The sequence below is a fragment of the Rhodococcoides corynebacterioides genome (genome assembly GCF_019834675.1).
GTDB lineage: Bacteria > Actinomycetota > Actinomycetes > Mycobacteriales > Mycobacteriaceae > Rhodococcoides > Rhodococcoides corynebacterioides_A.
On the sequence record NZ_JABUBU010000001.1, the window covers coordinates 1 to 57,671 of the forward strand.

Below are 57,671 nucleotides of genomic sequence, written 5' to 3' on the forward strand. Positions count from 1 at the left end.
AGTCGGGGGTACGGGGGGCCGTCACGCTCGGAACCACCGCGGCGACGTCCTCGGCCGTGACCGTCGGGAACGGTCCCGTCGAGCGCGACGTGGTGGGCGCAGCGGTGGCGCTCGTCCCGGTGGCCGGGACCGCGTCGGCAATGGCCGGGACCTCGGGGGCGACGGTCCGATCGGCCGTCACGACGATCGCGCCGGTCACCGCGGCCGCGAGGGCCACGGCCGCCGCAGCGGCGGCGAGGACGACCGGGAGGCGCCGACGGCCGACGCCGGCAGGGACGACCACCGTCGGGGCGGCGGCGGGAGGCGGCGCCAGTCCGCCGGCGTGGCGCGCGGCGGCGAGGGCGACGTCGAGTGGTTCGTCGGGGGCGCCGGACAGCACGGTGTCCGGAAGCAGTTCCACCCCGGTGAGCGAGAGGAACTCCAGCGAATCACGCAGCGCGGCAACCTGGTCGGCGGTCCAGGTGCCCGGGTGCGCGACGGCGACCACGTCGGCGTCGGGCCGGGTGCGGTCGATCAGGTGCAGCAGCACCGTGGCCAGCAGGTCCTCCGCGCGCAGGACCGCGCCGTGGGCGGACACCACCCCGGCCGGGTCGCCGACGTGCTCGACGAAGCGATCGACGACATCGACCCCGTCGGGCGCGGTGTCGGGGTCCGGACGCGTCAGGGAGGACGACCCGTCGGGCAGCAGGTGGAGGACGGTGTCGGTCACGACGGGCACGCGCACCATCTCGCCGGTCTCGGCGGACAGCACCACGGCGGCCGCGGCACGGTCGGTGACGTGCAGGCCCAGGATGCGGTGCGGCACAGGCGTGGTCATGGGCGGTCGCGCTCCTCCTGCTGTCCGTAGCCCGCGGCACGCAACATCGACAGCAGTTGTGAGCGGGAGCCGGCGCCCAGGCGTCGCCGGATGCGGGCGACGTGGTGTTCGACGGTCTTCGCCGAAATGTACATGCGGGCGCCGATCTCCCGGTACGTCAGACCCAGCACCAGATGTTGCGCGACCTCCGCCTCCCGCCCGGTGAGTTCACCGGTCGACGACGCGGTGTCGGGGACGGCCGCGGCCGAGGTGATCTCCCGCGCGGTCTGCAGCAGTGCGGTGGCGGTGCGGGTGTCGTCGACGCGCAGGGCCGCGTCGCTGGCCAATCGCGCTGCTTCCCAGGCGTGGCCGAACCGTTCGAGGGAGCGGGTGCAGGCACGGACCTCGTCGGCGTCGGGCTCGCCCTGCAGGACGCGCAGCCAGCACCGACCGGCGGCGGCCACCGCGGCGGCATGGGGACTGTGGGCGGCCAGGGCGCCGAGGACGCGGGCGTGCGGCACCAGGTCGGCCGGGGCGCTCGCGAGGATGGCGGCCTGCACGCCGTACCAGTGCCACGCCGTCGCCCACAGCGGCGGCTCGCCGAGGGACGCGAGGAGCGACGACGTCGTCTCGACGGCATGACGGATACGGCCGGCATCACCCAGACGTGTTGCCGCGAGCCACAGTTCACCGATCGGCAGCACGGTGTAGAGATCGGGCTCGACCTCCACGAGCAGTCGGTGCGCGTCGGCGATCGTCGCGGCGAGCGCACCGGCGTCGCCGCGACGACGCGCGACCGCGGCGCGAAGTCCGCTCCACCACAGGCTGTCCCGTCGATCGAGGCCGTCGGGATCCGTCTCGCGGACGCGAGCCTCGGCGGCGTCCGTGTCGCCCAGCAGCATCGCCGCCCAGGCGCCGAGCAACCGGGCGCGGGGCGTGGCCGCCTCGCTCAGAACCTCGCGAGTCGTGCGGGGATCACCGAGATGCACGGCGAGCAGACCGGCCACCGACGCGGGGTGGTCCTCCGTCGACGGGCCGGTGAGCGCGCAGGCGCGCAGCACGGAACTCAGAGCGGCAGTGGGGGTCTCGGACACCGACACGAGCATCCCCTCGGCCACCAGTGTGTCCCGCGCCGTCGCGCTGGTGGGTAGTCCCGTCCCGGCCGCGGCGACGAAGGACGCCGCCGTGTCACGGTCCCCGACCGCGAGCAGGGAGACCACCGCATGGGCGACGTCGGAACCGACTCGGGCAGCGCCGAGCCAGCGATACACCGCGGCCGCGTGCGACGGTGCGCCGCGGTGCAGCGCCACCGTCGCGGCCACCCGTGCGGCCGAGCGGAGGTCGTCGTCACTGCTCGACGGGTCCGTGAGCACGACGTCGGCGTGCTGGGTCGCGGTGTCCAGGTCTCCGGCCGTCAGTGCGGCGCGGGCCCGCGGTACGGCGGCCCGCCGCGGGTCGGCGCCCGCGGCGACGGCGGCGTCCCACAGGGCGGCTGCTTCGTCCGTCGGTGCCGATGCTGCTGCGCGCGTAAGGAACTCGACGAGGGTGGGGAGTCGGACGCCGGCGTCGGCCAATGCGGCCGCGGTGTCCGGGGCGAGTACCCCCGCGTCGAGCAGGGAGGCGGTGACGCGGCGCAGCAGAAGGGTGCTGCCGTGCGGGCCGACCGTGTGGCGCAGGACCGACGGCGGGTCCGGCGGCGCGCCCACCCGCTCGATCGCGCGGACGGCGTCGGGAATCGGCAGCGCGGCGAGCTCCGCGACCAGATAGGGATCGGGGGTGACCCCCACCGACCGCAGCGCGAGCACGGTCAGCGCGGGGTGGTCCTGGACGTCGACGGTCGAGGTGCCGGCCGGGGCGTCGTCGAGGGTCACCGTCCGGTGAGTCCGCCGAGGAGTCCGCCCACGCCCTGCCCGACCCCGCCGACCACCGATCCGGCCGTGTCGCCCACGCCGCCCACCACGCCGCCGACACCCTCGGCGACGCCGCCGACACCGTTGGCGACGCCACCCACCACGTTCGGGGGTGTGAACTGGGGGAGCGACGGCGACTGGAACGTCGGCGCCGGGGGCGGGGTGTAGGCGGGCACGGTCGGCGCATTCACCGACGGCACCTGCAGGTTCGGAGCCGGTACACCCGGAATCTCGGCGGCGCCGGTCGGCGCGGTACCCGTCGTCCCCGGCGCGGTGCCGGTGGTGGGTGCCCCGGCCGCGGTGCTGCCGGGGATGCGAGCGCCCGTCGAGGGATCGATCGCCCCGGCGGTGGACCCGGTGGTGGCCGAGCCGCCCCCGGACGTCGTGCCGGCGCCGGCGGGGTCGGTCGCGGACGCCGGTTCGACGACGGCGCTGGTGGTGGGGGAGTCGGAGATCGGGTTGTCGACGACGCCGGTCGCCACCCCCACGGACAGCCCGCCCGCGGCCAGCACGGCGACGGCCGCGGCGACACCGACGACGACGCCCGCGCGTCGTCGTCCGGTGGCGGGCTTGGCGTGCGAGTGCGGGGTGACGGGCACCGGCGGGAGGGCGCGCTCGGGACGTCGCTCGACGGGGGCGATGAGGTCGGTCTCGGCGTCGTCGGTGGCCGCACCTGCGGTCGCGGCCGGGACCGCCGCCGCGAGCCGGGTCGCGGTGAGCGCGGCGCCCCACGCGGACGTCGCCGCGGGGTCCGAGCTCAGGGTCAGCGGCACGCGCAGCCGCGCGGACAGGGTCTCGGTCAGCAGCGGAATCGCACCGCCGCCGCCGGCGAGCACCACCCGCGCGACGGCGGCGGGTTCGACGCCGGCCGACCGCAGGGCGTCGTCGACGACGCGGACCACGTCGTCGACGCTCTCCCGCAGCAGTTCCTCGAGTTCGGAGCGCACCACCCGCACGTCGGCGGACACCCCGGGCAGCCGCACGGGCACCACGGTGTCGGTGTCGGCGGACAGGGCCTCCTTGGCGGCGGCGCAGTGATCGCGCAGCTCGGCCAGGGCGGTGACGGTGGCCGGGTCGGCGGGATCGAGGCCGTCGGTGTCGACCTGCGCGAGGACGTGGCCGAGCAGCGCGCCGTCGATCCAGGCGCCGCCGGTCTCGTCGGACCGGACGCTCCGGCCGATCAGGGCGGGCTCGTCCCCGGTGCGCACGACCGAGGCGGTGGTGCCGGTCTGTCCCTGATCGACGACGGCGACGACGCCGTCGGACACGGCGTCGGGGGTCTGCTGCAGCCAGGCGACGGTGCACAGGGCCTCGGGGGCGAACTCGGCGTCGATGCCGCGCTCGGCCGCGGCCGCGCGCAGCCGCTCGACGGTGTACGACGACCATTCGGTGGGATGCGCGACGACGACGTGTGCGTGCGTGCCGGCCTCCTCGACCAGGCACGCGAGGGTGCGGGCGACCAGCTCGTCGCCGGAGAAGGTGCGTCCGTCGTCGGTCACGAGGTCGACGGGGTCACCGACGCGTCCGGCGAAGCCGCGCACGACGGAGCCGGACCGGGCCGCGGCGTCGGCGAATCGGGTGTCGCCGGACGGGGCGATCTCGAGGGCGGTGGGACGCGCGACGACCCGCGCGTCGTGCAGATCGGCCGATGTCGCCGAGACGGCGATCGCCGTGGCCGTACCGACCTTCGTGCCCAACCCTGACGCCATGTCGCCGACTCCCGTTCGCAGTGTCACCCGTCCGCCCGGGACGTCGTCCGCCTGCGGTGGTTCGTTACACATCACAGCACGTACCGCGCGGTAACGGGGACCGATCCCCTATACCCCCTAATGCCCCCGATCAGAACCCCGATCGGCCCCGGGATGACAGAAGGGGGCTCGGCCCCGTTGGGACGGATCACGAAACTTCCTAACGTCGACGACAACGCGCCGAGACCCTCGGCCGGCACGAGCCCCTCGACGATCGGACACCCACGATGGCCACCAATGCCGTTCTCGACTTCATCCTCAACCTGCTTCGCGACGACAAGGCCGCCGCCGCCTACTGCGCCGATCCGCAGCGCGCGCTGAACGCCGCCGGTCTGCCCGAGGTGTGCCCCGCCGACATCGTGGCCGTGGCGCCGATGGTGTCCGAGTCGGGCCTGTTCGACGGCGGCTCGCGGCTGGCGTCGATCGTGAACGCCGGCAACGTGACCAACACGATCACGAACACGAACACGGGCGGCGACATCACCAACACCTTCGCCCCCACGCTCGTCGGCGGCTCGCTGGCCGCAGGGACGATCGGCGCCATCAGCAACGTCGGCAACAACAACACCTTCGGGAACTTCGACCTCGGTGGGCTGAACTTCGGGAACGTCGACTTCGGCAACGCCGACTTCGGATTCCTCGATTTCGGCGGGCTCGACTTCGGGGCGATCGACCTCGGTGGGCTCAACATCTTCGACAGCGCGTTCGACTTCGGCAACCTCGATTTCGGTGCCATCGATTTCGGCGCCCTCGACCTCGGTGCCATCGACTTCGGCGCATTCGACCTCGGGTCGCTGAGCCTGGGTGACCTGACCCTGGGCGATCTGGACCTCGCCGGCCAGTTCACCACCATCCTCGCCCTTGTCATCGGCAACGGACTGTCCCTCGGCGGCGAGCTCGCCGCCCAGTTCGGCGCTGCACTCGGTGCGGCCCTCGACGGACTGCTCGCCCTGGGCGGACTGCTCGACCTCGACGTCCTCGCCGAACTCGGCGCCACGCTGGCCGGTGCGCTCACCGCCGCACTGGGCCTCGGCGCCGGAGCCGGCGCGCAGCTCACCGCCGCACTGGACGCCGTGCTCGGCACGATCACCGACCTCGACCTCGGCGGCGCCCTCGATCTGTCCGGCGCGCTCGGCGGTGCCCTCGAGCTGGGCGGCGCCCTGAGCGCCAACCTCGGCGCTGCCCTCGGCGGCGTCCTCGGTACCGCCGTCACCGCGGGTGGAGCGCTCGGCGCCGAACTCGCTGCCGCCCTCACCGGTGGACTCGGCCTGGCCGGCGGCCTCGGCGTGATCCTCGGCGGTGCCCTCGGTGCCGGCGCCGACCTGACCGGGTCGCTGACCGCCGGACTCGGTGCGGCCGTCGACGCCGCCGGTGATCTCGGCGCCACCCTGACCGGCATGCTCGACGCCGACGTCATCGCGGCGCTCGCCGGCTCGCTCACCACCGCACTCTCCGGCGCGCTGGAGACCGCCCTCACCCTCGGCGGCGACATCGCCGGCGAGTTCGGTGCCGGCCTCGGCCTGCTACTCGGCGGCGTCGTCGACGCGGCCGGCGGACTCGATCTCGACGCTCTCCTCGGTGTCGGCGGCAGCCTCGGCGCCGCGCTCACCGGTGCCCTCGGCCTCGGCGGCGGCCTCGCCGCGCAGCTCGGCGCGGCCCTCGACGGTGCGCTGGGACTGGCCGGCGGTCTGGACCTCGCGGGCGACCTCGGTGCCGGCCTCAGCGCTGCCCTCGCCGGCGCGCTGACCGCCGGCGGCGCCGTCGTTGGCGACCTGGGTGCAGCCTTCGGCGCCGTGCTCGGCGGTGTGCTCGGCGGCGACCTGACCGGTGACCTCGGTGCGCAGCTCGCCGGCCTCCTCGGCGGCGGCCTCGACCTCGACGCCGCTCTCGCCGCGGTGCTGGGCCTCGGCGGCGGGCTGGGCGGTGTGCTCGACCTCGGCGGTGCCCTCGACCTCGGCGGTGCCCTGGACCTGGACGGCGCCCTGGCCGCCGCGCTCGGCGCGGGCGGACTGCTCACCGGTGACCTTCAGGCGCTGCTCGGCGGCGACCTCGCGGCCCAGCTGGCGGCGGGCCTGGCCACCGGCCTGGCGCTCGGCGGCGAGGCCGCCGGTCAGCTCGGACTGGCACTCGGCGGCGTGCTCAGCGGGGTCACCGACCTGGCGGCCGGTGCCGACCTCGGTGCGGCCCTCGCCGCGGCGCTCGGTCTGACGGGCGCGGGCGCGGCCACGCTGGCCGGTGCGCTCGACGCCGCGCTGGGCCTGGGCGGCGGACTGGACCTGACCGGTGACCTCGGCGCCACCGTCGGCGGGGCCCTGAGCGGTGTGCTGGCGGCGGGTGGCGACATCGCCGCCACCATCGGCGGCACCCTGGGCGGCGCGCTCGGCGGCGCCCTCGCGGCCGACCTGCAGGCACAGCTGGTGGGCCTGCTGGCCGGTGGCCTGGACCTGGAGGGTGCCCTGGGCGCGGTGCTCGGCGCCGCCGCTGGCCTCGACCTCGGTGCGGATCTGACCGGCGCTCTCGCCGGAGTCATCGGCACCGGACTGGACCTGGACGGGCTGCTCGCCGGCGATCTCGCGGCCCAGCTCTCCGCCGGTCTGGCCGCAGCGCTCGGCGTCGGCGGCGAACTGGCCGGCACCGTCGGTGCCGCGCTCGGCGGCTCGCTGGCCGGCGTGACGGACCTGGCCGCGGGTGCGGATCTGGGTGCGGCTCTGGCCGCGGCACTGGGTCTGACCGGTGCGGGCGCGGCCACGCTGGCCGGTGCGCTCGACGCCGCACTCGGCCTGGGCGGCGGACTGGACCTGACGGGTGACCTGGCCGCCACCCTGAGCGGCGTGCTGGCAGCGGGTGGCGACGTCGCCGCCACCATCGGCGGCACCCTGGGCGGCGCGCTCGGCGGCGCCCTGACCGCCGACCTGCAGGCCCAGCTCTCGGCGCTGCTGGCCGGCGGACTGGACCTCGACGCCGCCCTGGGCACGGTGCTCGGTGCGGCCCCCGAGCTCGACCTCGGTGCGGACCTGACCGGCGCGCTGACCGGCGCCATCGGCACCGGCCTCGGACTGATCGGCGGCGTCGCCCTCCCCGACACCGGCCTCGACATCACCGGCGGACTCGCCGGTGCCCTCGGCGCCGGCGGTGCCGCGGCAGCCGGACTGGGCGGCACCCTGGGCGCCGTCCTCGGCGGCACGGTCCTCGGCGACCTGGACACCGACGCCCTGCTCGCCGGTGACCTGAGCGGTGCCGTGGCCGGTGCCCTCGGCGGCGCGCTGGACGCCGACGCCGCCTTGGTGGGCGACCTCACCACGGCCCTCACCGGGGCACTCGACGTCGCGGGCGTCGTCGACGCCGCCGGCGGTGTGACCGGCGACCTGTCCGCAGCACTCGGCGCGGCCTTCGGCGTCGGCGGGTCCGTCGGCACCGAACTGGGCGGCGCGCTCGGCGCGGTCCTCGGCGCGTCGGGCGCCGTCGACGTGGCCGGCACGCTCGGTGCCGCGCTGGGCGCCGGCGGTGAGCTCACCGGTGCTCTCGACGCGGCCCTGAACGGCGCGCTCGCCGCCGGTGGCGCGATCGACACCGACGGTCTGCTCGACGTCACCGCCACCATCGACAGCAACCTCGGCACGGTCCTCGGCGGCGGCATCGTCGCCGGTGGCGAGATCGCCGGCGGACTCGGTGCGGGCGTCGTCGACGCCGCCGACACCCTGGCCGGAGCCGGACTGGACGCGGCCACCGGTGCCACGGCCGGCATCGGTGGAGCCCTCGCCTCCGACGGCGCCCTCGGCGCCGGCCTGGGTCTGGGGACGGGCCTCGGTCTGGACACCGGCCTCGTCGGCGACCTCGCCGGCACGGTCGACACGACGGGCGCCCTGGGCGGCGTCGTCGACACCGCCGGTGACCTCGGTGGGGCGGCGGATGTCGCCGGCACCGTCGGTGGCGCGGTCGGCGGTGTGCTCGGCGGCGGCGCCGCGGTCGGCGGTGCACTCGGCGGCGCGGTGGACGCCGGCGGTGCGCTCGGTGGCGCGGTGGACGCGGGTGGCGCCGTCGGCACCACCGCCGACACCACCGGCGATCTCACCGGCGGGGTGGCGGACACCTGGCAGGACGTGAACGCGGACGACGCCTTCGGCGGCGTCGGTGCGGTCGCCGACACGGCCGGTGACGTCACCGGCGGCCTGACCGGTGGTCTCACCGGTGCGCTGGGCGGCGGACTGGGCGGTGCTCTCGGCGGTGGCGTCGACGCCGGCCAGGAGGCCGTGATCGACACCGCGGCCGATCAGGCCGACGACACCCAGTAGGACCGGCCCCATCCCGGTACGGCCCGGAACACGACGACCCCGCACGCGCTCCCCGCGTGCGGGGTCGTCGCTTACGGTAGGAACAGTGGTGAGACCTCACAGTCTCGTCGCGTCCGCAGCCCACTCACGCTCGAACGGAACGGTGTCCTCGATGCACGATGCGCGCGACCGCGCGGCGCACACTGCGCCCGACCGGGCGGTGCAGAAAGCGCCCGCCGCAGCCCCGGCCCGCGCCGACGCCCCGACGACGCTCGCTGACCTGCTCACCCGCACCGGCGACGTCGCGGCGAAGGCCGGACGACGCGACCTGGTCGACCGGGTGGCGGCCGCGCGGGAACGGGTGCTCGACCCGCGCCTGCGCATCGTGGTGGTCGGACCGCTCAAGCAGGGCAAGAGCCAGTTCGTCAATTCGCTTCTCGGCCTCGACGTCTGCTCGGTGGGTGACGACGAGACGACGGCCGTTCCCACGATGGTCGCCCACGGCGACGAGCAGCGTGCCGAGCTGGTGGTCTCCCAGCCGGGGGGAGATCCGGCGCGTATCGCCATCCCGTTCGAGGACATCCACGCGGTCACCCCGGCCGACCCGCGGGCGGACGGACGCGACGTCCTGCGCCTCGAGATCACCGTGTCCTCGCCTCTCCTGGCCGACGGGTTGGTCGTCGTGGACACGCCCGGCGTCGGTGGGCACGGCAACCCGCACGCGAGCGCCACGCTCGGCCTGGTGTCGTCCGCGGATGCCGTTCTGGTGCTGTCGGATTCGTCGCAGGAGTTCACCGAGCCCGAGGTGGCGTTCCTCCGCCGCGCGGTGGACCTGTGCCCGGCCGTGGCCTGCCTGATCACCAAGACGGATCTGTACCCGCACTGGCGGCGCATCGTCGACGTCGACCGCGAGCACCTGGTGCGCGAGGGCGTGGACGTTCCCCTGCTGCCGATCTCGTCGTTGCTGCGGTCCCACGCGCTGCGGCTGCAGGACCGGTCACTGGACGAGGAGTCGGGCTTTCCCGCGCTGTACGAGTTCCTGCGGGGCGTCGTCCGCCGGGCGTCCGTCACCACCCGCAAGGCGGTGGCGCAGGACGTCGGCTCCGTCGCCGAGCACGTCGCCCTCGCGCTGGGCAGCGAACTGGCGGCCCTGAAGGATCCGGAGTCGGCCGCCGCGGCCGTCGGTGGGTTGCAGCGCGCCCGGGAGTCCGCCGACGAGATGCGACGCCGCAGCAGCCGGTGGCAGCAGACGCTGGCCGACGGCATCGCCGACCTCGCCTCCGACATCGACCACGATTTGCGAGACCGACTGCGCCACATCACCCGCGAGGCGGAGAGCGCCGTCGACGAGGGGGACCCCGGCAAGGACTGGACCCGCATCGGCGAGTGGCTCGAGGAGCAGATCGCCGACGCCGTCGGCGACAACTTCGTGTGGGCGCACGAGCGCTCGATCTTCCTCGCCGAGACCGTCGCCCGGCACTTCGCCGAGTCCGGCGAGGGGCGTCTGCCGTCCGGCGACATCGCCGCGCTCGCCGAACTCGACGGCATCATGGATCCGGTGACGTCGCTGTCGGACCTCGAATCCGGCCGCATGGGCATCACGTCCAAGGTGCTGGTCGGCATGCGCGGGTCCTACGGCGGCGTCCTCATGTTCGGCCTGGTGTCGACCATGATGGGCTTCGCGCTGCTCAACCCGGTGTCGCTCGGGGCGGGAGTCCTGTTGGGCAGCAAGGCCTACAAGGACGACAAGGAACAGCGCGTGCTCAAGCGCCGCGCCGACGCGAAGCAGGCCATCCGCAAGTTCACCGACGACGTCGCCTTCCAGGTGGGCAAGGAATCCCGCGACCGGCTCCGGGCCGTCCAGCGCGTGCTGCGCGACCACTTCACCGAGGTCGCCGAGCAGACGCTGCGGTCCGTCGACGACTCGCTGAAGGCGGCGCAGGAGGCCGCGACCCTGCAGAGCGGCCAACGGGCCTCGCGCACAGCCGAACTCGAACGGGCGCTGGCGGACGTCGCCGCGCTGCGCCGGATCGCCCGCTCCCTCGACCCCGAGACCGCGGCCGTCGAGGCAGCGGACGGCACCCGGGGGTTGCCCGCGTGAGTACGACGATCGATCGGGCTCGCTCCCTCGTCGCGGCGGCCCGCGCGGAGTACGCCGGGGTGCCCGCGGCGCGAGCGCTGGTGCAGGAGTGCGGCGAACGGCTCGACGAGCCGCTGCGCATCGCCCTCGCCGGTTCCCTCAAGGCCGGCAAGTCGACCCTCCTCAACGCCCTCGTCGGCCAGGACATCGCGCCGACCGACGCGACCGAGTGCACTCGCGTCGTCACCTGGTACCGCCGCGGACTCGCACCGTCGGTCACCGCGCGGTACGACGGGGACAAGGCCGTCGACATCCCCGTGGTCCGCCGACACGGCCGGCTCAGCTTCGACTTCGGCGAACTCACCGCCGACCGCGTCGACCGGTTGGACGTCGAATGGCCCGCACGGGCGTTGGCGCGCAACACGATCGTGGACACGCCCGGTACGTCGTCGCTCTCCCGCGACGTCTCCGAGCGCACGCTCGCGATGCTCACGCCGGACGACGGCGGATCCGGCGCCGACGCCGTCGTCTACCTGCTGCGCACCCTCAGCGCCGCCGACACGTCGTTCCTCACCCGCATCGGCGACGCCGTGGGCGGTGACTCGGGTCCGCTCGGCGTGATCGGCGTCGTGTCCCGCGCCGACGAGATCGGCGCGGGCCGCATGGACGCGCTGCTGTCGGCCAAGGAGGTCGCGTCGCGCTTCGCCGGCGAACTGGAGAAGACGGGGCTGTGCCAGGCCGTCGTCCCGGTGGCCGGGCTGCTCGCCCTGGGCGCACGGACGTTGCGCCAGAGCGAGTTCGCCGCCCTGGTCGCACTCGCCGACGCGCCGCCCGCGGATCTGTCCCTCGCCATGCTCTCCGCCGATCGATTCGTCCGACCGGACATGCCGCTGCCCGTCGACGCCGAGACCCGCGCGGGTCTGGCGGATCGGTTCGGCCTCTTCGGCATTCGGTTGGCCGTCACGTTGATTCGTCTGGGCACGCGCGACTCACCCGCGCTGGCGCGCGAGCTCGTCGAACGCAGCGGGCTCGACGAGCTGCGGCAGGTGCTCGACGCGCAGTTCGGCGACCGCGCCGATCAGCTCAAGGCGCACTCCGCCCTCGTCGCCCTCGACCGTGTCCTCCAGGACCACCCCGGACCCGGCGCGGGACAGATCGCCGACGAGGTCCGCCGGACCCTCGCCGACGCGCACGGGTTCCGCGAACTGCGCCTCATCGGGCGGATGCGGGCGCGGAACGTCGCTCTGCCCGACGAGCAACGCGACGAGCTCTCGCGCATCGTCGGCGTCCACGGCATGGACCGGGCCACCCGTCTGGGCTGCGATCCGGACACCGCCGACGCTTACCTGCGCGAGCAGGCGTTGGCCGCGGTGCGGACCTGGCGCGCCCGCGCCGGTCACCCGTTGATGGACCGCTTCACCGCGTCGGCGTGCGAGGTCGCCGCGCGCAGTGCCGAGGGGATCCTGGCGGACCTGTCGCGCTGATCGGCTGCCGCGCGCACGCCGCATCACCGGTGCGCTGCGCGCAGCCCGCATCACCGGTGCGCTGCGCGCAGCCACCGCCCGACGGCGGGCACGCACGCGCACACCGTGCCGACCACGAGCAAGCCCGCCCCGATCACCGGCGCGTACACCCACGGCCCGGCCACCGCGTCGTCCGTCGCGATCAGGAACGCCGCGCTGCCGGCGACGGCGAGGACGGACGTCGTCACCAGGATGCCGCGGGAGGAGGGTCGCCGGCCGCGCAATTGCAGCGCGCCGAGCAGACCCAGCAGCACCACCACGGCGGCCACCGCGCCGGCGACGGCGAGCGTGACGGTCACGGTGTCCGCGGCGTCGGCGGCGCTGGTCTCGGGGGCGTCGGTGAGGACGACGGCGGTGAGGCGCTCGCGGACGCCCGACAGATCCGCCGCGACGGCGACCGCGCCGACGATCACGGCGAGCACCCCGGCCACCGCGGCGACGACGGCCGGGACGACGGCGCGCGGCGGGGTGTCGGGCACGGGCTCACGCAGCGGGTCGACGCGCACGCGCGGACGCGGCGGAGGGCGACGGTCGGGATCGACACCGTCGGGGGACATGGGAACGAGACTATCGGGTCCGTCCGTTGCTGGATGCACCCCAACCGAGCCCGGGCGCGCGCCGTGACTCCACACCGAAATCGGCGACTGCCGCGGTCGGACGCGCGGGATGTGCGCTCGGTCACGTAGTTTCCTGACTGCAACAGGAATCGGGGCGCACCGTCGCCCCCGGGGTCGATGGGAAGTGAACACGTGCGCGTGTCGAGAATTGCTGGGGTGGGACTGGCCCTGTGCCTTGCCATCGTCGGATTGGGGGTGCCGACGGCCGTCGCGGAGCCGCCTGGGCCCGCCGCGGGGTTCTACACCCCGCCGAATCCGCTGCCCGCGGGCAGCGACGGTGATCTGATCCGTACGGGGCAGTCGAACCTCGCCCTCTCCCTCCCGCTGCCCAACGGGCCGATTCCGGGCACGGCCACCCGCGTCATGTACCGCAGCCAGGACGCCAACGATCAGCCCAACGCGGTCACCGGCACCTACATCGACCCGTCGGCACCGTGGACCGGACCGGGCCCACGGCCGCTGGTGGTCATCGCCCCCGGTACACACGGCCAGGGCGACCAGTGCGCGCCGTCGCACCAGCTCAACAACGTCCTGACCTACCAGCCCATCCTGGGCTTGATGGTCGAGTACGAGTTGGTCTCCACCTACGCCCTGCTCTCCAAGGGCTACGGCGTCATGATCACCGACTACGACGGTCTGGGCACGCCCGGCGCGCACACCTACGTCAACCGTGCCGCCGAGGCGCACGCGGTGCTCGATGCGGCCCGCGCGGCGCTGAAGCTGCCGGGTGTGAAGGTGAACCAGGATTCGCCCGTCGGGCTTTGGGGCTACTCGCAGGGCGGCGGCGCCGTCGCGGCGGCCACCGAACTGGCACCGGAGTACGCACCGGACCTGAACCTGGCCGGCACCTACGCCGGTGCGCCGGTGGCCGATCTGGCCGCCACGCTGTCGCAGGTCGACGGCACGTTCCTCACCGGTGTCATCGCGTACACGGTCAACGGACTGCGCCGCACCAATCCGGAGCTCATCCCGATCATCGACGCCTCCACCAACGCCAACGGCAAGGCCGTGCTGGCGGCGGCGGAGAACCAGTGCATCGTCGAGTCGGCGCTGACCATCGGCTTCCACCGCACCAACGAGTGGATCGCCAACGGCCAGTCCCTCTCGGACTACCTGAAGAACATCCCCGAGGCGCAGACGGTGTTGGCGGAGAACCGCGTCGGCAACCGCACGCCGAACTCGCCGGTGTACGTCGACACCAGCACCGGCGACGACATCGTGCCCTACGGCCAGGCCGAGCAGCTCGCCCGTGAGTGGTGCGGCCGCGGCGCGAACGTCACGCTGAACACCCAGCGTCTGCCGTTCATCCTGCCGGGCCTCGCCCTGAGCCACGTGCTGCCGGACTTCATCGGCCTCACCGGCGGACTGAACTGGATCGACGCCCGGTTCCGCGGCGTGCCCACGGGGGGCACCTGCGCCTGACGTCACCCGCTCCGACGACGCGCCTCGATCACAGCCGATCGAGGCGCGTCGTCGCGTTGCGGACGCGGGCGTCGGCAGCGTCCCGCGCCGCGGTCGCCTCGTCGACGTCGTGGTCCCGCGCGGCAGCGTCGTCCTCGGCCTGCGCGAGAGCGGCGCGGAGCCGCTCGACCTCCGCCCGGGCGTCGTCGCGTCGGCCGGTGGCGTCGGCCAGCGTGGACTCGGCGTCGTTCAACGCGGCGCGGGCGTCGTTCAGCTCCGCCTCCGCGTGACGACGGGACTCCTTCCGTTCCTTCTCGGCGGCCTCGTCCCGGGCTGCTTTGTCCCCGGCGGCGTCTTCCCGGGCGCCCTTCTCCTCGTCCGCCGCGTCGTCGTCGGGGACGTCCGGTGCGTCGGGAACGGCGACCAAACCCAGCGGACCGAATCCGCTGTACTCCACCGCGCCGAGCAGGCGACCGGCGCGCACGTCGTCGGCCACGGCCGGGTCCGCGAGCGCCGCGCCGAGCGACGACGCCACCTCGCGTGTGACGTCGTCACCCACCTCGTGGCCACGGTCGGCGGCGATCTCGCCGGCCCGGGCGGCCAGGGCGCGAACGGCGCGCTGGCGTTGCTTGGTGAGGGTGCGCAAGGTCGCGCCCGACAGGTGTTGTTGCGCTTCTCGAAGCGCCTCGCCGAGGTCGAACAGATCGCCGACCTCGTCCTCCGCGTCGCGCACCAGGACGTTGAGCACCCAGCCGACCGTCGTCGGCTTGCGCAGCGCGCCGATCTCCTTGGCCAGGGCCTTGTCCCCGTCGGCCCTGGCCTGCTTCTGCCGTTCGGTGCGGACCCGGACGAAGTCCGCGGGGTCCAGCCCGTAGAGCTCGTCGGCGACGTCGTCGAGGGTCATGGGTTCAGTGTCGCGCGGATTCGCCGCCGCGCGGAACGGACTCGGAATCGTGAAGTCCCGGCCCCGGAATGCGGGGCCGGAAGTACACGATTCACGACAGCGAGTGGCGCACCAGCGCGGCGGCCAGGACCGCGCGCTCGCCGCCTCGCGCCCGGTCGCCGAGTTCCGCCGGGTCCGTGGGCAGTCCCAGGTCCGTCGCCGCGGCCAATGCCTTGTCGTCGAAGTACGGGCCGACCCACGGCCAGACGTCCTGCACCTCGCGCAGGAAGATGGTCGCGCCCGTCGGTCCGATGCCGTCGAACTCCTGCAGCAGCCGGGACGCCGCCTCGACGTCCCCGTCCGCGCGCTCCGCCAACCGGCGCAGGTCGCCGTGGTAGTCGCTGCGCACCTTCTCGGCGGTCTCGCCGAGGCGGGTGGCCGTCGACTCGTCGTACCGCGTGTAGCGGCCGCGGCCGAGCGCGTCGACCCGGTCCTGCCACGACGACGCGGCCATCTTCTCCGGCGTGCGGTACCCGGCGGAGAACAGCTCCCGGGCCGCGGCGACGGCGATGTCCGCGGAGATGCGCGCGCTGAGCAGCTGGGTCAGCACCAGGAGCTCGAACAGCGGCGAGGGTGTGTCCTTCAGCGAGATGCCGGCCTCGTCGGCGTAGGTGCGGCCGTGCTCGTCCAGGAGGGTGTCCAGGGTGGTCATGTACTTCGGCTACCCGGTTCAGGCGATGCGAACGCCCCGCGGGAGCCGGCCGGCGGGAACCCGGAGCCGACGCGCGGCGGCCGCGAGCCCCAGTGCCCCGAAGACGGCGTTCATGGCGAGCCCGATGTACCAGCTGTCGCCGACCGAGGCGGTCTCGTGGGCGCGCTGCTCGGCGTACGGGGAGGCGAGGCGGCTCGGGTCGGTGGAGTACCGCGCGCCAGTGGACTCGTCCGCGCACGTGGAATCGGTGATCCACGGGCCGGTCCGCGCGTCCGACAGCGCGTCGGCTGCCGAGGACGCGAGGGTGGGCGGGCGCGTGTCGCGGTACGACCAGGCGTTCGGATTGTCGTGCGCGGCCACCACGTCGGGGATCAGGAGGAACGGGTGGGGTGCGAGCAGCCACCAGATGCGTTCGGTGTGGGCGAAGGACTGGGTGACCTCGACGTCTCGGCACGTCGGGAGCGCGTCGGCCGGCGCGGCGGGGTCGTAGACGTACTCCGCGCGGACGACGCGGTGGTCCTGCGAGACGGGCTGCAGCAGCAGGCCGAAGACGGCGGGCAGGCCCAGCAGGACCGTGAACACCGCGGCCTGCGTCAGGACTGCCGAGCCCGCGGGACGCGCGGTCAGCGCCGAGAAGCCCAGCCCCACACCGCACCAGCACAGGAACACCAGACACAGCACCACGACACCGAGCAGTCCGGGGCCGACGCCGTAGGGGGCGGACACGATGCCCCACACCAGATACGGTGACGCCACCGCGACGAGGGCCAGGCAGGACGCCCAGCCACCGAGCAGCTTGCCGACGGCGATCTGCCACGCGCTCACCGGCGTTGCCTGGACGACCGCGAGGACCGCGTCCTTGCGGTCCCCGTTGATCGACGTGGCCGTCAGGGTCGGGGCGAGCACCAGTCCGACGAACACCACGATCGCCCCGACGATGACGTAGAGGTTCTGAGCCCAGTCGGCGTAGGCGAGCGACCCGGCGCCCACCATCACGTACAGCGAGCCGAGGACCACCAGCGACACGACGGCGAAAGCCGCTGCAGCACTGACCTTCCACCGCGTGGTGCGCAATCGCTGCCGCAGATCGAGCTGCACCAGCACGAGGACGCCGGACCACCACCGCGCAGCCCGCTCCCGTCGCGCGCTCACGTACGGTCCGCCTCGAGGGCGAGGTACTCGTCTTCCAGTTCCGTGTCCACCCTGGTGAATTCGGCGATGCGGCGCCCGGCGCTCACCTGCTCGGCGAGGTGAGCGGCGGCGGATTCCTCGTCGGGGAAGTCGCGCACGTCGGCGCCCGACTCGGGACTCCCTACCTCGCGAATCCGCCACCGATGCCCGGCGCGCTGATCCCGCTCGTGGGTGCGCCCGGCGGTCACGAACACCACGTCGTCGACGGAGGCGGACAGCTCGGACAGCACGTGCGAGGAGACCAGCACCGCGCAGCCGTCGTCGGCGAGGGAGCGGAGGGTGTCCCGCAGGTCGACCCGTGAGCGGGGATCCATGCCGGAGGCGGGCTCGTCGAGCAGGAGTACCCGCGGCCGGTGGACGAGTGCGCGCGCGAAACCGAGGCGCTGTTTCTGCCCGCGCGAGAGTTCGTGGGCGGAGCGGAAGGCGAAGTCCTCGAGGTGGACGGTGCGCAGCAGGTCGGCGGCGCGGTCCCGGGCGGCCGACCGCGACAGGCCGTGCAGTCGGCCGAACGTCTCCAGGATCTCGAGGGCGGTGAGGCTGTCCCAGGTGCCGAACACGTCCGGCATCCACCCGACGCTCGACCGCAACCGGGTGGAGTCGGCGGGCTCGTCGTCGAGGGTGAGGGTGCCGGAATCGGGCGCCAGCAGGCCGGCGAGCAGGAGCAGCAGAGTGGTCTTGCCGGCGCCGTTGGGTCCGACGAGGCCGGTGATGCGGCCGGGTCGGAGTGTGACGTCGGCGTGCGTGACGGCCGGGTGCCGACCGAAGGACCGCGTCAGGGCGCGGGCGGTCAGGGACATGGGGCGGACCCTAACCGCTCGAGGTGGCGGACGGGCGTGCCCGGCTGCACACAGGTCGGCCGGATCGCCGGGATCCCGTCGATACGGCCGGGTTGTGTGCCACCACGCAGGGTCCGGAACCCCGCGACGGGGGTACGGGAACAAAGTCCACCCGGCGCCCGTTGAGCCGTACGACTGCCATTGAGCGTGGTCCACTCAAGGAGAACTTGACGGGTACGGAATCCGACAGGCAAACTTGAGCGCAGTTCGCTCAGGCAGGCAGCTTGTCGAATCACCCGAGCATCTATCAGGAGGTTTCTCACATGGCTCGTGCGGTCGGAATCGACCTCGGGACCACCAACTCGGTCGTGTCCGTCCTGGAGGGCGGCGAACCGGTCGTGGTGGCCAACTCCGAGGGTGCACGTACCACCCCGTCCATCGTCGCCTTCGCCAAGAACGGCGAGGTGCTGGTCGGCCAGTCCGCGAAGAACCAGGCCGTCACCAACGTCGACCGCACCATCCGGTCGGTCAAGCGCCACATCGGCACCGACTGGACCGTCGCCATCGACGACAAGAAGTACACCTCGCAGGAGATCTCGGCGCGCACGCTGATGAAGCTGAAGCGCGACGCGGAGGCCTACCTGGGCGAGGACATCACCGACGCCGTCATCACCGTCCCCGCGTACTTCGAGGACGCCCAGCGTCAGGCCACCAAGGAAGCCGGTCAGATCGCCGGCCTCAACGTCCTGCGCATCGTCAACGAGCCCACCGCCGCCGCACTGGCGTACGGCCTGGACAAGGGCGAGAAGGAACAGACCATCCTGGTGTTCGACCTCGGCGGCGGCACGTTCGACGTGTCCCTCCTCGAGATCGGCGACGGAGTGGTCGAGGTCCGCGCGACCTCCGGTGACAACCACCTCGGTGGTGACGACTGGGATCAGCGCATCGTCGACTGGCTCGTGGAGAAGTTCAAGAGCCAGAACGGCATCGACCTGACCAAGGACAAGATGGCGCTGCAGCGTCTGCGCGAGGCCGCGGAGAAGGCGAAGATCGAGCTGTCGTCCAGCCAGAGCACCTCGATCAACCTGCCGTACATCACCGTCGACGCGGACAAGAACCCGCTGTTCCTCGACGAGCAGCTGTCCCGCTCGGAGTTCCAGCGCATCACCTCCGACCTGCTCGACCGCACCCGCGCGCCGTTCCAGGCCGTGGTCAAGGACTCGGGCATCGCGGTCAAGGACATCGACCACGTCGTGCTCGTCGGTGGTTCCACCCGCATGCCGGCCGTGTCCGAGCTGGTCAAGGAGCTCTCGGGCGGCCGCGAGCCGAACAAGGGCGTGAACCCGGACGAGGTCGTCGCCGTCGGCGCCGCCCTGCAGGCCGGTGTGCTCAAGGGTGAGGTCAAGGACGTCCTGCTGCTCGACGTCACCCCGCTGTCCCTCGGCATCGAGACCAAGGGCGGCGTGATGACCAAGCTCATCGAGCGCAACACCACCATTCCGACCAAGCGCTCGGAGACCTTCACCACGGCGGACGACAACCAGCCGTCGGTGCAGATCCAGGTGTTCCAGGGTGAGCGCGAGATCGCCTCGCACAACAAGCTCCTCGGCTCGTTCGAGCTGACGGAGCTGCCCCCGGCCCCGCGTGGCGTGCCGCAGATCGAGGTCACCTTCGACATCGACGCCAACGGCATCGTCCACGTGACCGCCAAGGACAAGGGCACCGGCAAGGAGAACACGATCAAGATCCAGGAGGGCTCCGGCCTCTCCAAGGAGGAGATCGATCGGATGGTGAAGGACGCCGAGGCGCACGCCGAGGAGGACCGGACCCGTCGCGAGGAGGCCGAGACCCGCAACCAGGCCGAGTCGCTCGTCTACCAGACGGAGAAGTTCGTCAAGGACAACGAGGACAAGGTTCCGGCGGAGACCAAGGAGAAGGTCGAGGCGGCCATCACCGAGGCGCGCACGGCTCTGTCCGGCACCGACCTCGCGGCCATCAAGGCCGCCGTGGAGAAGCTGAGCACCGAGTCGCAGGCTCTGGGTCAGGCGCTCTACGAGTCCGCCGCGGCGGACGGTGCGGCAGGTGCGGAGGGTGCTCCGACCGACGGTCGTGAGGACGTCGTCGACGCCGAGGTCGTCGACGAGCCGAACGACGCCGACAAGAAGTGAGTGGAGAGAAGATGGGTGCGGACGACACCGACCAGGTGAACGACCCCGCCGTCGATCCCGCCGCCGAGGAGACCTTCGCGGGTCCCTCGGCGGGGGAGCCCTCCGCGGCGGACGAGGGTGCCGCCGACACTGCTGCCGACGCCCCGGCTGCCGAGCAGGAACCGGAGAAGGACGAGCTCGCCGAGCGCACTGCGGATCTGCAGCGGCTGTCGGCCGAGTTCGCCAACTACCGGCGTCGGGTCGCCCGGGACAAGCAGACCGACATCGAGAACGCCAAGGCGTCCGTGTTGTCGGAACTGTTGCCGGTGCTCGACGATCTCGATCGCGCACGTCAGCACGGTGACCTCGAGTCGGGACCGCTGAAGTCGGTGGCGGACAAGCTCGAAGGCGTGTTCACGGCTCAGGGCGTCTCGTCCTTCGGCGCCGAGGGCGACGCGTTCGATCCCGCGGTCCACGAGGCCGTTCAGCACGAGGGCGACGGCAGCAACCCGGTGATCGGCAGCGTGTTCCGCAAGGGATACACGGCCGGGGAGCGAGTGCTGCGGACGGCCATGGTGGCCGTCGTGGACGGCCCGACCGGCACCGAATCGGCCACCGACGGCCCGGATTCGGCCTAGGTTCACGACGAGCCGCATGATCGACACGAGAGGAGGAGACGACCGGTGAGCCAGCGGGAGTGGATCGAGAAGGACTTCTACAAGGAGCTGGGCGTCTCCTCCTCCGCGTCGCAGGACGAGATCAAGAAGGCGTACCGCAAGCTGGCGCGGGACAACCATCCGGATTCCAATCCGGGCAACGCGACCGCCGAGGCCAAGTTCAAGGCCGTCAGCGAGGCCAACGCGGTGCTGTCGGACCCGGCCAAGCGCAAGGAGTACGACGAGGCCCGATCCCTGTTCGCCAGTGGCGGTTTCGGCCGGGGCGGGTTCTCGCCGGGCGGCGGGACCAACTTCGGCGGCGGATCGGCGGGCGGTTTCGACGTCGGTGACCTGTTCGGCGGCGGCGCCGGGGGAGCCGATCTCGGCGACATCTTCGGCGGCCTGTTCAACCGCGGCGGCCAGACGCGCACGTCGTCGGCGTCGCGGCCCCGCAAGGGCAGCGATCTGACCGCCGACGTCACCCTGAGTTTCCGCGATGCGGCGACGGGCACGTCGGTACCGCTGTCGATCACCAGCCCGTCGTCGTGCACGACGTGCCACGGCAGCGGAGCGAAACCGGGTACCAGCCCGCGGGTCTGCCCGCGGTGCAACGGATCCGGTGTCGTCAGCCGCAACCAGGGCGCATTCGGCTTCAGTGAGCCGTGCGACGACTGCCGCGGGACCGGCTCGATCATCGACGACCCGTGTGGCGACTGCCGGGGAACCGGCGTGCAGAACCGCACCCGCTCGGTCACGGTGCGGGTTCCGGCCGGTGTGGCGGACGGCCAGCGGGTTCGCGTGGCCGGCCGCGGCGAGGCCGGTCTCCGGGGCGCGGCGGCCGGCGATCTCCTGGTCACCGTGCACGTGACGCCGGACCGCGTGTTCGGCCGCAGCGGAGACGATCTGACGTTGGTGATCCCGGTGTCCTACAGCGAGTTGGTGCTCGGCACCACCCTGTCGGTCCCGACGCTCGACGCTCGGGTGGGGCTCAAGGTGCCGCCCGGAACCGCGGACGGCCGGACCTTCCGGGTGAAGGGCCGCGGGATCGCGAAGAAGACGACCACCGGTGACCTGCTGGTCACGGTGAAGGTGGCGGTGCCGTCCGACCTGGACGATGCTGCCCGAGAAGCATTGGAGCAGTACGCCGAGGCCGAGCGCGCGGGTGGATTCGATCCCCGTGCGGGCTGGCCCGGCGCCTGACCGCGGGCAGGGCCCGGAGCGCGTACCGAGAGACGAGAGGGGCGAGGGTGATGGCGAACGACGCGAGCGAGAGCCGCGCTGCTCGGGGGGCGCGCGCCGGTGGCAACCCGGCCGATGCGGCTGCAGACCCCGACGCCCGCATCTTCGTCATCTCGGTCGCCGCGGAACTGGCCGGGATGCACGCACAGACGCTGCGTACGTACGACCGGCTCGGTCTGGTGACACCGCACCGCACCACCGGCGGCGGGCGTCGATACTCGCCGCGTGACGTGGCGCTGTTGCGCGAGGTGCAGCGCCTCTCGCAGGACGAGGGGGTCAACCTCGCCGGGATCAAGCGCATCATCGAGCTGACCAACCAGGTCGAGGCGTTGCAGTCACGGATCAGCGAGATGGCGGCCGAGTTGGCGCAACTGCACGCGGGCATGCGTCGGGATCTCGTTCCCGTGCAACGAAGCAACGCGCTCGTCGTGTGGCAGCCGCGTCAACGCAAGCAGCAGTGACACCGAGCAGCGTGAACGCTCAGCCCCGTCGGATGTTCTCCGGCGGGGTTCCCGTCGTTTCGAGCGCGCGCACCGTGAACGACGCCATCGCGGGCGATCCGCACACCAGGACCCGTTGGTCGAGGTAGGGGCCCCGCCGTGCGGCGGCTTCTCCCACCCGGCCCGGGAGGAGGCGATCCGGGCCGTACGTGGCGTCGGGCATCGCCAGCAGGCGGTTCTGCTCCGCGGCGTCGAACCACGGATCCCGGTGGGGCGGGTCCGCGGGCCGTTCGGTCACGGGAAGCACCGTCAGCCAGGGATATTCGCGGGCCATGAGCCACACCATGTCCGCGGCGTAGAGGTCGCGCGGCGAGCGGCCGCCCATGAAGAGACGGACCCGCGGCGGCGTGCGGCGACGCGCGACGTCCCGCAGGATCGCCAGCATCGGAGCCAATCCCGTTCCCCCGGCGATCATCACGACGTCGTCGTCGGACGGGTCGATCCGCAGGTCGCCGGCGGGGGAGGCGAGAGTCCACACGTCGCCCTCGCGCGTGTCCTCCACGATGGTGCCGCTGACCCAACCGCCGGGGACGGCGCGCACGTGGAATTCGTACTTGCCGTCGCGGGACGGCGGCATCGCGGGTGAGTACCGCCGGGCACCGCGAGGTGCAGCGGGCACCGTGACGGCGAGCGACTGTCCCGGCTCGAAGGGGACGAGGTCCCCCACGAGGCGGACCACCACCAGATCCTCACGGAGCCGGTAGGTCTGGACCACCTGCGCGGTCGCCGCCCCCGGGATGTCGACGGGGGGCACCATCAGACGGTGGCCTGGCCGATCTCCCGATTGGAGACCAGCTGGGTCGGAGCGGTGTCCTCGCCGGTGCGGTCGAGAGCGGCGAGGAACGAGCGGGCCCACCGATCGACGTCGTGCGCGAGGACCTGCCGACGCATCGCCCGCATGTGCCGGCGGCCGTCCTCCGCGTCCTGCTCGATGGCGGCCATCATGGCGTCGGCCACGTTGTCCAGATCGTGCGGGTTGCACTGGTAGGCCTGGCGCAGTTCCGCTGCGGCGCCGGTGAACTCGCTCAGCACCAGCGCTCCGCCGAGGTCGCTGCGGCAGGCGACGTACTCCTTGGCCACCAGGTTCATGCCGTCCCGGATCGGCGTCACCAGCATCACGTCGGCGGCGACGTAGTAGGCGATGAGTTCCTCGCGAGGGATCGGCCGGTGGAGATAGTGCACCACGGGGTGTCCGACGCGGCCGAACTCGCCGTTGATGCGGCCGACCTTGCTCTCGATCTCCCCGCGCATGTGCCGGTAGCTCTCCACCCGCTCACGGCTGGGGGTGGCCACCTGGATCATGACGACGTCCTCGGGATCGACCTTCTCGGAGAGCAGCAGTTCGTGGAACGCGCCCAGCCGGACGTCGATGCCCTTGGTGTAGTCGAGGCGGTCGACGCCGAGCATGATGACCTTCGGATCGCCCAGTTCGGTGCGGATCTCGCGGGCGCGGTCGCGAATCGACTTGCGCTTGCTCTTCTCGTCCATCTCCCCGGAGTCGATGGAGATGGGGAAGGCGCCGACGCGGACGGTGCGGAACCCCACCTGGACCACGCCGAGCTTGGACCGGACGCCGATGTTGCCGCGGGAGGTCGGTTGGCCGGCGAGGCGACGGGAGAGATAGAGGAAGTTCTGCGCGCCGCCGGGGAGGTGGAAGCCGATGAGGTCGGCGCCGAGCAGTCCCTCGACGATCTCGGTGCGCCACGGCATCTGCATGAACAGCTCGACCGGCGGGAACGGGATGTGCAGGAAGAAGCCGATGGTGAGGTCGGGGCGGAGCATGCGCAGCATCTTCGGCACGAGCTGCAGCTGGTAGTCCTGGATCCAGACGGTGGCGTTCTGGGCGGCGGCCGTGCTGGTGGCCTCGGCGAAGCGACGATTGACCTCGACGTACGCCTCCCACCAGGTGCGGTCGTACACCGGCCGCACGATCACGTCGTGATAGAGCGGCCAGAGCGTCGCGTTGGAGAATCCCTCGTAGTAGTCGGCGACCTCGCGCTCGGACAGCGGGACGGGAACCAGTTCGAGGCCGTCGTCCTCGAACGGCTCGACCTCGACGTCGGGCACCCCGGGCCAGCCGACCCACGCGCCGTTGTTGCTGCGCAGGATCGGCTCGAGCGCGGTGACCAGCCCGCCGGGGCTGCGCTTCCACCGCCGGGACCCGTCCGGTGCGGTGTCGAGATCGACCGGCAAGCGGTTGGCGACGACGACGAAATCCGAACCTTCTGCGGTCACTGCTGTCCTTCGTGGTGCCTCGTGTCCCGGCGTGCTGCTGTCGGACCCGGTGTACCCCGACGGGCCCGGATCACCCCGCGCCGGTCAGACGGCCTTGGCGGCGGGCGCGATACCGAGCATGGAGAGCAACATGATGCACTCGTCGGCGTCGGTGGCGTAGGCCGCGACGACGCGCTGCGCCTGGCTCGCGGTCTCGTCCGCGACGGGTTCGATGTCCTCGTCGACGATGTCGGTGTCGGGGGTGCTGGCGGCCATGGTGCGATTCTCCCGGGTGTGGTGCGGTGTGGTGGTCTCACGTGCATTCGGTGGTGGGCCGCGTGAGAGGCGACACGTCCGCACGCACTCTAGGAGAACTCGCCCGGTGCTCGCAAAAATCCCGTGCTCGTGCGCAGCACGAGGGGGCGACACGAGGTGAGGACGCGGCGGACCGCCCGGTAGCGTCGTGCATCGCCACAGCTTCACCGGTTGCCACGGCGTCACGAGTCGCCACGGACGAGGAAGGACCCCCGATGCCCCCTGCATCAGTCAACGAGGTGGTGACCGTCAACGGGATTCCGCTGAACCACACCGTGACGGGATCGGGCCCGTTGGTGGTCATGGTCATGGGGACGGGCAGTCCCGGGCGGGTGTGGGCGCTCCACCAGGTGCCCGCCATCGTGGCCGCGGGGTACCGGGTGTGCACCTTCGACAACCGCGGCATCGCTCCGAGCCACGAGTCCGTCGAGGGGATGCAGATCTCCGACCTCGTGGCCGACACCGCCGGTCTGATCGAGCACGTGCGTACCGACGCCGGCGAGAAGGCCGTCGTGGTGGGCACGTCCATGGGGGCGAGGGTGGCGCAGGAGCTCGCGCTCGCCCGGCCCGATCTGGTCTCGCGCGCGGTGTTCTCCGCCGGGCACGCGCGTCTCGATGCGTTCCAGCAGGTGCTGGGCGAGGGTGAGCGGCAGCTGGCCGACAGCGGCATCGCATTGCCGCCGAAGTACGCCGCGGCGGTGACGGCCGTGATGAACCTGTCGCCGGCGTCGCTGCGCGACGAGTCCGCGGCGCGCGACTGGCTGGACCTCTTCGAGTTCTCGGTCCAGCCGCTCACGGCAGGGCAGCGGGCGCAGCTGTCGATGGACGAGACGTTCGACCGTCGTCGGGACTACGCGCGCATCACGGTTCCGTGCCTGTCGATCGGGTTCGCGGACGACCGGATGATCCCGGCGTACCTCTCGCGTGAGGTGGCGGACGTGATTCCGGGTGCGACGTACGTCGAGATCCCCGACGCGGGTCACTACGGCTACCTGGAGAAGCCGGACGAGTTCAACCGCGCGATCCTGGACTTCCTCCGGGGGTAGTGCCGCCGACCGACGGCTCGGCTTAGGTTAGCCTACGTTCATGTTCCGGGTCGTCGACACCGACACGCTGCCGCTCACCGCTGCCCAGTCCGAGGTCTGGACGGCGCAGCACCTCCTCGGCGATCGACGAGACTTCGTCATCACCCTGCTGGTGGAGGTCACCGGCGTGGTGGACCTCGCGCGCGTGCGCGACGCGGTCCGCACCACCCTCATGGACGCCGAGGCCCTCCACGTGCGGATGGACTTCTCCGGCGAGCACCCGGTCCAGCGACCCGACGGGCGGGACTGGGACGTCGACGTCGTCGACCTGTCCGGTGACGACGACCCCGTCGCGGCGGCGCACGCCTGGATCGCCGACGACGTCGCGAGCGCCGACGTCACCGGCGTGGGACCGCTGTTCCGTACGGCCCTGCTGGTCCTCGCCGACGACCACCTGTTCTGGCACCAGCGCTATCACCACGGGATCGTCGACGGCTTCGGGATGTCCCTGATCTTCAACGAGGTCCGCGCCCGCTACGTCGATCCCACCCGCCGGACGACGGACGACGCCTGGGCGCTCGGCCCGCTGGTCGAGTCCGACCGCGACTACCGATCCTCGCCGGCCTTCGCCGTCGACAAGGCGTTCTGGACCACCCAGTTGATCGGCGCGGCGGAACCACCAATCCTGCTGCCCGACGTCCCCGACGTCGGCCGCGCGGTCACCGAGCGCGTCGAGGTGTCGACGGCGGACGCCGCACGCCTGCACGACCTCGCCGCTCGGGTGAACCTGCGCCGGACGCGGATGATCCCGTCCCTGTGGCTCGCCTATCTGGCCGTGGCCACCGGGTCGTACGACCTCACCGTGTCTTTGCCCGCCACCGGCCGGGTCGGGCGACGACAGCGCAGCACGCCGTTCATGGCGTCGACGATCCTGCCGCTGCGCCTGCGCCTGGACCCGTCGATGACGCTCGTGGACGTCGCCCGCGCCTTCGAGCACGCCACCATCGGCACCGTGCGTCACGGGCGCTTCCGCGGCGAGGACGTCGTGCGTGCCGTGCGGGAGATCGAGCCGGAGCGTCGGGTGGTCGGGCCGGGGCTGAACGTGCTGATGCTGCCGCACGGCGTGGACATCGGCGGGGTGCCCGCCCGCATGCACAGCATGGACACCGGACCCGTCCGTGACCTCGACACGACCGTGACGGGCGGCCTCGACGGCGAGCCGGTGACGTTCGATCTGCGCTGCCGTCCGGGGGCGCTCGAGGCGATGCGCGGGCACCGCGACCGGTTCCGCGTGGTGCTGGACCAGCTGCTCGACGACCCGACGCGGCCGCTGTCGTCGCTGACCCTGCTCGGCGACGACGACCGACGACGGATCCTCGTCGACTTCGTGGACACCGCCGAGCCCGTGACGCGCGAGACGATTCCCGCGATGTTCGCGCGTCGCGTCGCCTCGGCGCCCGACGACGTCGCGGTCGAGCTGGGGGACCGGACGCTGACCTACCGGCAGCTCGCGGACCGGGTGAACCAGCTGGCGCACCGCCTTCTCGACGACGGCCTGGCGCCGGAGGAGATCGTCGCGGTGTCGATGCCGCGGTCGATCGAGATGGTGGTCGCCCTGCTGGCCGTCACCGCCGCGGGCGGCGCGTTCGTCCCGGTGGACCCGGAGTGGCCGGCCGAGCGGCGGGCCCGCGTGCTGGCGGACTGCCGCACCTCCATCGTCCTCGGCGGTACCGACCATCCTGTTGCGCTGGACGACTGGGCATACTCCGAGCAACCGACCGCGGTCCCCGACGTCACGATCGACGGCGCCCGGGCCGCCTACGTGATCTTCACCTCCGGCAGTACCGGTACCCCCAAGGGCGCCGTGATCCGGCACGAGGCCATCTGCGCGCGCATCGCCTGGCAGCGCGATCGCATCCTCGGCTTCGGCCCGGGGGACGCCTCGCTCTTCAAGGCGCCGTTGGCATTCGACATCTCGATCAACGAGATCCTGCTGCCCCTCCTGACGGGGGGACGGCTGGTGATCGCGGAGCCCGGCGGCGAACGGGACGGGCTCTACCTGCTCGACGTGATCCGTCGCCGCGGAGTCACGTTCGTCTACCTCGTGTCGTCGATGCTCGACGCGCTGCTCGCACTCGACGATCCCGACCGGCCGGCGCTGGCCGGGCTGAAGCACGTGTGGTGCGGCGGCGAAGTACTCACCCCGGAGCTGTTCGCGCGCTTCCGTTCTCGCCTGTCGACGACGCTGTACCACGGGTACGGGCCCGCCGAGGCGACCATCGGTGTCTCGCACGTCGTCTACACCGGCGACGCCCCGCGCATCGCGACGAGCATCGGCCGACCGAACCCGAACACCCGCCTCTACGTCCTCGATTCGTCGCTCGCGCCGACCCCGATCGGAGTGACGGGCGAGCTGTACGCGGCCGGATTCCTGTTGGGGCGCGGCTACGTCGGAGCGCCGGGAATCACGGCGTCGCGCTTCGTCGCCGACCCGTTCGCGGGGCCCGACGAGTCCGGCGCGCGCCTCTACCGCACCGGCGACCTCGCGCGGTGGACGGCGGACGGCACACTCGACTTTCTCGGCCGGGCCGACAACCAGGTGAAGATCCGCGGCATGCGCCTCGAACTCGAGGAGGTCGAGGCGGCACTCTCCGGCACACCGGGGGTCCGCCGCGTGGTGGTCGACGTTCGGCGCACACCCGCGGGCTCGGCGTTCCTCGCCGCGTACGTGGTGCCCGACTCCGGCGCGGTCCTGCACGCCGCGGACGTCCTGGATCACGCCGCGACGGTCCTGCCGGACTACATGGTGCCGAGCACCGTCACCGTGCTGGATGCGCTGCCGCTCACCGTGAACGGCAAGGTGGATCGACGCGCACTGCCCGATCCGGAACAGGCCGTCACCGGCACCGTGGCCCCGCGCACCGACCGCGAACGCGAACTGTGCGCCGTGGTGGCCGAGGCCCTGGGTCTGCCCGAGGTCGGGGTCACCGACGACTTCTTCGCCCTGGGCGGCGACAGCATCGTCGCGCTCACCGTGGTGGCGAAGGCCCGCGCGCGGGGGATCGCGATCGGTCCGCGCGACGTCTTCTCGCTCCGGACACCGGAAGCGCTCGCGGCGGCCGCGCCGGACGAGGTCGCCCCCGTGGCGGACGAGCCCACGGGGGTCGTTCCCCTCACCCCCGTCGTCGCTCGGGCGCTGCGGCACGGGGCGATTCGGCCGCGGTTCCACCAGACGGCGTGTGTGCCCGTGCCCGCGGGCACGGATGCGGACAGCCTGCGGGACGCCGTGCAGGCCGTCGTCGATCGGCACCCGGCGCTCTGGGCGTCGTGGCACGACGGGGCGCTTCACGTGCCCGAGGCGGCGCCGCGGATCGACGTGGTGCACGAGGCGGCGGCGTCCGTCGACGGGGTCGTGTCACGCCTGGACCACCGTCGGTCCGGCGGCGCGGTGGCCGTGGCACTGTCGGACGACACCGCCGTCCTGGCCGTGCACCACCTCGTGGTCGACGGGGTGTCCTGGCGAATCCTGTTGGGCGACCTGGCAACAGCCCTGTCCGGTGGCGACGTACCGCCGTCGAGCACGTCCGTCCGCCGGTGGTCCGAGGCGCTGACCGAGTACGCCGCGGCCGGCGAGGTCGAGGCGGAACTGCCGTACTGGCACGGGGTCGCGCGAACGCCCCGCGGGTCGCTGCCCACCGACGCCGACCCGGGGCTCGCCGGCGACCTGCGGCGGCGGACCGTCGTCACCCCCGCATCGGTCACCGAGGCGGTGCTGCAGGACGTTCCGTCCACCTACGGCGCCGGACCGACCGACGTCGTCCTCGCCGCGCTGGCCCTCACGCTGGCGTCCTGGTCCGCATTCGACGGCGAGCGCACGGTGGTCGAGGTGGAGGGACACGGCCGCGAGGAGGACGTCGTCGGCACCGCCGGGATCGACCTCACCCGGACCGTCGGGTGGTTCACCTCGGTCCGGCCCGTACCGCTGCCCACGGACCGACCCGACGATCCTGCGGAGACGCTGCTGGCCGTCCGCGACGAGCTTCGCCGCGCGCCCGCCTCGACCCTCGGTCACGGTGTGCTGCAGGAGCTTCGATCCGACCCCGTCCTCGTCGCGGCGCCCGCGCCGCGCATCCTCGTCAACTACCTGGGTCGGCTCGGCGGAGCCGGATCGGTGACGTTCCACGGAGCGGACGACCCTGCCGCACCCGCCGCACACGCCCTGATCCTCGACGTCCTCGCAGGGGACGGTCCGTCGGGCCCGCGTCTCGAGACCACCGTGCGGTGGTCCCCGGCCGTCCTGACCGACGACGACGTCGCGTCCTTCGTCGACGGCTGGACCGACGCTCTCGCCCGGCTCGCGGCCGCCGGACCCGAGGTGCGGCGCACCCCGACCGACTTCCCGTTGGTCGAGTTGACGGACGACGACGTCGCCGGCCTGCCCGATGACGTGGAGGACGTGGTGCCGACCACCGCCGTTCAGGACGGCATCCACTTCCATTCCGCGTTCGCCGACGACGATCCCTACGTGGTGCAGCAAGTGATCGACCTCGGGGGCACGGTGGACCCGGATCTGCTTCGCGCGGCCGTCCAGCGGGTGGTGGATCGGCATGCGGCACTGCGGACCTCGTTCCGCCCGGTGTCGAACGGTCGGATCGTGGCGGTGGTCCACACCGGCGTCGGGGTGCCGTTCGACGTGCAGTCGCGGCCGGTGGACGACGTACTGGCGGCGCATCGTCGGCAGGGGCTCGCGCTCGACCACGCCCCGCTCCTTCGCTACACCCTGGTTCCGACGGAATCCGGCGCCGCGCTGGTGCAGTCGATCCACCACCTCGTCGCGGACGGATGGTCCATCCCCGTCATGCTGCGCGAGCTGCTCGCCTCCTACGGCGACCCGGCGCCGCTCCCGGCGCCCGCCTCACCGCGAGAGTGGCTGCGCCACCTCGCCACTCGCGACCGCGAGGCGTCCCTGCAGCGGTGGCGGGAGGCTCTGGACGGCGTTCGCGACGACGTGCCGGTGCCGAGCCACGGAGCATCGGGCACCGGCACCGGATCGCACCGGGTGGAGGTCGATCCCGAGACGACCGCCGCCGTGCTGCGCACCGCACGCGACGCCGGAGTCACGGTGGGGGCGTTGCTGCACGCGGCGTGGGGCGTGGTCCTCGGCCGCGTGACCGGGCGTCGCGACGTCACCGTGGGGTCCACCGTGTCGGGTCGCACGGCGCCGGTGCCCGGACTCGACGCCATGGTGGGACTGTTCATCGACACCGTCCCCACCCGCGTCCGGCTCGACACCGGCGACACCGCCGACACCATCGGGGACGTGGCGCGGCGCTGGCAGCGCGATCAGGCCGACCTGCTCGATCATCACCACGTGGGCCTGCCCGAGCTGCGGCGGATCGCCGGTGTGGCGTCACTGTTCGAGACGCTCGTCGTCGTCGAGAACTACCCGATCGGCGACCTGGTGGCGGCGTCCTCCGCGGCGTCCTCTGCGTCGTCTTCCGCGTCGTCCTCTGTGTCGTCCTCCGAGGCAGGCGGACTCCGGATCACCGGCGTCCGCGTCGACGAGAACCCCGCGTACCCGTTGACGCTCATCGTGATCCCCGGTGATCGGCTGACCGTCGACCTGAAGTTCCACCGCAGCGCCGTCGCCGAGGAGACCGTCGCCGCGATGGTGGAGATGCTGCTGGCCGTCGCCACGGCACCCGCTCACACGCCGGTCACGACCGCCGGCGTGACGCCCGCACCGGCCGTCCTCGGCGCCGCGGGCCGACTCGGCAGCGCGACCGTCGTCGACCTGCTGGACCGTCAGGCCGCCGCGACACCCACCGCGACGGCGCTCGTCCACGGCGACACGCGCCTCACGTACGCCGAGCTGCAGGCGCGGACCGACCGCGTCGCCACGGCCCTCGTGGACCGAGGTGCCGGTCCGGGATCGCTGGTGGCCGTGGCCCTTCCCCGGTCGATCGACCTGGTGGTGGCCCTGGTCGCCGTGCTGAAGTCCGGCGCCGCCTACCTGCCGCTCGACCCCGGCTACCCGGCCGACCGTCTTCGGTACATGATCGACGACGCGCAACCCGCCGTGATGGTGGACGGGCCATTGCCCGAGCAGGACCCGCGGCCGCTGGTGCGCCCCCGCGCCGCCGATCCCGCGTACGTGCTCTACACCTCCGGATCGACGGGCCGGCCGAAGGGCGTGGTGGTCACCCACGGCAGCGTGGTGCCTCGCCTCGAGTGGATGCGCGAGCATTCGCCGCTCGGTCCCGGCGAGGTGGTCCTGCAGAAGACGCCGTCCAGCTTCGACGTCTCGGTGAGCGAGTTCTTCGGCCCCCTGATCTCCGGTGCCGCGTTGGTGCTCGCGGACCCCGACGGGCACCGCGACTCCGCCCACCTGGTGGCGACCATCCGAGCGCACCAGGTGACCTGGGTGCACTTCGTCCCGTCCATGCTCGACGCCTTCCTCACCGATCCCGAGGTCGCCTCCTGCACCTCGCTGCGCGTGATCACCTGCAGCGGTGAGGCCCTGCCCGCCGCGTCGGCGCGTCGGGTCGCCGAGCTTCTCTCGCACGTGCGGCTCGACAATCTCTACGGACCCACCGAAGCCGCCGTGGACGTGACGGCCGCGCAGGGGGTCGAAGGCACCGCGGCCGACACCGTCCCCCTCGGCTTCCCGATGGTCGGCGTCGAGGCCCGCGTCCTCGACGGGTGGCTCGGCCAGGTCGCACCGGGCATGCCGGGCGAGCTGTACCTCTCGGGGCCGCAGCTGGCCCGGGGATATCTGCGGCGTCCGGCACTGACCGCGACCCGCTTCGTCGCCGCACCGTACGGGCAGCGGCGATACCGGACCGGGGACGTGGTGCGTTGGTCCGAGCGGACCGGGCTCGAGTATCTCGGCCGTGCCGACGATCAGGTGAAGGTTCGCGGATTCCGCATCGAACTCGCGGAGATCGACGCGGTCCTGCGTGAGCATCCGGCGGTCGACCGTGCCGCGACCGTGGTGCGCACCGACCGCGGCACCGCGCAGGTGGTGTCCTTCGTGGTCGGGCCCGTCGACGACGCGTCCGTCCGGGCCTTCGTCCGAGAACGGTTGCCCGAGCACATGATCCCGTCGTCGATCACCGTGCTCGACGATCTGCCCACCGGGCCCTCGGGCAAGCTGGATCGGGCCGCGCTGCTCGCCGCGACGCGCGACGCGGGGAGCCCGCCGACGGCGGGTCCGTCGGCGGACGACGTGACCGCCGCGCTGCAGTCGCACCTCGGCACCGTGCTCGGCGAGACCGTCGGACCGGACGACGACTTCTTCGCCCGCGGCGGAGACAGCATCCTCGCGATCCGCGTGGTCAACCTCGCCCGCGCGGCCGGTCTCGAGCTGTCGCCGCGGCAGATCTTCGACCTGCGGACCCCGCGCGCGCTCGCGGCGGCGATCGGCGACGGCCCCACCGCCGCTCCGGCGCCCGCCGCCGACAGCGCGGTGGGCACGGTACGCAGTCTGCCCGTGGTGCACCGACTCTCGGAGTGGTCGGGTACCACCGACCGGTTCTGTCAGGCCGCACTGCTGGTGGTTCCACCCACCGCCGAGGCCACCGTCGCGGCCGTGATCGACGCGCTGGTGCGCCACCACGACAGCCTGCGCCTGCTCCGGGATCGGCACGCCCCGGGCGTCTGGACCACCGAGATCCGCGCGGACGGTGTGCCGTCGCTCCGTCGGGTCGACGCGCGGGGTCTCGGCGACGCGGCGCTGCGCGACCTCGTCGCACGCGAATCCGACCGCGCCACCGACGCTCTCGACCCGGACGGCGGAACCGTCCTGTCGGTCGTGTGGTTCGACCGCGGCGACGATCCCGGCCGACTTCTGCTGGTCGCCCACCATCTCGTCGTCGACGGGGTCTCGTGGTCGATCCTCGTCGAGGACCTCGCCGTCGCCTGGGTGGCGGTCGAATCCGGGGACACTCCCGCCCTGGCGCCGGTCCGCACGTCGCTCCGTGAGTTCTCTCGGCGCGTCGACGAGGACGCGCACAGCGCACAGCGACTGGCCGAGCTGTCGTACTGGCGGACGGTGACCGCACCGGGCGCCGCGCTCGTGTCCGGCGATGCCGCCGACGCGACCGTTGCGCACGGCGACACCCTGCGCGTGCGCGTCCCGGCGGATCTCACGTCCGCCGCCCTGGGCCCCGTCGCGGACCTCGTCCGGGGCGACGCGACGGACGTGATCGTCGCCGCCCTGCGTGTGGCACTGTCCCGCTGGGGTGTGGACCACGACGTGCTGATGGACCTCGAGCGCCACGGACGTCACGACGCGCTGGGCGACCTGTCCCGCACCACCGGCTGGTTCACGTCGATTGCCCCGGTCCGGACCGCGCACCGCACCGATGTCGTGGCCACGCTGGCGGAGGTGAAGGATCGGCTGCGCGCGGCCCCCGACGGCGGCATCGGCTACGGCATGCTGCGCTACGGGAATGCCCGTACCGCAGGCGTTCTCGCGACCGGTGAGCGGTCGCAGGTCCTGGTGAACCACCTCGGTCGGGTTCCCGCGCCCGGCTCGGGTCCGTTCGAGCCGGCGCCGGAACAGGACGCCCTGCGCACCGAGCCCGACGCCGACCTCGGCGGGCCGTACCGGCTCGTCGTCAACACCGCGGTCGAGCCGGGAGCCGACGGCGCCGTGCTCGTGGCCTCCCTGGCCTGGTCCGCCTCGCACCTCTCGCGCGGGGACGTCGACACCATCGTCGACGGATGGCTGGGCGCGCTTCGCGATCTCGCCACGGCCGCCGAGTCGTCCACGCCCGTCCTCACCCGGAGCGACGCGCCGCTGATCGACCTCACCGACGACGACCTGGCCGCCGTCGCTGACGTCGTCCCGGACGGGGTGGAGACGGTCTGGCCGCTGACGCCGCTGCAGGAGGGGCTGTACTTCGAAGCCCTCACGGCGTCCGGACGGGACGTCTACACCGCCCAGTTCGTCCTCGAGTTCGACCATCGAGTCGATCCGGATCGTCTGCGCAGCGCAGCCGACGGTCTGGTGCGCCGCCACCCGACGCTGCGGACGGCCTTCGTCTCCCTGCCCTCGGGTGCGCCCGCGCAGGTGGTGGCCGTCCCCGACGCGGTGGCCGTCCCGATCACGGTGGTGGAGGCGACATCCCGCGACGAGGTGGCCGCCGCGCTGGCCGCCGACCGAGGTGCCCCGTTCGATCTCGCCGCACCGCCGCTGTGGCGTCTGCTGCTGGTGCGCCGACCCGACGGCACCGACGCCCTGGCCGTCAACCGGCAGTTCCTGGTGTGGGACGGCTGGTCCAACGGACTCGTGGTCGCCGAGTTGCTCGCCCGGTACGCCGATCCCGCGGCCGTCCCGACCACCCCGGACACCGCGTTCACGCGCTACCTGGGGTGGCTGGCCGATCGTGACAGAGACGCTGCCCGCGCGGCGTGGGCCCGGGCGATGGCGGGGCTCGACGAGCCCACTCTGCTCGCCCGGCCGGGAACCGTGGCGGGACCGGACCTTCCGCGTCGTCACCGCGTCGAGTTCGATCGTCACGAGACGACGACGCTGCGCGACGCGCTGCGCACGCACGGCGTCACGCTCAACGCGGTGGTGACCGCCGCGCTGGCACTGGCACTCTCGCGCAGCACCGGACGTGACGACGTCACGTTCGGCATCACCGTCGCCGGTCGACCGACCGAGGTGCCCGGCCTCGACACGGCGCCGGGCATGTTCCTCGCCACGGTTCCGGCGCGGGTGACGCTCGACCCGGCGCAGACGCTGATCGCCCTCGCGAGGACCGTGCAGGACCAGCGGTGGGCGCTGGCCGATCACGACCACCTCGGGCTGGCGGAGATCGGCGCGGCCACGGGGCATCGGACGCTGTTCGACACCCTCTGCGTCGTCCAGAACTTCACCGACGGCGACGAGGGGACCTCGCTGGGTGGCCGAGGAGTGCGGGGCGGCGACAGCATCGACCACACCACCTACCCCGTCACCGTCGTGGTGACGCCCGGGTCCACCCTGGCCGTCACCGTCGAGCATCGGCCGGAGATGGTCGACGACGTCCGGGCCCAGCGTGTGGCCGACGACGTCGTCGCGGTGCTGCGCAGCGTGGCCGGCGGGGCGGAGCGTCCGGTCGTCGGTGTGCTCGCCGACCCGACACCGCCCGTGCGCGTGGACGACTCGGTCCCGGACGTCACCGTCACCGAGATGCTCGTGGAGACGGCGCAGCGTCGCCCCGATGCCGTCGCACTGGTCTCGGGGAGCGTCTCCCTGACCTACCGCGAGCTCGTGGCGCGGATCGAAGCGCTCGCCCGCGTGCTCGAGGATCGCGGAGTGGGTCCGGAACAGGTGGTGGCACTGGCGGTTCCGCGCAGTGTCGACACCGTGGTGGCGCTGTTCGCGGTGTTGCGCACCGGCGCGGCCTACTTGCCGCTCGAGCTCGACCATCCCGACGCGCGGTTGGACGCCGTCCTGGACGACGCCGACCCGCGGTGCCTGATCGTCGGGCCGAGCGCCGTGTCGCGCTTCGCCGGTCGACCCGGGGTTCTGCCGCTCGACTGGGCCGCGGAACCGCTGTTGTCGGCGGCGGGCCGGCATGCGGACGGTGAGGGCGTCGCCGACGGCACCGCGTTCGCGCCGGGTCGACCGGGTCGGCTGGAGCATCCGGCGTACGTCATCTACACGTCCGGGTCGACGGGCCGTCCGAAGGGCGTGGTGACGCCGTATCGCGGGCTGACCAACATGCAGCTGAACCACCGACGCGAGATTTTCGACCCGGTGATCGAGGCGGCGGGCGGGCGGACCCTGCGCATCGCACACACCGTGTCGTTCGCCTTCGACATGTCGTGGGAGGAGCTGCTCTGGCTCGTCGAGGGGCACGAGGTGCACGTCGCGGACGAGACACTGCGCCGCGATGCGGATGCCCTGGTGGCGTACGGCGATCGCCACGGCATCGACGTCGTCAACGTCACGCCGACCTACGCCTCCATCCTGCTCGAGCGGGGACTGCTGGACGGGTACCGGCCCGCGTTGGTCCTTCTCGGCGGTGAAGCCGTCGGCGACGACGTCTGGTCGGCCCTGCGGGCTGCGGACGGCGTGCTCGGCTACAACCTCTACGGACCCACGGAGTACACGATCAACACCCTCGGCGGGGGGACCGCGGACAGTGCGACCCCCACGGTGGGCCTGCCGATTCGCGCCACCGACGCCGTGATTCTCGACGGGTGGCTGCGGCCGGTACCGGACGGGGTGGCGGGCGAGTTGTACGTCGCCGGAGCGGGTCTCGCCCGCGGGTACGCCCACCGTCCCGCGCTCACGGCGGACCGGTTCGTCGCCGGGCCAAATGGAACGCGGCGCTACCGCACGGGTGATCTCGTCCGTCGGCGCACCGACGGGTCCGGACTGCTGGACTATCTCGGCCGCACCGACGACCAGGTGAAGATCCGTGGCCACCGGGTGGAGATCGGCGAGGTGGCGTCCGCCGTCGCGGCCGTGCCCGGCGTGCGGCGCAGCGCCGTCGTCGTCGGTACCGGCCCGGGCGGCCTGGCCCGGCTGATCGCCTACGTCGATGCTCCCGAGACGGTGGACGTCCGCGACGCCTGTGCCCGCGCTCTGCCGGAGTACCTGGTGCCCACCGTCGTTCGGACCGACGAGTTCCCCATGACGGTGAACGGCAAGCTCGACGTGACGGCACTCCCGACGCCGGAGGACGACACGGCGCCGATCACCCTGCCGCGCACCGAGACCGAGCGCGTCCTGACCGGCATCGTCTCGGACGTCCTCGGCGTGCCGATCGGGGTGACGGACGACTTCTTCGCGCGCGGCGGCCATTCGCTGCTCGCCACCCGGGTGATCGGCCGTGCACGGACGGCACTCGGGTGCGAGCTGGCGGTGCGCGACCTGTTCGACGCCCCCACCGTGGCCCGGCTCGCCGCCGTCGCCGGTGCCCGATCCGGGTCGGCGCGGCCCGTCCTCGCGCCGCGTGAGCGGCCCGAACACATCCCGATGTCGGCCGCGCAGCGCCGACTGTGGTTGGCGCACACCCTCGATCCCCGCTCGACGGCCTACCACTTCCCGCTGGTGATCCCGCTGGACGGGGTGGTGGACGTCGAGGCGCTGACCGTGGCGCTCGCCGACGTGGTCGACCGACACGAGGCGTTGCGGACGGTGTTCGACGAGGTCGACGGTCTGCCGGTGCAGCGCATCCTCGACGGCGTTCGACCCGCCGTCGACGTGGTCGAGGCGACCACGGCATCGGACGTCTCCGCAGCCGTCGCCGAGGTGTTCCGCACTCCGTTCGATCTTCGTCGTGACATCCCGTTGCGCGCCAGAGCAATTCACACGGAGGGCGGCACGGTCCTGGTGGTGGTCCTGCACCACATCACCACGGACGAGTGGTCGGACCGCCCGTTCCTGACCGATCTGCTCGCGGCCTACACCGCCCGCCTGGCCGGTGATCCGTCGCCGGTGACGCCGCTGCCGGTGCAGTACGCCGATTACACCCTGTGGCACGCCGAGCTGCTCGGCGACGCCCGCGACGAGCGGTCCCTCGCTGCCCGCCAACTGCGGTTCTGGCGCGACACGCTGGCGGGCGCCCCCGATCCGGAGATTCCCCCCGATCGGCCCCGGCCGCCGCGGCCGAGCCACGACGGCGCGGTCGTGCAGGTCGACGTCGAGCCGGCGGTGGTGCGCGGCCTGCGTGCCGTGGCGCGATCGACGGAGGCGAGCGTCTTCATGGCGTTGCACGCCGCAGCGGCCGTCCTGATGCGCGCGGTGACGGGGTCGTCGGACGTGGTGCTCGGTGCGCCGGTGGCCGGCCGCGACGAGGAGGCGACGGCCGACCTCGTCGGGTTCTTCGTCAACACCCTGGCGCTGCGGACCGAGGTGACCGGGTCGGCGTCCCTCGCCGATACCCTCCGCACCGTGCGGGACGCCGATCTGGCGGCGTTCGCCCATGCCGACGTGCCGTTCGACGAGGTGGTGGCCCACCTGGCACCCGAGCGCAGCGCGGCGCGGCACCCGCTGTTCCAGGTCATGGTCAGCCATCACACCGGTCCGCTCGTCGACACCGACCGGCTGCCCGAGACGCCCGCGAAGTTCGACGTGGTGTTCAACGCCACCGAGGACACCGGGGGCGAACGGCTCACGCTCCAACTGGAATACGCGACCGACCTGTACGACGCGTCGACGGCCCGGACGCTCGCGGATCGCTTCCTTCTCGTGCTCGCCGCGCTGGCGCGGACGCCGGAGAGGCGGGTCGACGATCTCGACCTGTTCCTGCCGGGGGAGCGGCACCGGGTGGTGACCGAGTTCAACGACACTGCGCGGCACGTGCCGGAGGAGACCCTCTACGCGTCCTACCGTCGGTGGGTGCGGGCGACGCCCGACGCGGTGGCGGTGGCGGACGAGCACGAGACCGTCACCTACGCCGCTCTGCACGAGCGTGTCGTCGAGCTCGCCGCGCAGCTGCGCGACCGGGGCATCGGCGACGAGGACATCGTGGGCATCGGCGTGCCGCGGTCGGTGGGCACCGTCGTCGCCACCCTCGCCGTCCTCGCCGTCGGGGCGGCGTACCTCCCCCTGGACGGCCGGCACCCCGCGGAACGGCTGGAATTCATGCTGGGCGATTCCGGAGCCGCGTTGCTGCTCACCACCGAGGAGGCGTCGGGATCGATGCCGAGCAGCGTCCCCCACCTGGCGATCGACGCACTCCCGGAACGGGATTGGGCGGACGAACCGAACGGTCCGGCCGCGCTGGACTCGGCCGCGTACGTCATCTACACCTCCGGGTCCACGGGCAGGCCGAAGGGCGTCGTCGTTCCGCACGAAGGCATCTCGTCCTTGGTGGCGACGGCGGAGGACCGGATGCGGTTGACGACGGGGTCGGTGGTGCTGCAGTTCGCGTCCATCGGGTTCGACGTGGCCGTCTTCGAACTGGCCATGGCACTGTGCACGGGCTCCCGGCTGGTCGTGGTGCCGGACGACGCGCGGGTCGCGGGTCCGGAGCTGACGGACTTCTGCACCCGCCACGCGGTGACGCACGCGATCCTGCCGCCGTCGCTCATGGCGGCGCTGCCGCCGGACTGCCTGCTGCCCGAGGGCTGCACGGTGCTCGTCGGGACGGAAACCGTGCCGCCGGCGGTGATCTCGGCCTGGTCGGAGCGACTGAACCTCCTCGCGGCGTACGGGCTCACCGAGGCGACCGTGAACAACACGCTGTGGCAGGCGCGTCCGGGCTGGACTGCAGCGGTGCCGATCGGCGTCCCGGATCCCAACGAGCAGGCCTACGTGCTCGATGCGCGGCTGCGCCCCGTGCCCATCGGGGTGGCCGGCGAGTTGTACATCGCCGGACGGGGACTGGCGCGCGGCTATCTCGGACGGCCGGATCTCACGTCGCACCGATTCGTCGCCGATCCGCACGGGGGCGGTCGGATGTACCGCACCGGCGATCGTGCCCGGTGGCGCACGGACGGATCGCTCGACTTCCTCGGCCGCGCCGACGATCAGCTGAAGGTTCGTGGCTTCCGCATCGAGCCCGGTGAGGTGATGGCGGCACTGGCGTCCGCGGACGGCGTCGACCAGACGGCCGTGATCGCCGTGGGCGACGGCCCCGCCACCCGGGTAGTCGGCTACGTCACGGGTGTGGACGGGCTGCTCGGCGAGGACGTGCGTGCCCACGCGGCGACCGCGTTACCGGACTACATGGTGCCGAGCGTCGTGATGGTGCTGCCGGGATCGTTGCCGTTGACTCCCAACGGCAAGCTCGACCGTGCGGCCCTCCCGGAGCCCGATCTCGTCGGTCTGCTGGGGGGCCGACCGCCGCGGACGGAGACCGAGCGCGTGGTGCTCGCGGCCGCGGCGGAGGTGCTGGGGCTCGCGAACGGGCCGGATGGTGCGACCCTCGGCATCGACGACGACTTCTTCGACGTCGGCGGACATTCCATGGCGGCCATGGGGTGGGTGTCGGCCCTCCGGTCGCGTCTCGGTGTCGAGGTGACCGTGCGCGACGTGTTCGACGCGCCCACCGCCGCGGCGCTGGCGGAACGGCTCACGGGACGGTCGGTGTCGACGGCGCCGACGCTGACCCCGCGGGCGGATCGACCGGCCGTCGTCCCGCTCGCACCGATGCAGGAAGCGGCACTGCCGCAGGACCTCTCGGCGGCACCCGCGCACCATGCGCTGCTGGTAAACGTCGGCGACCGGAGCGGGGACGACCTGGCCGCGGCGCTGTCCGCCGTCGCCGCACGTCACGAGCCGCTGCGGTCGGTGATCGCACCCGACGGGGCGTCGGTGACGCCGGCGGACCCGGTGATCCTCGAGCGGGTCGCCGTCTCCGCCGACGGTGGTGATCTCGGCCGTCGCGCGTTCGAGATCGCACAGGAGCCGCTCGATCTGACGACGCGGCCCGGGCTGCGTGCGGTCCTGCTCGACGACGGGGACCGTCGCGCCCTGCTACTGGTCATGCACTACGCCGCGGTGGACGAGTGGTCGGTGGTCCCGTTGCTGACCGAGTTGCTCGTGGGCAGCGAGGAGGACCTGCCGCTGACCTACTCCGACGTTGCGCGGTGGGCGGTGGACCGTCGCGCTGCTGCGGACGACGTCACGCGCTACTGGCGTGAGCGTCTCGCGGACGCGCCGCCGGCGACTCTGCCGATCACGTTCGGCGAGAACGGAACCGACGCGGTCCTTGTCGACGTCGACGCGGACCTGCGTGCCTCGCTCGACCGGCTCGCCGCCACTGCAGGCACGGGACTGGCCTCGGTGATGCACGCGGCGTTCGCACTTGCGGTGGCCGACGCGGGCGGCGGCGAGGACGTCACCGTCGCGACGCTGGTGGCAGGCCGTGACGATGCCCGCACCCACGCGATGGTGGGCGGGTTCGCGGACCGGGTTCCCCTGCGGGTGAGCGCGATCGGCGATCTGGCCGAGGTCACCCGTGCGGTTCGCGACGCGACGATCGACGCGCTCGATCGCCCGGGGCCGTCGTACCGGGACATCGTGGACGCGGCCTGCCGGCCGGACCTCCGGCGGCCGGCGTTGGCGCTGGTGCATCACCGCGTCGCGGATCTGGGGGGCGTCTCGGTGCTTCCGATCCCGGTGGGCCGCCCCGAGGCGGATCTGACCTTGAGCGTGCACGAACCACCCACGGGTGCAGCCTTGTTCGTCCAGCTGGTCGTTCCGGGCGGAACGGACAGCAAGGCGGTCGGTCGGTTCGTGGATCTGCTCACCGCTCGACTGGGGGAGGCGCGCAGGCCCTAGTAGGAAAGGCAAGGCTACGCTAAGCTCGCCGGGTGCAATCGCGGCCGAAGGGGTGGACACATGACGGGTGACGACACAGTGGACGTGGTCGGTATCGGCTTCGGCCCGGCCAACCTCGCGCTGGCCATCGCGATCGAGGAACACAACCGGTCGTGCGCCCCCGGCGAGGAAGTGCGCGCCGCCTTCGTCGAGCGGCAGGACGCCTTCGGATGGCATCCCGGCATGCTGCTCGAGGGAGCGACCATGCAGATCGCCTTCCCGAAGGACCTCGCGACGTTCCGCAACCCGAGCAGCGAGTACACCTTCTTCCAGTACCTGTTCGCACGCGGTCGGCTGGTGGACTTCGTCAACCACCAGACGTTTTTCCCCACCCGGCTCGAGTTCCACGATTACCTGTCGTGGGCGGCGGACCGCGTGGACGCCGACGTCCGCTACGGCACCTCGGTCACCGCGGTCCGACGGGTCGGCGACGAGCTCGTGGTGCAGTGCGACGACGGCCGGGTCCTCCACACCCGCAACGTCGCGGTCGGAGCCGGGCTGCAGCAGCGGGTGCCCGAGTGGGCGAGGCTCTCGGCGCGGTGCTTCCACAATCACGACTTCCTCGGCCGGATGGCCGAGTTGCCCCGACCGACCCACGGTCGGTTCGCGGTGCTCGGCGCCGGGCAGTCCGCGGCCGAGGTGGTGCAGTACCTCCACGCGCACCACCCGCACGCGGAGGTGCACAGCATCTTCTCCCGCTACGGATACAGTCCGGCCGACGACAGCCCCTACGCCAACCGCATCTTCGATCCCGAGGCGGTCGACGAGCTGCACCGCGCGCCGGCGGACGAGCGCGCCCGACTGCTCGCCCTGCATCGCAGCACCAACTACTCGGTGGTGGACCTCGAGCTCATCGAGGAGCTCTACCGCACCGAGTACGCCGAGCGGGTGAGCGGCCACCGGCGGCTGTTCATGCGCCGCGCGTCCACGATCGACGCCGCCGTCGAGACCGCCGACGGCATCGAGGTCACCGTGCGCGACGGCATCGACGGCATCGCCGACACCCTCGTCTGCGACGCCCTGGTGCTCGCCACCGGCTTCCGACCGGCCCCGCTGCGCCCTCTGCTCGGCGAGCTTGCTCCCGACGACGACGCGCCGCGCGTCGTCACGCGCGACTACCGCCTCCTGTCCGCTGGCGCCGGGACCGACGGTGACGACGGAGTCGGTGCTGCCGACGACGGTCGGACCGCCGTGTACCTCCAGGGCGGCACGGAGGCGACGCACGGCATCACGTCGTCGCTGCTCTCCAACGTCGCGGTGCGTTCCGGTGAAATTCTCCACTCCGTCCTCGCCCGACGTGGTGGGTCGGACGCGCTTGCTAGGGTCGACCGGACCGCAGATCGTCGGGATCGCCCGGCGCCGACTTTTGCAGTGAGCGAGGCACGATGAGCACCAACCCGTTCGACGACGAAGACGGACGCTTCTACGTTCTGGTCAACGACGAGGATCAGCATTCGCTGTGGCCGACGTTCGCGGAGGTTCCGCAGGGCTGGCGCGTCGTGTTCGGTGAGGAGAGCCGCAAGGCGTGCCTCGAGTACGTCGAGCAGAACTGGACCGACATGCGCCCCCGCAGCCTGCGTGAGGCCATGGAGGAGGACGCGCGTCAGCGCGCGGAGAACCCCTCCAGCTGATCCGTCAGCGCTCTCCGTCCCACCGGCCGTCCATGGGCTTCCGGTTACGGATGGGCAGCAACGATCGCACTGCGTCCGGACGCTTGAGTCGTCGAGCGTCCGGGCGCATGGTCTTCCGTGAGGGGCGACGCAGCGAGCCCGCCCGGTACACGATTCGGGGCCGACGCAACGTCCGCGCTCCCCATTCCCCCAGGGTGACCCCGCCCGCCAGCGCGCCGCCCGTACCCAGCGCGGCCAGCAGCGCGCTCATGCCGAGAAGCGTCTGGTCGCCGAGCAGGGCGAAGAGTCCCCGGTAGACCGACAGGCCGGGCAGCAGCGGCGTGATGCCCGCGACGGCCACGATCAGGGGCGGAATCAGTGCTCGACGAGCAAGAAGACCGCCGACGAACCCGACGACCGTCGCGGCGATGGCGCTCGACAGGACGGGGCCGAACCCCACCTGCTGCGCGATGAGGAAGAACAGTGCACCGGCAAACCCGCCGAAGAATGCGGCCGTCAGACTGCGTCGTTCGGCGTAGCAGGCCAGGGCATAGAACGCCGACGCCGCCGCACCGGCGAGCACCTTCGTCGGCACCTCGGTGATGTCGGGAGGAGCGACGTTGCTCAGGACGGGCAGTTCCGCGCCGAGCAGGGCGGCGAGCCGGAGCGTCGTCGCCACGCCCGCGATGATGCCGCCGGTCATCATGAGGAGTTCGAAGAACCGGGCCGCAGCGGTGATGGGGGCGCCGGTGATCGCGTCCTGCACCGAGCCCACCAGCGACAGACCCGAGAGCAGCACGGTCACCCCGGCCGCGATGATCTGCGACGGCGAGATCGAGATGCCCAGCTCGGCCTGATACGAGTACAGGGTGATCGCCGGCGCCGAGGCGATGAACCCGCCCACCACCTGTTGGAAGAAGAACGGAAGCCCGGCGCGGTTGAGCACCCGGCCGACCCGGTCGATCACCATCGTGGTGAGGAAGCTGACCACGGCCACCAGGACCCCACCGCCGAGCAGCACCGAGATCGCCGCCGCCATGCCCGACCAGGCGAGCGTCGCGATCCACCGGTTGTAGGGGTGGGGGGCGGTGATGATCTCGTCGAGTTCCGTCAGGGCGGCCGACGGTGTCGGCACCTGCAGTCGGATCCTGCGCGCCAGGCCGTCGACGGCCGCCAGACGCGTGAAGTCCATCGACCGGTAGTGGACGATGCGCATCGTGCTCGCCGGCGGGAGCGTCGGGCCGCGGTAGGCGCTGATGGTGATCGAGTTGTACGTGACGTCCACGTCGCATCGGTTCAGGCCGTACGTCGCGGCGACGAACTGCACCTGGGCCGCGGTGTCGATGGCGCCGGTGCCCGCCGCGAGGGTCACCTCGCCGACGCGCACGGCGAGATCGAGCACTTCCGTCACGGACGCGTCGTCCGTGAGATCGATCGGCTGGAGCGGGCTCGGAGCGCCCGCGGGGGTGTCGACGATGGCCCGTCGTTCGCCGGTCATCCGGCGCAGTGTCGACGTCAGGCCCTGCAGGAACGTCATGCCTCTCTTCTGCCGTCGAAGGGGTGCGGGAGTGATCGCGGTGGGTGCTCTCGCTAGGAGAAGGTACCGGCCCGGCCTGTGTGTTCCCTGGCCCGGGGCGTCGTCGCGCCGCCGTCCTCGCCGACCCCGCCGTACGGACTCGGCGACGGTTTCCGGCGCGGAATTCGGACTTGGTACCGAAACGGCTCGCGCCGTTGTTGCCTATGCTTGAATCCGGGACAAGAGACTGTGGTGCGGGTGCAACAGCGCGCCCGTCGGGCGCCCGCGAGGGGGACTGGTGGCGGTGTGAGCGCACTGAGGGACTGGTGGTCGGCGACGCCCGACTACGAGTGGATTCGGGATTACCATTGCGCCCACCCGCTGTTGCGTCGGGCGCCGTACGTCACGGCGTCCGGATGCTTCCTGATCGCGATCATGGCGATCGTCCTGGTGTTCTCCCCCGTGGCCGACGAAGCGACGACGCAGCTTCTCGTCGCCGCGGCGAGCGCCGTCGGGGCCGGGTGTTGGTGGGCGCGCGGACGGTTTCCCAGCCGCCGCGCCTCGCTCGCGTTCATCGTCTACGCCGGTATCGCGATCCCCGTCGGCATTCTGTCGACACCGCCCAGCACCATCAGTCTCTATGCCGTCGCGCTCATGGTGACCGTCGGGAACTACGTCACCGCCATGCACGACGCACGGGTGTTCGTCGCGCAGGAAGCCTGGTCGCTCGTGGTCGCCATCGTCGTGTTCGTGCGGGTGCTGACCGCCGATGTCGCCCCGGTGCCGGAGGTGGTGGCGACCTTCGTTCTGGTGCTGGGTCTGTTGTTCACCGCGTCGACCCTCAACCACGTCTTCCTCACCGCCCTGCGGAACGACGCCTCCCGCGCACTGTTCGACCAGCTGACCGGTCTGCGGAACCGCCGCGGACTGCACACCGCCGTCGAGGCCCTGATGCGAGACCACCGCCCGGCTCACCTGTCCGTCCTTTGTCTGGACCTCGACGCGTTCAAATCCGTCAACGACCGCTTCGGTCACGCTGTCGGCGACGAAGTCTTGCGTGCCACCGCAGCCCGAATCGACCAGCTGAGCCCACCCGGATCCGTCTCCGCCCGTCTGGGCGGCGAGGAATTCGCCGTCGTGGTGCCGGGCGACGACGCCCGAGCCTTCGCCCGGTCGCTGCTCACCGGAATCCACCGACCGGACGACCGAGCACCGGTCACCGCCTCCGTCGGTGTCGCCGTCGAGGATGTCACCGAGTGGGAAGGCCTCTGTCCCCGGATGCTCGGCCGACTGCTCGACCGCGCCGACATCGCCATGTACCGCGCCAAGCGCGACGGCGGCAACAGTGTCGTGGTGGCCGCGGCGAGTGAGGCGGACGGGCCGTTATGATGAGCGCGCCCGGCTCGGTCGGGCGCGCCTCCTTAGCTCAGTGGTAGAGCACTCGCCTTGTAAGCGAGCGGTCTTCGGTTCAATCCCGAAAGGAGGCTCTCGATATGCCTCTGAACTGCAGGAATGACCCGAAATAGCTCGTTCTGGCCTCTCGTTTCACGACTTTCTCCGGTACGTCCGTGCAGGTCCGCCACGGTCCAGGGGCGTCCGGTCACCTGCAAAAACTGTCGAAATGAAGCTCGATGTCACGAGTTGTCACAACTCATTCGTAACTCGTTCGATGGACTCGGGTGGACGTGGGTGGCTGTGGATGGACTTTTGCGCGGAAGAGTCCACGACTGTCCGTGGACACCCAGGGACTCCTATGGACGGATTCCACTCGCTTCACGCTGTGGCTGCGGCTGGCGTGGACGTGTGCGGACCAGGGTGGACCAACCGCCTCTCGCTCACGGGTGAAGCAGTAGTCGGCACTAACAGCGCTGATCGCAGAGGGACGGGTTCCGTAACGCAATTCGTGGAATTGACATTTTCAAGCATTGTTCGAATGGTCCGTACCATTACTCCGCAGCGATCGCGGCAGCGTCTCCGAGGTGGAGCGGTGGCGCCCTCGAGGGTCACGGACGGACCGGCGTCACCGGTGCGATGCACGCGACGGTGTCGCCTCGGTATGGGCGGTGACCGTGCCATGCTCCTGGTGCGTCACCCGCTGGCCTCCGCGGCGCAACCGTGTCGGCACGGGGCATGAAGTCGCCGCGGTGTACAAGAACCACCTGGTGTCCGTCAGCGTCCGGGTGGTCGTCCTCGCCGGTCTCGTGGACGCGCGTTACTGGTCTTCCGGCGAAACGCGACAGCGAGGAGGCGGCGAGATCAGCCCGCACCGTGACGCGCCACGTGTGAATGGTCTTTGTCGACGGGGCCGGTCTTCGCGGCGCCTCCGGGGGAGCCGAGGTCGTCGAAGAAGTCGGCGTTGACGGTGACGTAGTGCGCCCACTCGGCGGGGAGGTCGTCTTCGTAGAAGATGGCCTCGACGGGGCAGACCGGTTCGCACGCACCGCAATCGACGCACTCGTCCGGGTGGATGTAGAGCATCCGTCGGCCTTCGTAGATGCAGTCGACGGGGCATTCCTCGATGCACGCCTTGTCCATGACGTCGATGCACGGTTCGGCTATCACGTAGGTCACGGTTCCTATGGCCCCGTCGCGGCGGTGCTGTTGTCCGGTACCGCGTCCGGAACGAGGTGTGGTACGTAGCGGACGTAGAGCACCATCCCGATCAGTTCCACCAGGGTTTGCGTCACGACCACCACGGCGGCCAGGCTCAACGCCGGTGGCAGCGCCAGTGCGAGGGGGAGTACGACCAGTGAGTTGCGGGTAGCGCCGGAGAACACCAACGCCCGCGTCGCCGGCACGTCCTGCCCGAACACCTTCCCGGCGCCGACACCGATGAACGCCATCGCGATCAGGAACATCACGAAGATGGCGGCGGCCGCGGCGAGTTGATCGATGCGGCTGCGGACGGCGTCGATCTGGGAGGCCACGACGACCGCGAGCGTCACCATCATCACCGGCACCATCGCTGCCGCCGTCACCTGCATCAGCCGCTTGCCCGCATGTCCGCGGCGCGCCCACCACTGCGTCGCCGCTGCCAGAGCCAACGGGAGCCCGATGAGCAGGACGAATGCTTCGGCGAAGGGTGCGATGTCGATGATCGAGACCGTGTCGGACCCGACGAACAACCACAGCCACAGCGGCAGCAGCGCGATCTGCAGCAGCATCAGCAGCGGTGCCCCGGCCAGCAGGCGTTCCGATGCGGCGCCGGCGAGGCCGCTGAAGACGATGACGTAGTCGATGCACGGGGCGAGGAGCACCAGCACCACACCGACCAGGACCGCCTCGTTCCCGGCGATGATGCGCGTGAGAGCGAACACCACGATCGGGACGGCCACGAAGTTCAGGACGATGACTGCGGTGGTGAACCGGGCATCGCGCAGGGAGCGGCCGATCGCGGCGAACGGCACGGCGAGGAACGTGGCGTAGAGCAGTACGATCAGCACCGGGTTGATGGCGTGCTCGAACGCCGGCGCCGAGGCGGGAGCAGCGAGGCCCACTGCGGCACCGGCGGCGAGAGCGAGGAGATACAGGCCGATCTGGTGGGTGTCCCACCACTGCACCACCGAGGTCCGCCGCGATCCGGTCATGACGCGTGTGCGGGTGTGGGCATCGTCGACGCCAACCAGCTGCACTGCGGGTCGCACGGCGTCGCCGCGTCGGGAGTGTCGTCCAATCGGTCCAGCGCCCCGGTCAGCGCGTCTCGCAGCACGCTCAGCTGCGCGATCGACTCCTCCGCTCGGGCGATGTGCTCACGCAGTGCCGGCCGCAGCCCGGACTTCACCGCGGCGCACGAGTCGTTCTCCCACACGCGCAGCATCGTCTTGATCTGCGGCAAAGTCAGATTCAGGCTCTTCGCGGCGGTGATGAACGCCAACCGTTGCTGCGCGCGCTCGTCGTAGATTCGGTACCCGTTCGAGGCCCGGCCTGCCGGGAGCAGGCCCTCGCTCTCGTAGAAGCGCAGTGTCGTCGCCGGCACTCCCGTCGCCGAGGACAGTTGCGAGATCAGCAGAGCGGGCATGACCGAAGACTAAAGGTTCGAGTCGGCTCGAAGGCAAATGGACGAGTGAGCACATTGTCGGTGCCGCGGGATCACGGGCGCGTGTGCGGGGTGGTCCTTGGCTGTGCCTGTGCCCACCGATGCCGACGATGTCGTGACCGGATCGACGGTCGCGCTGCGTTCCTCGGCTGACAGGATGAGGCGCTCTCTGGCTGTGGCGTTCGCGGCGGGGGCTGCGATCGGCCTGCTGGGGGAATGATCGGGCTCGGTGTCGCCGAGTTCCGCCTCCCTCTGTTGATCGGTGTGTTCGGATTCGTCGCGTTACAGGCGGTGGTACTGAACAAGGCGATGAGCCTGATAGTCGTCGCGACGGCCCTCCCGGCCCTCCCGGCGCGCGTGGCGTCCGTTCCGCTCGACCTGCTGACTCCCCACTGGTCGGTGGTGCTCAATCTCCTCGGCGGCAGCGTCGCCGGAGCCCGGGTGGGTGCGACGTGGGCGACGAAGATGCGCTCGGCGACCCTCTACAAGGTCCTGTCCGCATTGCTGGTGCTCATCGCGTTCGTGTTGTTACTCAGCCACCTCGGGCAGGTGCAGCACGCCGACCTGGCCGCCGCCGCTCGTGTGGTCGCCGGGCTGCTGGCCGGGTTCGTCATCGGTGTCGTCGCCGCACTGATAGGGGTGGCCGGCGGCGAACTGCTCATCCCGACGATCGTGCTGCTCTACGGACTCGACTTCAAGGTCGCCGGCAGCTTGTCGTTACCGACGATGGTGGTGGCGTTCGCCCGGTACTCCCGCGATCGCAGCTTCGATGTCCCGTGCGAGAGCGGTGGTTTCGTTCTGGTGATGGCGGCCGGGTCGCTCACCGGAACCATTGCCGGGGTCTCCTGCTCGGTGTCGTCCCCGAGCTGATCCTGGTCCCGCTGCCGGTTGGTCAGCCGTCGTCACTCGGGTTCACGTCGCGCGATCTTCGTCGCCAGATCCGTCACCGGTGTGTGCCAGTCCTGGGACAGTCGCACGAGCATCGCGAACGCAGCGTCGGCGCGCAGGTCATAGCGCTCCATGATGATGCCTTTGGCCTGTCCGATGACATCGCGGGTCGCGAGCGCGGACTCGAAATTGTGCTCCTGCTCGGCAGCGACGAGAGCGAGAGCGGCATGCGTGGCGAGCAGGACGCCGACGTCGTCGTCGGCGTCGTCGAAGCCGTGAACAGCGTCGGAGTACAGGTTCAGCGCCCCGAGGTGATCGTGATGGGTGTACAACCGGAACGTCAGCATCGAGCGCACTCCTGCCTCTGAGGCCGCGGGAGCGAACTGTGGCCACCGATCCTCACGGGCCATATCGGGGACGGACACACTGTGGTGTTTCCACACCGTGTCGAAGCACGGCCCTTGCCCGGTCGCCTCCTGCAGGGCGTCGACACGGCGAGGGAGTTCGTCGGTGGCACCGCGGGATTCGATTCTGTGATTGCGGACGACGAGGGTGATGCCGGCGTGATCAGCGCCCGGTATCAGCCGGACCGCCTCCGCCGTGATCGAGAGCAGGGTGCCCTCGACGCTGCCGTGTTCTTGTTGGATCACCCTGGCCATCTCGGCCATGGCGGCGCCCAAAGACACTGTCTCGGAATCACTGTCGGCGCGCGCCGGGTCGAGCGGCGGGTCGGAAGTAGCGGTCACGAACGTACCTTCTTCCAGATCCTCGGTCGTGAGAACGTACGCCGAGGTCGAGCTCACCATGTCACACGGGTGTTGGGCGCCCGCGACGGAGTACACCGCTGCTGTCGAACGGCAGTCCTCGATAGTTCGTCGTCGCCCGGTGTAGGGCGACGCGGCGTACAGTTACCGTCAGTTCGGTACAACCCTTGCCGTTCGGACCGATCATCCGAACCAGTCGTCTCGCCGCTGCGGCGCGAAGACGACCTCGAGGAGTGTGAGCGAAACGTGTATCAGCACTTGCCCGACCGTCCCGATATCGTCGCGGCGGTCGGTCACGGGTCGCCCGCCCTACCTGTCTTGCAGCTGACTCCGCACCTGCGGGCGAGAGCGGGCGCTTGGATCCAGATTCTCGAACAACGTTGTGCGTCAACGTCGCCGCGTGCCCCGTCGTGCACACCGGGTTGTGCCGGTCTGCGAGTCCCGGTGACCGGTGACGCCGACGACCGTCAGCCGAGGGAACATCCACTGTCCGGCCTGGAGTCGTTCTCGCAGTGGGTGGAGGTGTGCGTCGACCTGTCGTCCGCGGACGGCGCAGCTGTCGTCGCATCCACCGAGCGCCACGATGACAGGCACCGGATCCTCTATGCCACCGACCCGACCGCCGAGCGCGTGGCGGACCTGCTCTTCGTCCTCGGCTACGGACCCCACACGACGGCGACGCCCGCGCATCCGGTGCAGACCGTGACGACCACCGATCCCGACGACCGCCTCACCTGGCCGCTGTTGATCGACGAACTCGTCGCGGTGGGCGTTCACTGGCTACAGGTCCATGCGATCGGGGCACCCGGGTCGGCGTTGGGAACCCTGCAGCTCTACCGGCGGCGTCGACCGCCCGCGCGGTCGCTCGATGCGGACACCACGGTCAGCGCGCTGGCGCGAGCGCTCGGTAGCGAACCGGTCGCCGACCGGGTCCTCGGTGCATCATCGGAGCCGGTTGCGGGCTCCGACGTCGTCAGCGTCGCGATCGGCGTTCTCGCTGCCCGGCACGGTCTTTCGGTGCCGGCGGCGTCGGCGCTGCTCCGAGCGGGCGCCTATGCGCGCGAACATTCGTCGCTGGACGAGGCGCAACGCGTTGTCGAGTCTCTCGGCGACCATGAATCGTGACAGCAGGGAACATCGCGCCGTGGTGAACGGCACGTCGGGTATCACCACACGTGAGAGCGAAGCCCGTCGATGACCGACCGTTTGAATCCGACACCGCGCTCGTGCGACTTCCTCGACCTCGTCGGCCCCGCCACCGAGACCCCCGCACCCGACGCGACCGCACCCCATGTCACCGACGAGCGAAGGTTCCTGGTGTGGATGGTCGACGACCGGGACACAGTCATCCTGCGCACCGCGAGCTCGCTGACCAATGCCGTCGACGTGGCTCGCGCGTACTGCGCAGCGTGGGGTGCGCAGGTGCGTCACATCGAGGATCCGCGGGGCGAGGTCGTGCCACGTGCAACGTGGGAGACGCTGTGTTCGGTCACTTCGCCCCTGCCCTACGTCTACACCGTCGAGCTCCTTTCTCCCCGCTCCACCGGGCGTGAGGAACTGGTGACAGCGCTCTGGACCAGTACTCATCTCGACGAGGCGCTGCGCTGGCGGCAGCTGCTGCCGCCCGACCTCCGCAGTCGCGCCCTCGTGGTCAGCAATAACCCCGACGGGCACTTCCCGCGTTCGGCACCCTCACCTGCAGGAACCTCTTCCAGATGACGTCGACGGACGGTATGGCCAGCAATTCGGAAGACGCCGTTGCCGCAGCACCCCCGAGTCCGACCACCGACGGCCCGGAACACGCAGCCCATCGGGCCACCGGAAACGCCGGCGTGCCCGATGCCGCCGCGATTGCGACGGGAACGTGCGCACGCTGCGTGACCACGACGCCTCAGCTGACGCCCGCCACGAGAGTGCCGGGCATGTCCGCTGCCGCATCGGCGCTGTGGGTGCGCCCACGCGGGAAGGGACTGTGCCCACCATGTGCGTGGATGTACCGGTCCGCCGACACCCGTCGTACCCCGCACCTCGTCACTCGCCTCCCCGACAGTGTCACCGCGATCGACCCCACCGACCTGTTCCACACATGGGGCCTCCTCAGGCGCAGAAGCGGATCGATCCCCGCTAGCTTTGCTCGGGGTGCCCCGGTGCCCCCCCGGGCTCAATCCATACACTGCGCTGACGCGGGCACTTCGTTGATGAACGGATATGAATCAGATTGCCCGACAGCGGTTCTCGTAGACCGGCCGTCAGTCGCGGGCCGACCCGTGCGTGCGGTCGAGTCGACTCGGGCAGCTCGTCCGCGATCACGTTCTGCCTCCGCGAGCTGGTCTCGGGTGGTGTCGAATAGTTCGCCCGACGACGCCTCGGACTTCCGGACGCTCTCCTTCTCGAGGACGAGCAAGACGTCGAGAAGGTAGCTGCCCAGTGCCATGATGGCGCCGAAGGTCGCCTGCGATGCCTCGCCTTCGCCTGGGATCGTGTTCCCGGTGACCTCACCGTGGTCCCCGAGAGCATCCGTCGTCCCGACGACCGGGGACCCGAGCGCTCCCGCGGTTTGCCGGATGATGTCGTGGGTACCGTCGTTGTGTTCGTATGCTGCCGTGGCCGATGCAGGGAGGACCCCAGTGTCGGGTGACGACGACGCACATCCGATGCGTGATGCGCGCGGGGCGTTCGACGGTGTCACCGCGATCGAGTGGGTCGACGTGTGCGTCGATCTGGCCGCTGCCGACGGGGCCGCGCTCGTCGTCGCTGCGGAGGACCACCCCGATACCCACCAGGTGGTGCACGCCACCGACGGTATCGCTGTGCAGGCCGCCGACCTCGGTTACATCCTCGGATGTGGCCCCCACATAGAGGCCATGTCGACAAGTAATGCGTGCGCTGTGGACGTCGACGACGCTGCCGACCGGGGCCGCTGGCCGCTACTGGTGGACGAACTGGCCGTCAGCGGGATCGGATGGGTGCAAGCGCACCCGCTCGGCGACCATCGTGCCCCGTTGGGCACGCTGCAGCTCTACCGCCGGACGAGGTCACCGCACAGGCTCTCGGGGGACGACCGCGCTACCCACACCATGATCGCCCAACTCGCTCGCATGCTCGGCACGGGCATCGTCGCCGCCGGCGTGGCCGCCGACATGCTCATCCGACGTCACCAGGACAGCGAGGCGGTGAACATCGCTATCGGGATTTTGGCCGCCCGGCACGGCTGCACCGTTGCGGTGGCCTCGGCGATGCTGCGAGCGGGCGCCTACTCCCGCGGGCACGGCTCCGCGGGCGAAGCGCATCGCGTCATCGACTCGATCAACTCTGTCGACCCCTGAGGACCCGGCCGATCCCGTCATGGGCGCGTCGTCGCCATAGATGGCGACACGGATTTCCGCGAGTCGGCTCATGGGCAAATCCGACTTCTGCGTCCGGTGCGGAGGGGACACGCCGGGTGATCGTCGGGGTGGCTGAGCAACCTCCGGCGCTGCCCGCACGCCGCCTCGCAGCTGATGTGCAGGTCTACGCGAATCCCCCGGTAGGCACGCCGCGAACCTCGCGACAGTCGTTCCTTCGCGGCGAGTTCCCCGGGGGCCCGGGCGAGTTCACCGGCAAATTGTCGACCCGCAATTCACATGAACTGGTCCGACTCGTTCGAAGATCATCCTCTTTAGGTGCGGTCGAGAATCAGTCGAGTGGCTTCTTTCGGTGCGTCCCATTGCGGAAAGTGACCGCATCGCTCGAACCAGTGCAGAACGGCATCGGGGAACAGTTCCGATGCGCGCGCCGCTTGCTTCGGCACTGTCACCAGATCTCGTCGTCCCCAACCGATTGTGACCCGCCCGGGCACTGTGCCGGACGAGGCGCCTTCCTGCTTCGGCCCGTGGATGAGGGCGTTTAGAGCGGCCTGGGTCGACGGGGAGTCGGCGAGCCCGCGTACGTCGGGCAACACGGTGTCGCGCGAGAGTGCCCATGGCCGCGCGGACAATTGAGCGAGCAGCAGGGTCCTTCCCGCAGGGTTGCCGAGAAGTGCAGGTAGGAAACGCCGCAATATGTTGACAAGGGCTATGGACGGCCGGAGTGTGGCGCCGAAGACAGCGCGTTCGCGGTCGCTCCAGAAACCGCCGGGGTCGAGTGCCACGGTGTCGCCGCCGACTCCTCGCCGCGCGAGTTCGAGGACGATTCGACCGCCCATGGATTGACCGGCGGTGGAAATGCCACCCAGATCGTGTTCGCGAATGAAGTCCGCGACGGAGTCGGCGAGAGCAGCGATCGATACTTCGCCCGTCAACGGCGGCGTGTCGCCGAACCCCGGTAGGTCGACCGCGATGACGTCACGGTGTTCCGCCAGTTCGTCGATGATCGGGGACCAGGATCGCCATCCGACGCCCAAGCCGTGCACCAGCAGCAGCGGGCTGCCATGTCCGAATCTGACATAGTTCAGCGTCATACAGTCGACGGTACACGAATGCCCGGTCGATGAACGGGCTTCGGAAGACCGATGACAACCGCTCACCGAGTGTCCCAATTCGACCTCTCGCCGGGTACCGACCGTTCGGGGCCACGTCACCGAGTTCGCGGCCGAGGCACCCTGGTACCACGGGGATAGCGCCACGGTCGGATGGTGGACGGGTGGGACGAGGTACGCGTTCGCTGACGATCGCGAAATGTCCGAGAGGCGACAGCGCGTCCTCGGGTTCCGGCTCGTCCCGCGGTGAGAACGCACCCCCGGCACCATGCACGTGCCGATGATCGGCGAATTACAGGCACTGGCGAATGCTGTCCGGTTGTGCGTCAGCGATCACGCGGCGACGGTCGACTTCGCCGGGAGCAACAGCCGATGCGTCGGGTGAGGCATGCCCGCGCCGGCACGGGTCGCGCGGAAAGAGATTCGGGTCGGGTTTTCCCTCAGTGGCCCGTTCTCATCGGGCCGGTCTTGTGCGGACACGGTCTCGGCGACGGCGGTTCGCATCCATAGATCGATGAGAGAACGGATCGATTGGGACCGAGTCACCCCGCGCCGACCCCACCATGCGCGGGCACGTCGACGATGGTGTTCTGCGTACGGATACCCCTGGGGAGCGGTGCAGTGGCGCATCCTGGTCATGCAGCCGGGCGACCTAACCGCATCTTGCGCGGTGGACGCCGCAGGGCACCGCATGCCCCCGCCACCGGGCCACTTCCAGCACCGATGAGTGGTCGGACTAGAACTGCGGGACGATGTTCTGCACCGCCCATGTGAGGCTGGATGGGGACGGGAATGCAATCGACTGCGCGTCGGTCGGAGCGAGCGGCACGTAGTCGCCTCGTTGCACCGCGGCGAGGGCCGAGATGCCGGGTAGTGCCCGGAACTCGTCGAGAGCGGCGGGCTGACCCGTGGCGATGACGAGATCCGCATCGTTGTTCGACAGGTCCTCGTAGGTGATCTGCGCCCGTCCCGGAATGGAGCTGGTCGGCAGCGCCGTCGCGTGATCGGTGGGCCGCATCCCGAGGGCGTCGAGGAACTGTGCACCGGCGTCGTCGGTCGAGTTCACGACGTACACACCACCCTCGGTGGGGCCGACGAAGAACGTGAACGTGCGGCCCGCGAAAGCGGGGTTCGCTTCGGCGGCAGCGGAGATCGTCGATTCGGTCTCCTCGATGACGCGCTCGCCGTCGGCGGTGCGACCGAGCGCGCCTGCGATGGTCCGTGTGGCCTGCTGCCATGTCTCGGCGGATGGGGTGCTCGCGTAGTGCACGACGGGGGCGATCGCCGACAACTGGTCGTAGCGGGTGTCGAGCCCGAACGCTTTGGTGCCGACGATCAGGTCGGGTTCGTAGGACAGCACGTCCTCTATCGTCAGGTCGGCGTTGGCGCCCTGGAGGAATGCGGGTGCGTCCTTCCCCGCCATCGCTGCCTCGGTCCAGGGTTGAAATCCCGACTCGGCCGTCGCGCGGGCGGTCGCGACCGGTGTCACGCCCAGTGACAGCAGGATGTCCGCGTCGGTCCACGACAACGCGACGACGCGTGTCGGTTCGCTCTCGACGGCGGCGGATCCGAGCGCCCCGTCAGTGGTGGTAGGGAACGATGCAGCGGCGCCTGCGGTCCCCGTCGGCGACGCCCCGGTGGGCTCGTTCGACGAGCAACCTGCGAGCGCTACGGCGACGATCAGGCCAACGAGGAGTCTTCGCATACCGGACTATTTTAGGGTCCGGTCGTTCGCCACGGGGGTGCTACCTCGACCACCTGCTCCAGTCGAACGGTCACTACGACTGCCGCACAACCGGGCCTGTGGAATCGAAGCCGATGAGAAGACGGGTACAGCAGGCACCATACGGCCTGTCGTGGTTATCTGACAGGTGTGTTCAGGCAGCGGAGTCGTCGAACGCTCAGCAGTGGTCGTCGAGGCGAGCCACCGAGAGCTGGCGTCTACGGCTCACGGTGCGTTTCCCCATGGCCAGCAGTGCGTGTGGCGTGGTCAGCAGTGAGTGCGGCGTATGACAGATGATGACGTGTGGTCCGGAAAGCACGCGCGAGCGCACGATGCCCCGGTCCGGTCACTCAATGCGTCGGTGTTGCGATGGAGGATCGACACTGCACGGTCCATTCCAC

General features: G+C 71.4%; 35 protein-coding genes, 1 tRNA gene and 1 pseudogene (1 of these 37 running past the window's edge). 19 read left to right on the plus strand and 18 right to left on the minus strand.

The features are described from left to right. The 3 genes and pseudogenes from HQ603_RS00005 to HQ603_RS00015 all read right to left on the minus strand — a co-directional run. Window positions 1–817 (minus strand): annotated as a pseudogene (locus HQ603_RS00005) (hypothetical protein); the annotation flags it as partial. Then, entirely contained in the window at window positions 814–2,667 is a 1,854-nt protein-coding gene (locus HQ603_RS19045) for a helix-turn-helix domain-containing protein (RefSeq protein WP_222682383.1), read from the minus strand. The gene HQ603_RS19045 and the pseudogene HQ603_RS00005, both read right to left, overlap by 4 nt. Further along, window positions 2,664–4,415, minus strand: a complete 1,752-nt coding sequence (locus HQ603_RS00015) for an Hsp70 family protein (RefSeq protein WP_222682384.1) — start codon at window positions 4,413–4,415, stop codon at window positions 2,664–2,666. The genes HQ603_RS19045 and HQ603_RS00015 overlap by 4 nt, the downstream gene beginning before the upstream one ends. Before the next feature lie 266 nt (window positions 4,416–4,681). Between HQ603_RS00015 and HQ603_RS00020 the strand changes: the two genes are divergently transcribed. The 3 genes from HQ603_RS00020 (at window position 4,682) to HQ603_RS00030 (ending at window position 12,289) form a co-directional block, all read left to right on the plus strand. Further along, window positions 4,682–8,746: an IniB N-terminal domain-containing protein gene (locus tag HQ603_RS00020; RefSeq protein ID WP_222682385.1), complete on the plus strand. Its 4,065-nt coding sequence runs from the start codon at window positions 4,682–4,684 to the stop codon at window positions 8,744–8,746. Between the two features lie 151 nt (window positions 8,747–8,897). Continuing rightward, window positions 8,898–10,826, plus strand: coding sequence for a dynamin family protein (locus HQ603_RS00025; protein WP_222682386.1), 1,929 nt, complete (start codon window positions 8,898–8,900; stop codon window positions 10,824–10,826). Then, window positions 10,823–12,289, plus strand: coding sequence for a dynamin family protein (locus tag HQ603_RS00030; RefSeq protein ID WP_222682387.1), 1,467 nt, complete (start codon window positions 10,823–10,825; stop codon window positions 12,287–12,289). The genes HQ603_RS00025 and HQ603_RS00030 overlap by 4 nt, the downstream gene beginning before the upstream one ends. Window positions 12,290–12,339: 50 nt before the next feature. Here HQ603_RS00030 and HQ603_RS00035 read toward each other — a convergent pair whose 3' ends face one another. Next, the gene (locus HQ603_RS00035; protein WP_222682388.1) at window positions 12,340–12,885 is read right to left on the minus strand and encodes a hypothetical protein; all 546 of its coding nucleotides are present in this window, start codon (window positions 12,883–12,885) and stop codon (window positions 12,340–12,342) included. Window positions 12,886–13,062: 177 nt separating this feature from the next. Here HQ603_RS00035 and HQ603_RS00040 point away from each other — a divergent pair, with 177 nt between their 5' ends. Continuing rightward, a complete protein-coding gene (locus tag HQ603_RS00040) occupies window positions 13,063–14,367 on the plus strand; it encodes a lipase family protein (RefSeq protein WP_222682389.1) in 1,305 nt (434 codons plus the stop codon). Window positions 14,368–14,395: 28 nt separating this feature from the next. On the opposite strand, the gene HQ603_RS00045 is transcribed toward HQ603_RS00040, so the two are convergent. The 4 genes from HQ603_RS00045 to HQ603_RS00060 all read right to left on the minus strand — a co-directional run bounded on the left by HQ603_RS00045 (window position 14,396) and on the right by HQ603_RS00060 (window position 17,929). Then, window positions 14,396–15,250, minus strand: coding sequence for a hypothetical protein (locus HQ603_RS00045; protein ID WP_222682390.1), 855 nt, complete (start codon window positions 15,248–15,250; stop codon window positions 14,396–14,398). 91 nt (window positions 15,251–15,341) lie between these two features. Then, window positions 15,342–15,941: an endonuclease gene (locus HQ603_RS00050; protein ID WP_222682391.1), complete on the minus strand. Its 600-nt coding sequence runs from the start codon at window positions 15,939–15,941 to the stop codon at window positions 15,342–15,344. Between the two features lie 18 nt (window positions 15,942–15,959). Beyond that, window positions 15,960–17,093 (minus strand): ABC transporter permease, encoded by a 1,134-nt coding sequence (locus tag HQ603_RS00055; RefSeq protein WP_222682392.1) that lies wholly within the window; start codon window positions 17,091–17,093, stop codon window positions 15,960–15,962. Further along, entirely contained in the window at window positions 17,090–17,929 is an 840-nt protein-coding gene (locus HQ603_RS00060; RefSeq protein WP_222682393.1) for an ABC transporter ATP-binding protein, read from the minus strand. Before HQ603_RS00060 ends, HQ603_RS00055 begins: the two co-directional genes overlap by 4 nt. A gap of 302 nt (window positions 17,930–18,231) precedes the next feature. Between HQ603_RS00060 and dnaK the strand changes: the two genes are divergently transcribed. From dnaK to HQ603_RS00080, 4 genes are read left to right on the plus strand one after another with little or no spacing between them, the layout of a single operon-like run. Further along, window positions 18,232–20,076: a molecular chaperone DnaK gene (dnaK, locus tag HQ603_RS00065; protein WP_068151744.1), complete on the plus strand. Its 1,845-nt coding sequence runs from the start codon at window positions 18,232–18,234 to the stop codon at window positions 20,074–20,076. Window positions 20,077–20,087: 11 nt separating this feature from the next. Further along, window positions 20,088–20,693, plus strand: a complete 606-nt coding sequence (grpE, locus tag HQ603_RS00070) for a nucleotide exchange factor GrpE (protein ID WP_222682394.1) — start codon at window positions 20,088–20,090, stop codon at window positions 20,691–20,693. Between the two features lie 45 nt (window positions 20,694–20,738). Continuing rightward, entirely contained in the window at window positions 20,739–21,911 is a 1,173-nt protein-coding gene (gene dnaJ, locus HQ603_RS00075; protein ID WP_068151745.1) for a molecular chaperone DnaJ, read from the plus strand. 50 nt (window positions 21,912–21,961) lie between these two features. Continuing rightward, window positions 21,962–22,411 (plus strand): heat shock protein transcriptional repressor HspR, encoded by a 450-nt coding sequence (locus tag HQ603_RS00080; RefSeq protein ID WP_222682395.1) that lies wholly within the window; start codon window positions 21,962–21,964, stop codon window positions 22,409–22,411. 19 nt (window positions 22,412–22,430) lie between these two features. Here the strand turns inward: HQ603_RS00080 and HQ603_RS00085 are convergent, their stop codons facing one another. The 3 genes from HQ603_RS00085 to HQ603_RS00095 form a co-directional block, all read right to left on the minus strand. After that, window positions 22,431–23,207, minus strand: coding sequence for an FAD-binding oxidoreductase (locus tag HQ603_RS00085; RefSeq protein ID WP_222682396.1), 777 nt, complete (start codon window positions 23,205–23,207; stop codon window positions 22,431–22,433). Then, window positions 23,207–24,685, minus strand: a complete 1,479-nt coding sequence (locus tag HQ603_RS00090; RefSeq protein WP_068151753.1) for an alpha,alpha-trehalose-phosphate synthase (UDP-forming) — start codon at window positions 24,683–24,685, stop codon at window positions 23,207–23,209. The genes HQ603_RS00085 and HQ603_RS00090 overlap by 1 nt, the downstream gene beginning before the upstream one ends. Before the next feature lie 84 nt (window positions 24,686–24,769). Continuing rightward, window positions 24,770–24,940, minus strand: a complete 171-nt coding sequence (locus HQ603_RS00095; protein WP_169818408.1) for a hypothetical protein — start codon at window positions 24,938–24,940, stop codon at window positions 24,770–24,772. A gap of 254 nt (window positions 24,941–25,194) precedes the next feature. Between HQ603_RS00095 and HQ603_RS00100 the strand changes: the two genes are divergently transcribed. The 4 genes from HQ603_RS00100 to HQ603_RS00115 are packed head-to-tail and all read left to right on the plus strand — an operon-like array spanning window position 25,195 to window position 43,908. Next, window positions 25,195–26,025 carry an alpha/beta fold hydrolase gene (locus HQ603_RS00100; protein ID WP_068151755.1) on the plus strand — a complete coding sequence of 277 codons (831 nt, stop codon included), beginning with the start codon at window positions 25,195–25,197 and terminating at the stop codon, window positions 26,023–26,025. 40 nt (window positions 26,026–26,065) lie between these two features. Further along, window positions 26,066–42,238, plus strand: coding sequence for a non-ribosomal peptide synthetase (locus HQ603_RS00105; protein WP_222682397.1), 16,173 nt, complete (start codon window positions 26,066–26,068; stop codon window positions 42,236–42,238). A 60-nt stretch (window positions 42,239–42,298) separates the two neighbouring features. Continuing rightward, complete coding sequence (locus HQ603_RS00110; RefSeq protein WP_222682398.1) at window positions 42,299–43,666, plus strand: lysine N(6)-hydroxylase/L-ornithine N(5)-oxygenase family protein; 1,368 nt, start codon at window positions 42,299–42,301, stop codon at window positions 43,664–43,666. Next, a complete protein-coding gene (locus HQ603_RS00115; protein WP_068103290.1) occupies window positions 43,663–43,908 on the plus strand; it encodes an MbtH family protein in 246 nt (81 codons plus the stop codon). The genes HQ603_RS00110 and HQ603_RS00115 overlap by 4 nt, the downstream gene beginning before the upstream one ends. 4 nt (window positions 43,909–43,912) lie before the next feature. Here the strand turns inward: HQ603_RS00115 and HQ603_RS00120 are convergent, their stop codons facing one another. Continuing rightward, window positions 43,913–45,415: a threonine/serine ThrE exporter family protein gene (locus HQ603_RS00120; protein ID WP_222683113.1), complete on the minus strand. Its 1,503-nt coding sequence runs from the start codon at window positions 45,413–45,415 to the stop codon at window positions 43,913–43,915. Window positions 45,416–45,709: 294 nt separating this feature from the next. Here HQ603_RS00120 and HQ603_RS00125 point away from each other — a divergent pair, with 294 nt between their 5' ends. Both HQ603_RS00125 and HQ603_RS00130 read left to right on the plus strand, forming a co-directional pair. Continuing rightward, window positions 45,710–46,792, plus strand: coding sequence for a GGDEF domain-containing protein (locus tag HQ603_RS00125; protein WP_222682399.1), 1,083 nt, complete (start codon window positions 45,710–45,712; stop codon window positions 46,790–46,792). A gap of 26 nt (window positions 46,793–46,818) precedes the next feature. After that, window positions 46,819–46,890: transfer RNA gene (locus tag HQ603_RS00130), tRNA-Thr, on the plus strand. A gap of 769 nt (window positions 46,891–47,659) precedes the next feature. Here the strand turns inward: HQ603_RS00130 and fdxA are convergent. From fdxA to HQ603_RS00145, 3 genes are read right to left on the minus strand one after another with little or no spacing between them, the layout of a single operon-like run. Beyond that, on the minus strand, window positions 47,660–47,974 hold the full coding sequence (gene fdxA / locus HQ603_RS00135; protein WP_222682400.1) for a ferredoxin: 315 nt from the start codon (window positions 47,972–47,974) through the stop codon (window positions 47,660–47,662). Between the two features lie 5 nt (window positions 47,975–47,979). Next, window positions 47,980–48,990 (minus strand): arsenic resistance protein, encoded by a 1,011-nt coding sequence (locus HQ603_RS00140; RefSeq protein WP_261767242.1) that lies wholly within the window; start codon window positions 48,988–48,990, stop codon window positions 47,980–47,982. After that, complete coding sequence (locus tag HQ603_RS00145) at window positions 48,987–49,421, minus strand: MerR family transcriptional regulator (protein WP_222682401.1); 435 nt, start codon at window positions 49,419–49,421, stop codon at window positions 48,987–48,989. Before HQ603_RS00145 ends, HQ603_RS00140 begins: the two co-directional genes overlap by 4 nt. A 234-nt stretch (window positions 49,422–49,655) precedes the next feature. Here HQ603_RS00145 and HQ603_RS00150 point away from each other — a divergent pair, with 234 nt between their 5' ends. Continuing rightward, complete coding sequence (locus tag HQ603_RS00150; protein WP_222682402.1) at window positions 49,656–50,309, plus strand: sulfite exporter TauE/SafE family protein; 654 nt, start codon at window positions 49,656–49,658, stop codon at window positions 50,307–50,309. Window positions 50,310–50,341: 32 nt separating this feature from the next. Here HQ603_RS00150 and HQ603_RS00155 read toward each other — a convergent pair whose 3' ends face one another. Continuing rightward, the gene (locus HQ603_RS00155) at window positions 50,342–51,169 is read right to left on the minus strand and encodes a GAF and ANTAR domain-containing protein (RefSeq protein WP_308126282.1); all 828 of its coding nucleotides are present in this window, start codon (window positions 51,167–51,169) and stop codon (window positions 50,342–50,344) included. Between the two features lie 180 nt (window positions 51,170–51,349). Between HQ603_RS00155 and HQ603_RS00160 the strand changes: the two genes are divergently transcribed. From HQ603_RS00160 to HQ603_RS00170, 3 genes are all read left to right on the plus strand, one after another. Further along, window positions 51,350–52,216 (plus strand): hypothetical protein, encoded by an 867-nt coding sequence (locus tag HQ603_RS00160; RefSeq protein ID WP_222682403.1) that lies wholly within the window; start codon window positions 51,350–51,352, stop codon window positions 52,214–52,216. Between the two features lie 69 nt (window positions 52,217–52,285). Next, window positions 52,286–52,810 (plus strand): hypothetical protein, encoded by a 525-nt coding sequence (locus tag HQ603_RS00165; RefSeq protein ID WP_222682404.1) that lies wholly within the window; start codon window positions 52,286–52,288, stop codon window positions 52,808–52,810. A 935-nt stretch (window positions 52,811–53,745) separates the two neighbouring features. After that, window positions 53,746–54,417 (plus strand): hypothetical protein, encoded by a 672-nt coding sequence (locus tag HQ603_RS00170; protein ID WP_222682405.1) that lies wholly within the window; start codon window positions 53,746–53,748, stop codon window positions 54,415–54,417. Between the two features lie 332 nt (window positions 54,418–54,749). Here HQ603_RS00170 and HQ603_RS00175 read toward each other — a convergent pair whose 3' ends face one another. Further along, window positions 54,750–55,529 (minus strand): alpha/beta fold hydrolase, encoded by a 780-nt coding sequence (locus HQ603_RS00175; RefSeq protein WP_222682406.1) that lies wholly within the window; start codon window positions 55,527–55,529, stop codon window positions 54,750–54,752. A 754-nt stretch (window positions 55,530–56,283) separates the two neighbouring features. Continuing rightward, window positions 56,284–57,252 carry an ABC transporter substrate-binding protein gene (locus HQ603_RS00180; protein WP_222682407.1) on the minus strand — a complete coding sequence of 323 codons (969 nt, stop codon included), beginning with the start codon at window positions 57,250–57,252 and terminating at the stop codon, window positions 56,284–56,286. A 319-nt stretch (window positions 57,253–57,571) separates the two neighbouring features. Between HQ603_RS00180 and HQ603_RS00185 the strand changes: the two genes are divergently transcribed. Beyond that, window positions 57,572–57,671, plus strand: partial view of a uracil-DNA glycosylase gene (locus tag HQ603_RS00185; RefSeq protein ID WP_222682408.1) — the beginning only. Its footprint extends 521 nt past the window's final position; the window shows 100 of its 621 coding nt (coding positions 1–100); its start codon is at window positions 57,572–57,574; its stop codon lies off the right edge, out of view.

Excerpts from the sequence above, each read along its gene's own strand:
- HQ603_RS00015 (WP_222682384.1), bottom strand. The coding sequence starts at position 4,415 with ATGGCGTCAGGGTTGGGCACGAAGGTCGGTACGGCCACGGCGATCGCC.
- HQ603_RS00020 (WP_222682385.1), top strand. The coding sequence starts at position 4,682 with ATGGCCACCAATGCCGTTCTCGACTTCATCCTCAACCTGCTTCGCGAC.
- HQ603_RS00025 (WP_222682386.1), top strand. The coding sequence starts at position 8,898 with ATGCACGATGCGCGCGACCGCGCGGCGCACACTGCGCCCGACCGGGCG.
- HQ603_RS00035 (WP_222682388.1), bottom strand. The coding sequence starts at position 12,885 with ATGTCCCCCGACGGTGTCGATCCCGACCGTCGCCCTCCGCCGCGTCCG.
- HQ603_RS00040 (WP_222682389.1), top strand. The coding sequence starts at position 13,063 with ATGGGAAGTGAACACGTGCGCGTGTCGAGAATTGCTGGGGTGGGACTG.
- HQ603_RS00045 (WP_222682390.1), bottom strand. The coding sequence starts at position 15,250 with ATGACCCTCGACGACGTCGCCGACGAGCTCTACGGGCTGGACCCCGCG.
- HQ603_RS00050 (WP_222682391.1), bottom strand. The coding sequence starts at position 15,941 with ATGACCACCCTGGACACCCTCCTGGACGAGCACGGCCGCACCTACGCC.
- HQ603_RS00060 (WP_222682393.1), bottom strand. The coding sequence starts at position 17,929 with ATGTCCCTGACCGCCCGCGCCCTGACGCGGTCCTTCGGTCGGCACCCG.
- dnaK (WP_068151744.1), top strand. The coding sequence starts at position 18,232 with ATGGCTCGTGCGGTCGGAATCGACCTCGGGACCACCAACTCGGTCGTG.
- grpE (WP_222682394.1), top strand. The coding sequence starts at position 20,088 with ATGGGTGCGGACGACACCGACCAGGTGAACGACCCCGCCGTCGATCCC.
- HQ603_RS00080 (WP_222682395.1), top strand. The coding sequence starts at position 21,962 with ATGGCGAACGACGCGAGCGAGAGCCGCGCTGCTCGGGGGGCGCGCGCC.
- HQ603_RS00085 (WP_222682396.1), bottom strand. The coding sequence starts at position 23,207 with ATGGTGCCCCCCGTCGACATCCCGGGGGCGGCGACCGCGCAGGTGGTC.
- HQ603_RS00095 (WP_169818408.1), bottom strand. The coding sequence starts at position 24,940 with ATGGCCGCCAGCACCCCCGACACCGACATCGTCGACGAGGACATCGAA.
- HQ603_RS00100 (WP_068151755.1), top strand. The coding sequence starts at position 25,195 with ATGCCCCCTGCATCAGTCAACGAGGTGGTGACCGTCAACGGGATTCCG.
- HQ603_RS00105 (WP_222682397.1), top strand. The coding sequence starts at position 26,066 with ATGTTCCGGGTCGTCGACACCGACACGCTGCCGCTCACCGCTGCCCAG.
- HQ603_RS00110 (WP_222682398.1), top strand. The coding sequence starts at position 42,299 with ATGACGGGTGACGACACAGTGGACGTGGTCGGTATCGGCTTCGGCCCG.
- HQ603_RS00115 (WP_068103290.1), top strand. The coding sequence starts at position 43,663 with ATGAGCACCAACCCGTTCGACGACGAAGACGGACGCTTCTACGTTCTG.
- HQ603_RS00140 (WP_261767242.1), bottom strand. The coding sequence starts at position 48,990 with ATGACCGGATCGCGGCGGACCTCGGTGGTGCAGTGGTGGGACACCCAC.
- HQ603_RS00145 (WP_222682401.1), bottom strand. The coding sequence starts at position 49,421 with ATGCCCGCTCTGCTGATCTCGCAACTGTCCTCGGCGACGGGAGTGCCG.
- HQ603_RS00150 (WP_222682402.1), top strand. The coding sequence starts at position 49,656 with ATGATCGGGCTCGGTGTCGCCGAGTTCCGCCTCCCTCTGTTGATCGGT.
- HQ603_RS00165 (WP_222682404.1), top strand. The coding sequence starts at position 52,286 with ATGACCGACCGTTTGAATCCGACACCGCGCTCGTGCGACTTCCTCGAC.
- HQ603_RS00170 (WP_222682405.1), top strand. The coding sequence starts at position 53,746 with ATGCGTGATGCGCGCGGGGCGTTCGACGGTGTCACCGCGATCGAGTGG.
- HQ603_RS00175 (WP_222682406.1), bottom strand. The coding sequence starts at position 55,529 with ATGACGCTGAACTATGTCAGATTCGGACATGGCAGCCCGCTGCTGCTG.
- HQ603_RS00180 (WP_222682407.1), bottom strand. The coding sequence starts at position 57,252 with ATGCGAAGACTCCTCGTTGGCCTGATCGTCGCCGTAGCGCTCGCAGGT.